This window comes from Rhizobium sp. Root482 (genome assembly GCF_001426565.1).
Lineage (GTDB): Bacteria > Pseudomonadota > Alphaproteobacteria > Rhizobiales > Rhizobiaceae > Pararhizobium.
The window spans coordinates 506339-561812 of the sequence record NZ_LMFA01000012.1; the positions used below are offsets into that span (position 1 = coordinate 506339).

At 63.0% G+C, this 55474-nt stretch carries 55 protein-coding genes and 1 pseudogene (2 of these 56 cut by a window edge); 32 read left to right on the forward strand and 24 right to left on the reverse strand.

The window, feature by feature from the left end; all coding sequences use genetic code 11:
- The 7 genes from ASD31_RS10450 to dxs all read left to right on the forward strand — a co-directional run.
- Positions 1-466, forward strand: partial view of a pirin family protein gene (locus tag ASD31_RS10450; RefSeq protein ID WP_056332540.1) — the 3' portion only. It extends 458 nt beyond the left edge of the window; only the last 466 of its 924 coding nucleotides appear in the window; its start codon lies off the left edge, out of view; it ends in the stop codon at positions 464-466.
- A gap of 137 nt (positions 467-603) precedes the next feature.
- On the forward strand, positions 604-927 hold the full coding sequence (locus ASD31_RS10455) for an ArsR/SmtB family transcription factor (protein WP_056332543.1): 324 nt from the start codon (positions 604-606) through the stop codon (positions 925-927).
- Positions 924-1346: an SRPBCC family protein gene (locus tag ASD31_RS10460; RefSeq protein ID WP_056332549.1), complete on the forward strand. Its 423-nt coding sequence runs from the start codon at positions 924-926 to the stop codon at positions 1344-1346. Before ASD31_RS10455 ends, ASD31_RS10460 begins: the two co-directional genes overlap by 4 nt.
- A gap of 11 nt (positions 1347-1357) precedes the next feature.
- The gene (locus tag ASD31_RS10465) at positions 1358-1582 is read left to right on the forward strand and encodes a hypothetical protein (RefSeq protein WP_056332551.1); all 225 of its coding nucleotides are present in this window, start codon (positions 1358-1360) and stop codon (positions 1580-1582) included.
- Positions 1575-1997 carry a DUF1801 domain-containing protein gene (locus tag ASD31_RS10470; protein ID WP_056332554.1) on the forward strand — a complete coding sequence of 141 codons (423 nt, stop codon included), beginning with the start codon at positions 1575-1577 and terminating at the stop codon, positions 1995-1997. The genes ASD31_RS10465 and ASD31_RS10470 overlap by 8 nt, the downstream gene beginning before the upstream one ends.
- 13 nt (positions 1998-2010) lie before the next feature.
- A complete protein-coding gene (locus ASD31_RS10475; protein ID WP_056332557.1) occupies positions 2011-2421 on the forward strand; it encodes a DUF1801 domain-containing protein in 411 nt (136 codons plus the stop codon).
- Positions 2422-2690: 269 nt separating this feature from the next.
- Positions 2691-4610 (forward strand): 1-deoxy-D-xylulose-5-phosphate synthase, encoded by a 1920-nt coding sequence (gene dxs / locus ASD31_RS10480; RefSeq protein ID WP_056333216.1) that lies wholly within the window; start codon positions 2691-2693, stop codon positions 4608-4610.
- Positions 4611-4660: 50 nt separating this feature from the next.
- On the opposite strand, the gene ASD31_RS10485 is transcribed toward dxs, so the two are convergent.
- Positions 4661-5401 (reverse strand): SDR family oxidoreductase, encoded by a 741-nt coding sequence (locus tag ASD31_RS10485; protein WP_056332563.1) that lies wholly within the window; start codon positions 5399-5401, stop codon positions 4661-4663.
- A 100-nt stretch (positions 5402-5501) separates the two neighbouring features.
- On the opposite strand from ASD31_RS10485, the gene ASD31_RS10490 reads away from it, so the two are divergent.
- The 4 genes from ASD31_RS10490 to ASD31_RS10505 all read left to right on the forward strand — a co-directional run bounded on the left by ASD31_RS10490 (position 5502) and on the right by ASD31_RS10505 (position 8902).
- Positions 5502-6110, forward strand: coding sequence for a TetR/AcrR family transcriptional regulator (locus ASD31_RS10490; RefSeq protein ID WP_056332568.1), 609 nt, complete (start codon positions 5502-5504; stop codon positions 6108-6110).
- Between the two features lie 98 nt (positions 6111-6208).
- Complete coding sequence (locus tag ASD31_RS10495; RefSeq protein WP_056332571.1) at positions 6209-6994, forward strand: TlyA family RNA methyltransferase; 786 nt, start codon at positions 6209-6211, stop codon at positions 6992-6994.
- Positions 6991-8241 carry a class I SAM-dependent RNA methyltransferase gene (locus ASD31_RS10500; RefSeq protein ID WP_056332574.1) on the forward strand — a complete coding sequence of 417 codons (1251 nt, stop codon included), beginning with the start codon at positions 6991-6993 and terminating at the stop codon, positions 8239-8241. Before ASD31_RS10495 ends, ASD31_RS10500 begins: the two co-directional genes overlap by 4 nt.
- Before the next feature lie 154 nt (positions 8242-8395).
- Positions 8396-8902, forward strand: coding sequence for a GrpB family protein (locus tag ASD31_RS10505; RefSeq protein WP_056333218.1), 507 nt, complete (start codon positions 8396-8398; stop codon positions 8900-8902).
- A 95-nt stretch (positions 8903-8997) separates the two neighbouring features.
- Here ASD31_RS10505 and mcpU read toward each other — a convergent pair whose 3' ends face one another.
- A complete protein-coding gene (gene mcpU, locus ASD31_RS10510; RefSeq protein WP_244483809.1) occupies positions 8998-11079 on the reverse strand; it encodes a methyl-accepting chemotaxis protein McpU in 2082 nt (693 codons plus the stop codon).
- On the opposite strand from mcpU, the gene ASD31_RS26915 reads away from it, so the two are divergent.
- The gene (locus ASD31_RS26915; protein WP_274534259.1) at positions 11078-11206 is read left to right on the forward strand and encodes a hypothetical protein; all 129 of its coding nucleotides are present in this window, start codon (positions 11078-11080) and stop codon (positions 11204-11206) included. The two genes, mcpU and ASD31_RS26915, sit on opposite strands and share 2 nt — an antisense overlap.
- A 159-nt stretch (positions 11207-11365) precedes the next feature.
- Here the strand turns inward: ASD31_RS26915 and ASD31_RS10515 are convergent, their stop codons facing one another.
- The 3 genes from ASD31_RS10515 to ASD31_RS10525 all read right to left on the reverse strand — a co-directional run bounded on the left by ASD31_RS10515 (position 11366) and on the right by ASD31_RS10525 (position 15172).
- Positions 11366-12448 (reverse strand): alpha/beta hydrolase family esterase, encoded by a 1083-nt coding sequence (locus ASD31_RS10515; protein ID WP_056332580.1) that lies wholly within the window; start codon positions 12446-12448, stop codon positions 11366-11368.
- Positions 12449-12602: 154 nt separating this feature from the next.
- Positions 12603-13355: a crotonase/enoyl-CoA hydratase family protein gene (locus ASD31_RS10520; protein WP_056332583.1), complete on the reverse strand. Its 753-nt coding sequence runs from the start codon at positions 13353-13355 to the stop codon at positions 12603-12605.
- A gap of 23 nt (positions 13356-13378) precedes the next feature.
- A complete protein-coding gene (locus ASD31_RS10525; protein WP_056332586.1) occupies positions 13379-15172 on the reverse strand; it encodes an acyl-CoA dehydrogenase in 1794 nt (597 codons plus the stop codon).
- Positions 15173-15362: 190 nt separating this feature from the next.
- Here ASD31_RS10525 and ASD31_RS10530 point away from each other — a divergent pair, with 190 nt between their 5' ends.
- Entirely contained in the window at positions 15363-16337 is a 975-nt protein-coding gene (locus ASD31_RS10530) for a transporter (protein ID WP_056332589.1), read from the forward strand.
- Between the two features lie 97 nt (positions 16338-16434).
- Here ASD31_RS10530 and ASD31_RS10535 read toward each other — a convergent pair whose 3' ends face one another.
- On the reverse strand, positions 16435-16872 hold the full coding sequence (locus ASD31_RS10535) for a BA14K family protein (protein ID WP_056332592.1): 438 nt from the start codon (positions 16870-16872) through the stop codon (positions 16435-16437).
- Between the two features lie 138 nt (positions 16873-17010).
- On the opposite strand from ASD31_RS10535, the gene ASD31_RS10540 reads away from it, so the two are divergent.
- The 4 genes from ASD31_RS10540 (at position 17011) to ASD31_RS10555 (ending at position 21313) form a co-directional block, all read left to right on the forward strand.
- Positions 17011-17994: a glycoside hydrolase family 25 protein gene (locus ASD31_RS10540; RefSeq protein WP_056332595.1), complete on the forward strand. Its 984-nt coding sequence runs from the start codon at positions 17011-17013 to the stop codon at positions 17992-17994.
- Between the two features lie 113 nt (positions 17995-18107).
- Positions 18108-18710 carry a DUF6656 family protein gene (locus ASD31_RS10545; protein WP_056332599.1) on the forward strand — a complete coding sequence of 201 codons (603 nt, stop codon included), beginning with the start codon at positions 18108-18110 and terminating at the stop codon, positions 18708-18710.
- 85 nt (positions 18711-18795) lie between these two features.
- Positions 18796-19770 carry an L-threonylcarbamoyladenylate synthase gene (locus tag ASD31_RS10550; RefSeq protein WP_056332602.1) on the forward strand — a complete coding sequence of 325 codons (975 nt, stop codon included), beginning with the start codon at positions 18796-18798 and terminating at the stop codon, positions 19768-19770.
- 112 nt (positions 19771-19882) lie between these two features.
- A complete protein-coding gene (locus ASD31_RS10555; protein ID WP_056332604.1) occupies positions 19883-21313 on the forward strand; it encodes an FAD-binding oxidoreductase in 1431 nt (476 codons plus the stop codon).
- 6 nt (positions 21314-21319) lie between these two features.
- On the opposite strand, the gene ASD31_RS10560 is transcribed toward ASD31_RS10555, so the two are convergent.
- On the reverse strand, positions 21320-23626 hold the full coding sequence (locus tag ASD31_RS10560) for a DUF1217 domain-containing protein (RefSeq protein WP_056332608.1): 2307 nt from the start codon (positions 23624-23626) through the stop codon (positions 21320-21322).
- Positions 23627-23972: 346 nt separating this feature from the next.
- Between ASD31_RS10560 and ASD31_RS10565 the strand changes: the two genes are divergently transcribed.
- Positions 23973-24539, forward strand: coding sequence for a DUF6101 family protein (locus ASD31_RS10565; RefSeq protein WP_056332611.1), 567 nt, complete (start codon positions 23973-23975; stop codon positions 24537-24539).
- Between the two features lie 89 nt (positions 24540-24628).
- Here the strand turns inward: ASD31_RS10565 and ubiA are convergent, their stop codons facing one another.
- From ubiA to ASD31_RS10580, 3 genes are all read right to left on the reverse strand, one after another.
- Entirely contained in the window at positions 24629-25588 is a 960-nt protein-coding gene (ubiA, locus tag ASD31_RS10570) for a 4-hydroxybenzoate octaprenyltransferase (RefSeq protein WP_056332613.1), read from the reverse strand.
- 63 nt (positions 25589-25651) lie between these two features.
- Positions 25652-26461 carry a MipA/OmpV family protein gene (locus ASD31_RS10575; protein ID WP_056332617.1) on the reverse strand — a complete coding sequence of 270 codons (810 nt, stop codon included), beginning with the start codon at positions 26459-26461 and terminating at the stop codon, positions 25652-25654.
- A 240-nt stretch (positions 26462-26701) separates the two neighbouring features.
- Entirely contained in the window at positions 26702-27517 is an 816-nt protein-coding gene (locus ASD31_RS10580) for an AraC family transcriptional regulator (protein WP_056332620.1), read from the reverse strand.
- Between the two features lie 125 nt (positions 27518-27642).
- On the opposite strand from ASD31_RS10580, the gene ASD31_RS10585 reads away from it, so the two are divergent.
- The 5 genes and pseudogenes from ASD31_RS10585 to ASD31_RS10605 all read left to right on the forward strand — a co-directional run bounded on the left by ASD31_RS10585 (position 27643) and on the right by ASD31_RS10605 (position 34422).
- Positions 27643-28842, forward strand: a complete 1200-nt coding sequence (locus ASD31_RS10585) for an MFS transporter (protein ID WP_056332623.1) — start codon at positions 27643-27645, stop codon at positions 28840-28842.
- A 140-nt stretch (positions 28843-28982) separates the two neighbouring features.
- A pseudogene (locus tag ASD31_RS25405) lies at positions 28983-30025 on the forward strand (spermidine/putrescine ABC transporter substrate-binding protein).
- Complete coding sequence (locus ASD31_RS10595) at positions 30022-32403, forward strand: putative bifunctional diguanylate cyclase/phosphodiesterase (protein WP_056332627.1); 2382 nt, start codon at positions 30022-30024, stop codon at positions 32401-32403. The pseudogene ASD31_RS25405 and the gene ASD31_RS10595 overlap by 4 nt, the downstream one beginning before the upstream one ends.
- A gap of 84 nt (positions 32404-32487) precedes the next feature.
- Positions 32488-33759: a phosphoribosylamine--glycine ligase gene (gene purD / locus ASD31_RS10600; protein ID WP_056332629.1), complete on the forward strand. Its 1272-nt coding sequence runs from the start codon at positions 32488-32490 to the stop codon at positions 33757-33759.
- Between the two features lie 117 nt (positions 33760-33876).
- The gene (locus ASD31_RS10605) at positions 33877-34422 is read left to right on the forward strand and encodes a plant virulence effector HPE1-like domain-containing protein (protein ID WP_056332632.1); all 546 of its coding nucleotides are present in this window, start codon (positions 33877-33879) and stop codon (positions 34420-34422) included.
- 154 nt (positions 34423-34576) lie between these two features.
- On the opposite strand, the gene glyS is transcribed toward ASD31_RS10605, so the two are convergent.
- From glyS to ASD31_RS10625, 4 genes are all read right to left on the reverse strand, one after another.
- Complete coding sequence (gene glyS, locus ASD31_RS10610) at positions 34577-36844, reverse strand: glycine--tRNA ligase subunit beta (RefSeq protein WP_056332636.1); 2268 nt, start codon at positions 36842-36844, stop codon at positions 34577-34579.
- A gap of 129 nt (positions 36845-36973) precedes the next feature.
- Positions 36974-38905: a DUF2207 domain-containing protein gene (locus ASD31_RS10615; RefSeq protein WP_056332638.1), complete on the reverse strand. Its 1932-nt coding sequence runs from the start codon at positions 38903-38905 to the stop codon at positions 36974-36976.
- A 35-nt stretch (positions 38906-38940) separates the two neighbouring features.
- Positions 38941-40209, reverse strand: a complete 1269-nt coding sequence (locus ASD31_RS10620) for a 3-phosphoshikimate 1-carboxyvinyltransferase (RefSeq protein ID WP_056333220.1) — start codon at positions 40207-40209, stop codon at positions 38941-38943.
- An 83-nt stretch (positions 40210-40292) separates the two neighbouring features.
- Positions 40293-40841: a LemA family protein gene (locus ASD31_RS10625; protein WP_156392583.1), complete on the reverse strand. Its 549-nt coding sequence runs from the start codon at positions 40839-40841 to the stop codon at positions 40293-40295.
- A 199-nt stretch (positions 40842-41040) separates the two neighbouring features.
- Between ASD31_RS10625 and ASD31_RS10630 the strand changes: the two genes are divergently transcribed.
- Entirely contained in the window at positions 41041-41238 is a 198-nt protein-coding gene (locus ASD31_RS10630; protein WP_056332641.1) for a hypothetical protein, read from the forward strand.
- A gap of 44 nt (positions 41239-41282) precedes the next feature.
- On the opposite strand, the gene ASD31_RS10635 is transcribed toward ASD31_RS10630, so the two are convergent.
- Complete coding sequence (locus ASD31_RS10635) at positions 41283-42263, reverse strand: GGDEF domain-containing protein (RefSeq protein ID WP_244483810.1); 981 nt, start codon at positions 42261-42263, stop codon at positions 41283-41285.
- A 276-nt stretch (positions 42264-42539) separates the two neighbouring features.
- On the opposite strand from ASD31_RS10635, the gene ASD31_RS25920 reads away from it, so the two are divergent.
- Positions 42540-42680: a hypothetical protein gene (locus ASD31_RS25920; protein WP_156392584.1), complete on the forward strand. Its 141-nt coding sequence runs from the start codon at positions 42540-42542 to the stop codon at positions 42678-42680.
- A 117-nt stretch (positions 42681-42797) separates the two neighbouring features.
- On the opposite strand, the gene ASD31_RS10640 is transcribed toward ASD31_RS25920, so the two are convergent.
- The 7 genes from ASD31_RS10640 to ASD31_RS10670 form a co-directional block, all read right to left on the reverse strand.
- Entirely contained in the window at positions 42798-43760 is a 963-nt protein-coding gene (locus ASD31_RS10640; RefSeq protein ID WP_056332643.1) for a glycine--tRNA ligase subunit alpha, read from the reverse strand.
- A gap of 102 nt (positions 43761-43862) precedes the next feature.
- The gene (locus ASD31_RS10645; RefSeq protein WP_056332646.1) at positions 43863-44273 is read right to left on the reverse strand and encodes a PIN domain-containing protein; all 411 of its coding nucleotides are present in this window, start codon (positions 44271-44273) and stop codon (positions 43863-43865) included.
- Positions 44270-44500 carry an AbrB/MazE/SpoVT family DNA-binding domain-containing protein gene (locus ASD31_RS10650; protein WP_056332649.1) on the reverse strand — a complete coding sequence of 77 codons (231 nt, stop codon included), beginning with the start codon at positions 44498-44500 and terminating at the stop codon, positions 44270-44272. Before ASD31_RS10650 ends, ASD31_RS10645 begins: the two co-directional genes overlap by 4 nt.
- 67 nt (positions 44501-44567) lie before the next feature.
- Complete coding sequence (locus ASD31_RS10655; RefSeq protein WP_056332652.1) at positions 44568-44756, reverse strand: hypothetical protein; 189 nt, start codon at positions 44754-44756, stop codon at positions 44568-44570.
- Between the two features lie 25 nt (positions 44757-44781).
- Positions 44782-45648, reverse strand: coding sequence for a S49 family peptidase (locus tag ASD31_RS10660; RefSeq protein WP_056332655.1), 867 nt, complete (start codon positions 45646-45648; stop codon positions 44782-44784).
- Positions 45649-45729: 81 nt separating this feature from the next.
- Positions 45730-46497 carry a tRNA1(Val) (adenine(37)-N6)-methyltransferase gene (locus ASD31_RS10665; protein WP_056332658.1) on the reverse strand — a complete coding sequence of 256 codons (768 nt, stop codon included), beginning with the start codon at positions 46495-46497 and terminating at the stop codon, positions 45730-45732.
- Positions 46498-46585: 88 nt separating this feature from the next.
- A complete protein-coding gene (locus ASD31_RS10670) occupies positions 46586-46810 on the reverse strand; it encodes a DUF2007 domain-containing protein (protein WP_056332660.1) in 225 nt (74 codons plus the stop codon).
- A 108-nt stretch (positions 46811-46918) separates the two neighbouring features.
- On the opposite strand from ASD31_RS10670, the gene ASD31_RS10675 reads away from it, so the two are divergent.
- From ASD31_RS10675 to moaB, 4 genes are all read left to right on the forward strand, one after another.
- Entirely contained in the window at positions 46919-47935 is a 1017-nt protein-coding gene (locus ASD31_RS10675) for a polyprenyl synthetase family protein (RefSeq protein ID WP_056332663.1), read from the forward strand.
- Between the two features lie 274 nt (positions 47936-48209).
- Positions 48210-50045 carry a tetratricopeptide repeat protein gene (locus ASD31_RS10680; RefSeq protein WP_056332666.1) on the forward strand — a complete coding sequence of 612 codons (1836 nt, stop codon included), beginning with the start codon at positions 48210-48212 and terminating at the stop codon, positions 50043-50045.
- A 12-nt stretch (positions 50046-50057) separates the two neighbouring features.
- Positions 50058-50990, forward strand: coding sequence for a 4-(cytidine 5'-diphospho)-2-C-methyl-D-erythritol kinase (locus tag ASD31_RS10685; RefSeq protein ID WP_056332669.1), 933 nt, complete (start codon positions 50058-50060; stop codon positions 50988-50990).
- Positions 50977-51513, forward strand: a complete 537-nt coding sequence (gene moaB / locus ASD31_RS10690) for a molybdenum cofactor biosynthesis protein B (protein ID WP_056332672.1) — start codon at positions 50977-50979, stop codon at positions 51511-51513. The genes ASD31_RS10685 and moaB overlap by 14 nt, the downstream gene beginning before the upstream one ends.
- A 101-nt stretch (positions 51514-51614) precedes the next feature.
- On the opposite strand, the gene ASD31_RS10695 is transcribed toward moaB, so the two are convergent.
- On the reverse strand, positions 51615-52142 hold the full coding sequence (locus tag ASD31_RS10695; RefSeq protein WP_056332676.1) for a hypothetical protein: 528 nt from the start codon (positions 52140-52142) through the stop codon (positions 51615-51617).
- Positions 52143-52351: 209 nt separating this feature from the next.
- Between ASD31_RS10695 and ASD31_RS10700 the strand changes: the two genes are divergently transcribed.
- The 3 genes from ASD31_RS10700 (at position 52352) to ASD31_RS10710 (ending at position 54873) form a co-directional block, all read left to right on the forward strand.
- Positions 52352-53509 carry a PA0069 family radical SAM protein gene (locus tag ASD31_RS10700; RefSeq protein WP_056332679.1) on the forward strand — a complete coding sequence of 386 codons (1158 nt, stop codon included), beginning with the start codon at positions 52352-52354 and terminating at the stop codon, positions 53507-53509.
- A gap of 146 nt (positions 53510-53655) precedes the next feature.
- Positions 53656-54336: a ribonuclease HII gene (locus ASD31_RS10705; RefSeq protein ID WP_056332682.1), complete on the forward strand. Its 681-nt coding sequence runs from the start codon at positions 53656-53658 to the stop codon at positions 54334-54336.
- A 192-nt stretch (positions 54337-54528) separates the two neighbouring features.
- On the forward strand, positions 54529-54873 hold the full coding sequence (locus ASD31_RS10710; protein WP_056332685.1) for a hypothetical protein: 345 nt from the start codon (positions 54529-54531) through the stop codon (positions 54871-54873).
- Positions 54874-55005: 132 nt separating this feature from the next.
- Here ASD31_RS10710 and ASD31_RS10715 read toward each other — a convergent pair whose 3' ends face one another.
- A protein-coding gene (locus ASD31_RS10715; RefSeq protein ID WP_056332688.1) for a F0F1 ATP synthase subunit B crosses the window boundary here: on the reverse strand, positions 55006-55474 show its 3' portion. The gene runs 23 nt beyond the window's last position; 469 of the gene's 492 nt are visible here — the last part of the coding sequence; its start codon lies beyond the right edge, outside the window; it ends in the stop codon at positions 55006-55008.

Sequence of the window (55474 nt, forward strand, 5' to 3'; positions counted from 1 at the left end):
CCATACGGAAAAGCGCGACCTGCCTTTCTTCCGCCAGGATGGTCTCGAAGGCCGCGTCGTCATCGGCGCCTTCGAAGGCATGGCATCGCCAGTCCCGGTCTTTTCCGACACGGTTTACGTCGACCTGAAGATCGAGCCGGGCAGAAGCGCGCCGTTTGCCGCGCAATGGGAGGAGCGCGCGCTCTATATCCTCGAAGGCGAGGCGATCATCGCGGGTGACCATTTCGCCGCCGACCAGTTGCTGGTGTTCAGGGCCGGCGATGCGATCACCGTCAGTGCCGGTCCGCTTGGCTGCCATATCATGCTGTTCGGCGGGGCGGCACTCGGCTCGGCGCGCTATATCTGGTGGAATTTCGTCTCCTCCTCCAAGGAAAGGATCGAGCAGGCCAAGCAGGAATGGCGCAGCGGCCGCTTCGACATCGTGCCCGGCGACGAGGAGGAATTCATCCCCCTGCCTGCCGGATGATACATAGCCAGAATGGCATGCGATGCGCATGGCTACGAGGATTACAAACAGCCTTCATAGGATAGTCATCCATACTCTGTTGACAAATCCATAGCTCATTGGCTATATAAGATCCATAGCTATCGAGGTATGGATTAATGGCCGAAGCGCATGACATGCTTTTCCGCACGCTGGCGGACCCGACCCGGCGGGCTCTTTTCGAGCGGCTCTGCCGCGAGGGAGAAAAGACGGTGGGCGCGCTGACGGCGCAGGCCGGCGTTTCGCAGCCCGTCGTCTCGAAACATCTCAGCCTGCTCAAGCAGGCCGGCCTCGTGCGCGACCGCCACGAGGGACGTCAGACGCATTACAGCGCACAGCTCGGCGCGCTCGCCCCGCTGGTGGACTGGACCGGCCGGATGACCCGGTTCTGGGAAACACGGTTCGACGAACTCGAAAATTTGCTCAGGAGAATGGACCAATGAACACGCAGATCCGCACGGTTGTCGTCGAGCGCGACATCGCCCACCCGCCGGAAAAGCTCTGGCGCGCGCTGACACAGCCACACCTGATTTCGGAATGGCTGATGCGCAACGATGACTTTCAGCCCGTCGCCGGCCATACCTTCCGGCTTAGCGGCGACTGGGGCGGCGTCGATTGCGAGGTCCTGGCGGTCGAGCCCGGCAAAACGCTGACCTATCGCTGGGATCACCCGCATGAAGACCCGGCCTTCGACCTCCGGAGCGTGGTCAGCTTCACGCTGACGCCGACGGCGACCGGCACGCTGCTGCGCATGGAGCAGACAGGCTTCCGGCCGGAACAGAAGCAGGCCTTCGGCGGCGCGCGGCATGGCTGGGAACAGAACTTCACGAACCTTGAACAGGTTCTGGCAGAACTGGAATAGGAGGAAACGCAATGAGCAGCACCCTGCGCATCCGCCAGATACACCGCTGGCTGTCGATCCTCTTCACGATCGCCGTTCTCATCAATATCGCGGCGATGACGCAAGGGGAGCCGGCCCTGTGGATCGGTCTTCTGGCCCTCTTTCCGCTCCTCCTGCTTCTCCTCACTGGGCTTGTTCTCTTCGCCCTGCCCTATCTGGCAGGGGCCCAGAGAAGCCGGGCAGCGGATCATGGCTGACAGGACACCGGAAAAACCCGTGCTTCTCTCGGGCGGCAATCCGCAGATCGCCAAAGGTTATGGCGACGGCCCGGTAAAGGCCTATATCGCGGCGATGCCGGGCTGGAAGAGCGATATCGGCCGAAGGCTGGACGCGCTCGTCGAAAAGACCGTGCCGAACGTCCACAAGGCGGTGAAATGGAATTCGCCCTTCTACGGCATCGAGGGTGAAGGCTGGTTCTTCAGCCTTCACTGCTTTGCGAAATACATCAAGCTGACCTTCTTTCGTGGGACTTCGCTCGATCCGGTGCCGCCGGTCGCCTCCAGGACGGCGGAAACGCGCTATTTTCACATCAACGAGGATGACGAACTGGACGAAGCCCAGATTGCCCGCTGGATCCGCCAGGCAAGCCGGCTTCCCGGCGAACGCATGTAAAAGGATTGAGACGATGGACCAGACCGCAAACGAAACGGAATCCCCGTCAGAGTTGATCGACAGGAGGATTGCGGAACTGGCCGACTGGCGCGGCGAGACGCTCGACCGGCTGCGTGCCCTCATCAGGGAGGCGGACCCCGAGATCGTCGAGGAATGGAAATGGCGCGGCGTGCCGGTCTGGGAACATGACGGCATCATCTGCACCGGCGAAACCTACAAGGCGGCCGTGAAGATGACCTTTGCCAAGGGCGCGTCGCTTGACGATCCGACGGGCCTGTTCAATTCAAGCCTCGAGGGCAATACGCGCCGTGCCATCGATCTCCACGAGGGCGAAGCGATCGACGGGGAGGCACTGAAAGCGCTGATCCGCGCCGCCGTGGTGCTCAACCAATCCGCGCGCGCAGGCCGATCGCGGAAAAAGTAGGCGCGCCGCCCGTTCGGAATCACGGCTCGGCCCTCGGCAAGAACAGTCGCGAATACGCACGCCAAAGGCCTGATCGAACCACACGTCTGCGTGAATGCGGCGGATTGCGCAGTATCAATCCGGCGAAATCCACTCTAAACTGGTCGAAACGGTTGAAATCGCGCGTCGCATTCTGCATGTGACAGGCTAGCGCGGTCCATGGATCGCATGCCCGGCCGTGTTTCCGCAATGGAGCCACCGGCCGGCGAGCGTGACAACGAGGCATGAGAGTGACAGACACCCCGACCACCCCCCTGCTCGACACGGTCCGGATTCCGGCGGATCTGAAGCCTATAAACGATCGCGACCTGCCGCAGCTCGCCAGCGAACTGCGCGCCGAGATGATCGATGCCGTGTCGCGCACCGGCGGGCATCTGGGCGCGGGGCTTGGGGTGGTGGAACTGACGATCGCCATCCACAAGGTCTTCGACACGCCGCATGACCGGCTGATCTTCGACGTCGGCCACCAGTGCTACCCGCACAAGATCCTCACCGGCCGGCGCGACCGCATCCGCACTCTGCGCCAGGAAAACGGGCTGTCGGGCTTCACCCGCCGGGCCGAAAGCGAATATGATCCCTTCGGCGCCGCCCATTCCTCGACCTCGATCTCGGCCGGCCTCGGCATGGCGGTCGCGGCCGACCTGTCCGGCGAGCCGCGCAATGTGATCGCCGTCATCGGCGACGGCGCCCTTTCGGCCGGCATGGCCTATGAGGCCTTGAACAATGCCGGCGCGCTCGATGCGCGGCTGATCGTCATTCTCAACGACAACGACATGTCGATAGCGCGGCCGACAGGCGCCATGAGCGCCTATCTGGCGCGCCTCGCGTCCGGGCGCACCTATATGGGCTTCCGCGATCTCGGCAAGAAGCTGACGGCCTATCTCGGCAAGACGGTGGACCGGGCCATCACCCGCGCGGTCGAGCATGCGCGCGGCTATGTCACCGGCGGTACGCTGTTCGAGGAAATGGGCTTTTACCATATCGGCCCGATCGACGGCCATTCCTTCGACCATCTCCTGCCGGTGCTGCGCAATGTGCGCGACAATTCCAAGGGCCCGGTGCTGATCCATGTGGTGACGCAGAAGGGCAAGGGCTATCCGCCGGCCGAGGCTGCCGCCGACAAATATCACGGCGTCAACACATTCGACGTGATCACCGGCGCGCAGGCGAAAGCCAAGCCGAATGCGCCCGCCTATACGGCCGTCTTTGCCGAAGCACTGACGCAGGAAGCCGGCTTCGACGACAAGATCGTCGCCGTCACCGCCGCCATGCCGTCCGGCACCGGGCTCGACAAATTCGCGCTGGCCCATCCCTCCCGCTGCTTCGATGTCGGCATTGCCGAGCAACATGCCGTCACCTTCGCGGCCGGGCTTGCTTCGGAAGGCTACAAGCCGTTCGCGGCACTGTATTCGACCTTCCTGCAGCGCGCCTATGACCAGGTGGTGCATGACGTGGCGATCCAGGGTCTGCCGGTGCGCTTTCCGATCGACCGGGCCGGTCTCGTCGGCGCCGATGGGCCGACCCATGCGGGTTCCTTCGACACGACCTATCTCGCCACCTTGCCCGGCTTCGTGGTGATGGCCGCCGCCGACGAGGCGGAACTGAAGCATATGGTGCGCACAGCCGCCGCCTATGACCAGGGCCCGATTTCCTTCCGCTATCCGCGCGGAGAAGGCGTCGGCATCGACATGCCGGAGCGTGGGCAAATCCTGGAAATCGGCAAGGGCCGGGTGATGAAACAGGGCTCGAAAGTGGCGCTGCTGTCGTTCGGCACGCGGCTTGCCGACTGTCTGCTCGCAGCCGAGGACCTGGACGCATCGGGGCTTTCAACCACCGTCGCCGATGCGCGTTTCGCCAAGCCGCTCGATGAGGACCTGATCCGCCAGCTTGCCCGCCATCACGAGGTGCTGATCACCATCGAGGAAGGCGCCGTCGGCGGCTTCGGCAGCCATGTCATGCAGTTCCTGGCGCTTGAGGGCCTGCTCGACCACGGACTGAAATTCCGTCCGCTGGTGCTGCCCGACATCTGGATGGAACAGGCCAAGCCCGAAGCCATGTATGTCAGGGCCGGTCTCGACCGCACCGGCATCGTCGCCACGGTCTTCCGGGCGCTCGGCCAGAAACAGGTCGGCTCGACAGCGGCCGGCTGAGCCTTCGCCGGCGCGGCAGCGTAAATCGCTGCCGCATCCGATGGCATTGATCAGCTATTGGCGCCGCCGTCGATCGTCAGGCTTGATCCGGTGACAAATCGGCCCTCTTCACCCGCAAGAAACGTCACCAGACCGGCAATGTCGGATGCGTTGCCGAAGCGGGGAATGGCCATCAATGCGCGCTGCGCATCCGCATGTTCGCCGTCGGCGGGGTTCATGTCGGTATCGGTCGAGCCCGGCTGGACGATATTAACGGTGATGTCGCGCGGACCGAGATCGCGTGCCAGAGCCTTGGTAAGACCGACCAGAGCGAATTTGCTGGTGGAATAGATGCTGAGGCCGGGAAAAGGCACTTTCTCGCCGAGATTGCTGCCGATGAAGATGATGCGCCCGCCGTTCCCCATCAAGGCGGCGGCCGCCTTCGACGCGACGAAACTGGCGCGCACATGGATGGACATGACCCGGTCATATTCTTCGAGCGTGGCGGTGTCGATCGTATCCACGGAAAAGACGCCGGCACTGTTGACGAGAATATCCAGCCCACCAAGGTCTACATGGGCTTGCCCCACGGCCGCCTCGACCGCCGCTGCATCGAGATTGTCGGCCTGGATGGCGAGCGCCCGGCGGCCGAGGCCCTTTATGGCAGCGACGACATCCCGCGCCTTCTCCGGAGCGCTGGCATAGGTGATCGCGACATCCGCGCCGTTTCCGGCAAGTGAAAGCGCGATAGCCGCGCCTATACCGCGGCTGCCGCCGGTAACGAGAGCGACTTTATTGTTAAGGTCCGGCATGGTTCATCCTTTTTCTGTAACGATCGATACATATAAGCTGTCAGGCTTGCCGGGCGGCGTCAACCGGTTTATGTATCGATCGATATAGAAAGGAATTTTCATGACGCCAAAAGGCCGGCCCCGCGCATTCGACTGTGATGACGTCTTGCGACGGGCCATGCGGATCTTCTGGGAAAAGGGCTATGAAGGCACCTCAATGACCGATCTCACCACGGCCATGGGGATCGGCGCCCCAAGCCTCTACGCCGCCTTCGGCAACAAGGCCGAGCTTTTCGCCGCCGCTCTCAAGGTCTACGAGACCCAGATCGGCACGGCCATATGGGAAAGCCTGGAGAAAGCGGCAACGGCGCGTCAGGCTTTTGCCGATTTCCTGAAGGAGACCGCGCTCTCCTATGCGCAGCCCGATCAGCCGCGCGGCTGCATGATCGCGCTCGAAGGGCTGTTCGGCGATGCCGACGCGATACCGGCCAGGGAGGCGCTGCGCGAGCGCCGGCTGGACAATGTGCGCCTGTTGCGCGAGCGGCTGGAACGCGGCGTGGCCGATGGCGATGTTGCGCGTGGTATCGACTGCCGGAAGGTTGCCGATTTCTACGCGACCGTGCAGCACGGCATGTCGATTACCGCACGGGACGGAGCAAGTCCCGACGCATTGCTGAACACGGCCGACGCCGCAATGGCCGCCTGGGAAACCCTTACCTCGCCTCGATAGGCCGATCCCGTCCGTCCTCCTGCCCGGAAATGCCGCTTTTTTGGCACAGCCGGGCGCAGAAGCCTTGCCTTGGCGGCGCCAACGCGCCATGAGACGCCATGTCAAACGAACCTAAAACATCCGTCCGCCTCGACCAGCTGCTGCTTAATCTCGGCCTGGTCGCCAGCCGTTCGCGGGCGCGCGACGCGATCCAGCGCGGCACCGTCACCGTCAACGGCCGCGTCGTCGTCAAGCCCAGCGCCACCTTTCCCGAGGATGCGACGATCGGCATCGACGATCCGGTGCAGGCCTATGTCTCGCGCGCGGCGCTGAAGCTGAAGGCGGGACTGGAACATTTCAAACTGTCGCCGCAGGGGCTCGCCTGTCTCGACATCGGCGCATCGACAGGCGGTTTCACCGAAATTCTGCTGCATGCGGGGGCTGATCATGTCATCTCCATCGATGTCGGCCATGGCCAGTTCCATCCGCGCCTCGAGGCCGATCCGCGCGTCACCAATATCGAAGGGCTGAATGCCCGGGTGCTGGACGAGGATCATCTCGAAGGCCATGCCATCGGCTTCGTGGTTTCCGACGTCTCGTTCATTTCGCTGAAGCTCGCTTTGCCGCCGGCGCTCGATCTGGCCGAGCCCGGCGCCCATTGCATCCTTCTCGTCAAGCCGCAGTTCGAGGCAGGCCGCGAGGCGATCAGCAAGGCCGGGCTGCTCAAGGAGCCGGAAACCGCACCGGCCGTGGCAGCCGAACTGGAACGCTGGCTGGTGGAGGAAATGGGCTGGGAAAGCCTCGGCCTGATCCCCTCGCCCATTTCGGGTGGCGACGGCAACGAGGAATATCTGCTCGCCGGACATAAGCCGCTGGGTGATGGCCTGACGGACGACGAAGCATGAGCAGCGAGACCCTGACCATCGAGAAGATCGGCCAATCGGGCGACGGCATTGCCCGCGGGCCCTTCGGCCCGGTCTATGTGCCGTTCACGCTGCCGGGCGAAACCGCCGTACTGGCGGTCAACCGGGACAAGGGTACCGTCATGTCGATGTCCGAGATATCGCCCGAGCGCGTGGCGCCGAAATGCCGGCACTTCGGCCCTGAAGGCGAGAACGGCACCTGCGGCGGCTGCACCCTGCAGCATGCCAGCGACAACCTCTACCAGGGCTTCAAGCGGCAGCTGGTAATCGATGCGCTGAAATCCAAGGCCCTGGTTGCCGAGGTGGCGCCGCTTGTGCTTGCCGATCCGGGCGAACGGCGGCGCACCGTCTTTACCGCCCGGCGGACGGAGAAGGAGCTGCTGCTCGGTTATAACCAGGCGGAAAGCCACCACATCGTCTCGATCGTCGAATGTCCCATCGCCAGCCCCGGCATCGTCTCGCGGCTGGCAACCATCCGGACGGTCGCGCTGGCCATGGCCGTCAATGCCGAGCCGTTCCGCATCACCGTCCTCGAAACCCTGTCCGGCCTCGATCTTTCCTTCGAGGGCATCAAGGCCATGGACAATGCGCAGCGCCGCCAGGTGATCGAGACGGTGCTGGGCGCCAGAAGCATCGCCCGAGTTTCGCTGAACGGCGAAATCCTCGTCGAGCCACAGAAGCCGCTGGTCGAATTCGACGGCGTTTCGGTCTCGCCGCCGCCCGGCAGCTTCGTCCAGGCGACGAAGCCCGCCGAGGAAACCATGGCCGCGCTGGTCATCGCCCATCTCGGCAAGTCCAAGCGCGTCATCGATCTCTTTGCCGGGTCCGGCACGTTTTCGCTGCGCATCGCCCGCAAGGCGCGCGTCCATGCCGTCGAGGGCGAGGACAAGGCCCTGAAGGCACTGGACCAAGCGGCGCGCAATACGCAAGGGCTCAAACCGGTGACGGTGGAGAAGCGCGACCTCTTCCGCCGGCCGATGATGGCTTCGGAGCTGAAGGTCTATGACGCCATCGTCTTCGACCCGCCGCGGGCCGGCGCCGAAATCCAGGTGAAGGAAATCGCCAGGTCCGGCGCCAAAAAGATCGTTGCCGTCTCCTGCAATCCGGTGACGCTGGTGCGTGACCTGCGGCTCCTGGTCGATGCCGGCTACCGCATCACCGGCGTCACCCCGATCGACCAGTTCCTCTGGTCCTCACATGTGGAAGTGGTGGCAACACTGGAGAAGTGAGGCGAGTTCTATATTTCTGCACCCGCAGCCACGTTCCCGGGCGATGCGGGTGATGACATCCGGCGGCCATTGGCAGACCCTTTCGCGGCAGACCCTTTTGCGGACTGGCCGAATCGCGCAAACTTCAACCGGAACCTCTTCTTGAGATGGCATGATGAGCGCAATAATCATTGCCGAATACGATCCCGCCTGGCCCGGCCTGTTCGAACTGGAACGGAGCCGGATACAACAGGTCGCCGGCGATGTCGTGAAAGAGATTCACCATGTGGGCAGCACATCCATTGCAGGGTTATGCGCAAAACCAAAAATCGACATCGATGCCGTGGCTGTCAGCGAGGCGCTGCTCTCGGAGGCAATCGAACGCATTCGGTTGCTCCCGGATTTTACATTCCACGGCGATCCATATGGCGATGGAATGTGGACATTTACCTCAGGGCATGGCTCCTACGGAACCCGTCTTTACCTCTGCGGACCGGAGAATGCCACGCATCTCAAACGCATCCTGTTTCGAGATTGGCTGCGTGAACATTCTGACGCGGCCGCTCAATATGCCGCCTTGAAACGGCGGCTGGCAGCAAAAGCCGCCGGCGATTGGGGATTCTACACCGGCGGCAAGGCCGACTTCGTCGCGGCGATCGTGCAACAGGCATCCGCCAGATAATATAGGGCGCCAACAGGCAATAACTGGGTCGCAAGCCTGAAATGACGTGAAAGGGCCTGTTGCCGGGCCCTTTCATTCCTTACAGCCGTTGCCGATCAGGCGGCGCGGCGGTTTTGGCCTGACTGCCTTGCGGCCGGAGCCGCCTGGCTTTCACCGAGCCTGAACTGAGCAAGCAGTTCGTTCAGCGCGGCGGCTTCCGACGCCAGTCCATGGCTTGCGGCCGTCTGCTCCTCGACCATGGCGGCATTCTGCTGGGTGCCCTGGTCCATGGTGTTGACCGCCGTATTGATCTCCTGCAGGCCGATCGACTGTTCGCGGGTGGCGGTGACGATCGCGCCGATATGGCCGTTGATCTCCTGGACCTCGGAAACGATGACCTGCAGCGACTTTCCGGTTTCGCCGACCAGCGCCACGCCGGCACGGACCTGATCGCCGGACGCGGTGATCAGCGCCTTGATCTCCTTGGCGGCATTGGCGGAGCGCTGGGCAAGCTCGCGGACTTCCTGCGCGACGACGGCAAAGCCCTTGCCGGCATCGCCCGCCCGTGCCGCCTCGACGCCCGCGTTCAGCGCCAGAAGGTTGGTCTGGAAGGCGATATCGTCGATGACCCCGATGATATTGCCGATCTCGCCCGAGGATTTCTCGATGCCCTGCATGGCGTTGACCGCATCACGGACCACTTCGCCGGACTTTTCGGCACCGGTCCGGGTGCGGGCGACCAGTTGGCCGACTTCCTCGGCGCGGCGGGCGCTGTCCTTGACCGTGGTGGTGATTTCCTCCAGCGCCGCGGCGGTTTCCTCGACGGACGCGGCCTGCTGTTCGGTGCGGCGGGCGAGGTCGTCGGCCGCATGGCGGATTTCCGTGGCGCCGGCGTCGATCGCCCGGGCATTGGTGCCGACCGCTTGGAGCGCGTGGTGCAGCTTGGCGACGGAATTGTTAAAGTCGGCGCGCAGGCGGTCGAGATGGGAGACGAAGGGGATCGAAATCCGGTAGCCGAGGTCGCCATCGGCAAGACGGCCAAGACCGGTGGCCAAAGCCTCGACGGCTTCCTGGATATCGGCCGTTTCCCTGGCCTTCAGCGCTTCGCGCTCGAGACGTTCGCGCTCCGACAGCGAGCGGCCGGCATCAGCTTCCTCTTCCAGGCGGACACGTTCGATCGCATTGGTGCGGAAGACAGCGACGGCGGCGGCCATGGAGCCGATCTGGTCGCGGCGTTCCTGGCCGGGAATTTCGGCCTTCAGGTCGCCGGCGGCAAGCTTCTCCATCGCGCCGGTCATATCGGTGACCGGGCGGATGACCAGACGGCTGAGCAGCGTCGCCAAGAAGGCGATCATGACGCCGACGGCAAGCAGCGTGGCGACCGTGGCGGCAATTCGGAACTGGTCGATGGCCGCATAGGCCGCATCGGCATCAATGGCGAAGCCGACATACCACTCGACCGAGGGCAAGCCCGCGACCGGCACGAAGCTCACCAGCATGCCCTTGCCGTCCAGTTCGGTTTCCGTGATCGAGGTACCGATCGAGGGCGTTGCTGCCGGGAAGGCATCGGCAAGCGTCTTGGTGACCAGCTTGGCATTCGGATGGACGAGGATCTGGCCATCCTTGTTGACGAGGAACGCGAAACCTTCACCGCCGACATCGATCGCCTTGACCATCGACACAAGCGTGGCCAGCGAGAAGTCGCTTCCGGCAACGCCGAGGAGCTTGCCTTCCTGCTTGACGGGCACCGCCGCGCTGATGATGAGATCGCCGCTTGCGGCATCGACATAGGGGTCGGTCAGCACTGCGGCATCGGCCTTGACAGAATCCTGATACCAGGGGCGCTTGCGCGGGTCGTAGTCGGCAGGCATTTCCGAATCCGGCCACATGGTGAACGTGCCACTCTCGTCGCCGACATAGGTGCTTATGAATTCCTTGGTCAGCACATCGTTCTTCAAGACCGCCTCGAGACCGGCCTGATCGGCGGAATTGCCGGCGGCGTTCGCGGCCATCGCGGTCAGGGCAACGCGGCCGTTCAGCCAGTTGGCAACGCTCTGGGCCGCCTGCTTGCCGGAGGACGAGATGTTTTCCTCGACGGAACGGGTGGTCGCGCCGCGCTGGAGGCTGTCGATATACACGGAGAAGCCGGCAAAGGCGGCGACGACGACGAGAGACGCGGCGACAAGGATGCGCGTCATGAGATTCGATCTTTTGGACAAGGCTAGCGTTCCCTATTGCCCCGGCTCTTCGGGCCGGGCGGTGGTGGTCTGTTTCGCAAGCGGGATCATTCGCCAGCACAAGGTGCGCAGCGCTGTTCCAACCTGAGAAAGGGTGACATGCCCGAAGGCGAGGACGGCACGCCTCATGCGGCCCTGCAGATCACGGCAAGAGCCGGTCTGTGATAGCCGAACAATAGCGAGGCGTACTTAAGGCATCATTAAAATTTGATCGCTGGTAAGTCGGGTTTCTCCGGCGTGCCCGCGCCTATCGCGCCGTCGGCTTGAGGGCGGATGCGATCGGTTTTTTCAGGCCCCAGGCCGTTGCAAGATGCATGGACGAGGAGATGCCGGCATCGAGCATGTAGGGGCCGGGCGTATCGGCCCGTACCCGTGAGGCCGATCGCGGTTTCAGGGGCGTTCCATGGCCCATATTCGCGATGAGGTAGAGCTCGACCGCCGGCTGTCCCGATCCGTCTTTCCAGACACGGCGGACATGGCCGTCCACCTCGCTCTGCGTAAAGGCGTCGCTGTCCAGCCCATGGACATCGAGCCATTGCGCCACCAGCGCCTCGGCATTGGAGACATCGACGGTTTGGTCCCGCGTGCCGTGCCAGATCGAGACGGCGGGAAAGTTGCGCTTGACGGGAGACGCGGCGCGGACGAGATCGCCCCATTCCCGGGCCGGACGTTCCGGCGCGCTGCTCATCGCGGCCAGTGCCCGGTGGACATCGCGTGCCGCGCCGAAGGGCAGGCCGGCAATGATGCCGCCGGCGCGGAACAGGTCCGGATAGGCGGCCAGCATCGCCGTCGTCATGGCGCCGCCCGCCGACAGGCCGGTGATGAAGACGCGGTCGCGGTCGATGCCGTGCGCTTTCGCCATCTTGGCCACCATCTGGCGGATCGACATTGCCTCGCCGCGATCACGCGCGACATTGCTCGGGCGAAACCAGTTGAAGCAGAGATTTGAATTGTTGGAACGGGTCTGTTCGGCATAGACGACGGCAAAGCCGCGTTCGCGCGCCAGCGTCGACCAGCCGCTGCCATGATCATAGGCCTCCGCCGTCTGATGGCAGCCATGCAAAACGACGACCAGCGGCGATTTCCGCGGCAGGTTTTCCGGCACATAGCGCCACATCCGCAGCCGTCCGGGATTGCTCCCGAAAGCCATGACCTGCTGGAGCCGGCCGGTGGTTTCCGATTTCGCGACGCGTGATTTCCTGGGGGACGAAACAGGCGTTGCGGCTGCCACGACCTTGCCGGCGCGTTTCACCGCCTTGGTCACGGCTTTTTCCCACTGCCGGTGCCGCTTGAGCATGCCGGAAAGTGAAAACCCGAAATGAGACCGCATGGAAACCCCTTTGCTTTCCGGCTTCTCCTCAAAAACCGGCCGTCCTCCACGCCTGCACACCATATGGGTTTTACCCGCGAACCGGCAAGGGAGACGGTCGATGATAAGGTGTCCGCCGGTCGCAATTCGCCGGGGCATTCCCCTCGGCTCGGACTTACCGGCGCATGAACGCCTCGAAGGCGGCCCGCGCCTCGGCGCTTTTCAGCTGTGCCGAAAAATGCCGCGCCTCCTCGTCGATCCGCGCCAGGACATCGGCGCGATCGCCTCGGATCAGCTGGCGGGCGATGCGCAGCGCTTCCGGCGACTTGGCGGCGAGACCGGCGGCAAGCGTAAGTGCCTGCGTCTCGATGGCCTCGGCATCGACAATCTTCCAGATCAGCCCGGCCTCCAGCGCCTGCGCGGCTGTGAACGGCTCGCCGGCGGCCAAGAGCGCGAAGGCTCGCTGATGACCGGCGATGCGCGGCACCAGCAGGCTGGACGCGGCTTCCGGCACCAGCGCCAAATCGACGAACGGCGTCCGGAACATCGAACGCGACGAGGCGATCGTCAGGTCGCAGTGGAGGTGAAGGGTGGTGCCGACGCCGATCGCCAGGCCATCGACGCCGGAGACCAGCGGCTTTTGAGCCCCCGCCAGCGCCCGCAGAAAATCGAGCACCTCGCCGCCCATGGTTCCGCCCATGGCAAAGGCCATGAAATCTGCCATATCGTTGCCGGCGGAAAAACAGCCTTCGGTTCCCAGAAACGCTGTGGCACGGACCGCATCGTCGCTTGCCGCCGCATTGAGCGCTTGCGCCATCTTGGCATACATGGCCCGGGTGATGGCGTTCTTCTTTGCCGGCCGGTTGAGGCGGATGACCTCGACGCCGGGATAGGCGTCGGGCCGCTCGATCAGGACGTCGTCGGTCATGGCAGTCTCCTTGAGAAGGCTTGTCAGGCAAGCGCGATGCGGGCGGCGGAAAGGCTTTCGGCGCCGCTGACGATGCGATCCTTCAACGACGCCGTTTCCGACAGCAGGTTTTCGGCGGCAAAGCGGCACAGCGCGATGCGGGCTTCGCGGCCGTGGTCGCCGGCTTCGGCGAGCCCGCCTTTGGCAAGATAGACGCCGCTCAGCGTCAGCCCGAACAGGCGCTGATAGGCGGTTGCGCCGGCCAGCGCCTCGGCAGTCCCGCCCTCGGCAAGGCGCGCCAGCAACCAGTCGGTCGCCTCAGCGAGATCATCGATCGCATTGTCCAGCCGGTGCGCCGTCTCGCCGAAACCGTCGAGATTGGACGCGGCGACTTCGGCTGCCACCGCCTTCAATTCCCCGAGGAAACCGCGCATATGCGCGCCATCGGACAACGGCAGCTTGCGCGTCACCAGGTCGATCGCCTGGATGCCGTTGGTGCCTTCATAGATCGGGGCGATGCGGGCATCGCGCAAATAGCGCGCGGCCCCGGTTTCCTCGATGAACCCCATGCCGCCGTGGATCTGGATGCCCATCGAGGCCGCATCGACGCCGATATCGGTGCCGAAGGATTTGGCGATCGGGGTCAGGAGGCTGGAGCGCTCCTGCCAGTGGCGCGCGGCCTGACTGTCGCCCGCTCCCGCACTGGCATGGGCGCGATCGACGGCGTGGGCGCAGACAAAGGCAATGGCACGCGCGCCTTGGGTCATGGCCTTCATTGTCAGGAGCATGCGGGCAATATCGGGATGCTCGATGATCGGGCTCATGCCCTTGCCCTGCCATCCCGGCGCCTTGCCCTGGGTGCGTTCGCGGGCATAGGAAAGGGCGTGCTGGGTCGCAGCCTCCGCAAGGGCGACGCCCTGGATACCGACGGCAAGACGGGCATTGTTCATCATCGTGAACATGCAGGCGAGGCCTCTGTTCTCCTCGCCGATGAGATAACCGACAGCACCAGCCTCGTCACCGAAGCGGCCGTCGCCATAGACCATGGTGCAGGTGGGCGAACCGTGAATGCCGAGCTTATGCTCGATCGAATGGCAGAACAGGTCGTTGCGGGCGCCGAGCGCGCCGTCATCGCCGACGAGGAATTTCGGCACGAGGAACAACGAGATGCCGCGCGTTCCCTCCGGTGCGTCGGACAGACGGGCGAGAACCAGATGGACGATATTGTCGGTCAGGTCGTGCTCGCCCCAGGTGATGAAGATCTTCTGGCCGAAAATGCGATAGGTGCCGTCGTCGCGGCGTTCGGCGCGGGTTTTCAGGACGCCGAGATCGGAGCCCGCATGCGGCTCCGTCAGGTTCATCGTGCCGGCCCATTCGCCGGAAATCATTTTTGCAAGAAAGACGGACTTCAAGCCGTCCGATCCATGCTTTTCCAGCGCCTCGACGGCGCCCATGGTCAGCATAGGGGCGAGCGCGAAGGCCATCGAACTGGCGTTCCAGAGTTCCATCGCCGCGATATGCAGCATATGCGGCAGATTCTGGCCGCCAGATTCCTCCGGTGCCGTCAGGCTGTTCCAGCCGCCCGCAGCCCAGTTGCGGTAGAGGTCGCGCCAGCCATCGGGCGATGTCACTTTTCCGTCCACGAGCCTGGCGCCCTGACGGTCGCCGATCTCGGCGAGCGGCGCGATCTCCTCATTGGCGAAGCGACCGGCTTCGGTGACGATGGCATCGACAAGGTTTTCATCCAGATCGCCGAAAACGCCTTCGGCGAGATCTTCGCTCAGTCCGGCGACATGTTTGAGCGTGAACAGGATTTCGTCCACCGGCGCCTTGTACATCTGCTTCTCCCGTCACATGATCGTTCGACCGCCAGACAATCGCCGGCTCATAGTGTCGGCCCGAAATTATTGATTTTTACGTAAACGTCAATATTCGATTGTCGGATGCGGTGCGGCTTGCAAGCCGGCAGCGACAAAACTGTCATGAAAGGCGAATAAGCCAAACCTGCTTCAGCAGGAACGACGCGGCATGAACCTGATTTCCACCGAAATACCGGGCCTGGTCTGGGCCTACCGCTTTATGCCGGGCGACAGCCGCTGCCTGCGGATCGCCGCCGATGCCTCGATCCAGTCCCTGATGCAAGGCGAAGGCTGGCTGTGGCTGCATCTGGCGCTGAGCGATGCGCGCACGCCAAGCCTGATCGAACGCATCGCCAGCGTTCCGCAAGCGGCGCTTGCGACCTTGACCAGCCATGATACGCAGGCCGCTGTCACCGTCTCCGACGATATGATCCACGGCACGCTGGTCGATTTCGAACGGACCTTCGACGCCGAGACGAAGACCATCGGCTGGCTTCATTTTGCCGTCACCGAAAAGATCATCATCACCACGCGCCTGCATCCGCTGCGCAGCATCGACCGGGTCAAGGCGGCAATCGAGAAGAACGCCCGCTGCGGCCGACCGATCGATCTGTTCGAAATGATGGTGGTGGAATTCCAGCGCACGCTGATCAGCCTGGTACTGGAACTGACCGAGGATCTGAACATCATCGAGGACGAGGTCTATGGGGAGGCCGGGCAAGCCGCCGGCCGCAACAGCCAGCCGAGGCTGGCGCCACTGCGGCGAACGGTGGTGCGGCTGCATCGGCATCTGCGCACGCTCCTGGCCTTGCTGCGGCGAGCCGGAACCTCCGAAGAGGATGAGGTACCGGCCGGCTTCCTCGACGTGGCGGAACGGCTAACGGACCGGCTGGAGGCGGTCGATCGCGACGTATTCGCGCTTCAGGAGCGAGCCCGGCTCCTGCATGAGGAGATCGACAGCAAGCTTTCCTCCGAGACCAACCGGCATCTCTATATCCTGTCGCTGATGACCGCTTTCCTGCTGCCGCCGACGCTGGTCACCGGCTTCTTCGGCATGAATACCAGCAGCCTGCCCTTTGCAGGGGGACTCCATGGAACGGCGATGGCCGGGCTTTTCATCCTCTTATCGACGGGGCTTGCCTAGACGATCCTCAAGCGCATCGGGCTATTGTAAGGCAAACGCAAAAATGCCGGAGGCGGCCGCCCCCGGCAAGTTGGTGCCGATCAATCGGTGATTTCGGTCAGTAGGGCGAATTGCACTGCTGGCGCGGCCCGTTATAGGGCTGGAACGTATTGTCGGAGGCGCGATAGCTGCGATAGCGGTTGGCGCACCACTGAACATGGCTGCCACCATAGCGCACCGGCCTGTCGGCTGTCGCGCCGCCGATGATGGCGCCGGCGGCGAAGGCGGCCAGCGGGAACCAGACGCCGTTATACTGGCGGTAGCCCGGGCGGTGATGCCTGTAGCCGCGATGGCCATTGTAATAGGATCGGTTACCATAGCGATAATAGCCATGGCGGCGATCGCCACGGCGATGCTGCACAAGCTGGATATCGCTGGAACGCTCGGCCTTGACCGGCACGGGGATACTGCTGAAAGCCTGCACCGGCGTGTACGACGTCGCCATCAACACGGCCGACAGCACCAGCGACGCTGCTTTAAATTTGAAAACACCCATGGTTTCCTCCATCATTCCGGACAGGATTGTCTTGGCCTAACAACGAGCATGGGCCGTTTTTGTTCCCTTCACTGCGCTCCCCAGACCTGCGATCGCAGTGTTAACCTTTGGTTAACCCTGTTTGCGCACCCTCTCTGGATGGAAAAGCGCCGCAACACAGTGCTCGCCAGTTTTTTGAGCCTCGCCTTGATGTTTGGCGCCGGGCTGCTTTCCCATGGCGCCGAGGCCCGCGACGTCATGCCGTGGAAATCGGCGGATCATGCGCTTGTCATCGATGCCTATGAGATGAACATCATCGACTGGGACGCGATGCTGAAGGATCGCAGGATCGCCGGTTTCATTTCCAAGGCTTCGGATGGTTTGCCGGAAAGTTTTTCCTGCACCGGCGATCACGACGGTGACACTTTTGACCACTGCAAGACGATGTGGCGCAAATATGCCGTCAGCCGCGAACTTTACCAGACCCGCCGGCTGATCGCCCGCGAGCGCGGCCTGCTCTGGGGCGCCTATCATCTCGCCCGCCCCGGCAACCCGATCGACCAGGCCAACCATTTTCTCGATTATGCCGAACCGCGCGATGACGAGGTGATGGTACTCGATATCGAGGGCATCGATGCGGAAAAATACATGTCGCTGGAGGATGCCGGCATTTTCGCCGGCCATATCAAGACCCGCACCGGGCGCTATCCGATGCTCTACACGAACCATTCAACCGCCAAGCATATCGCCGCCCACCGCGATCGCTTTCCCATCCTGTCGCGCCTGCCGCTCTGGTATGCGCGCTACAAGCCCGGCATCCGCAATGTCTTTCCGCTGGGCAACTGGGAGGGCTACGCGCTCTGGCAGTTCTCCTCGGCGATCAACTGCAACAAGCGCCGCTGCCCCTATCGGGTGGCGGGAACGCTGAACGATATCGACGTCAATGTGGCGCCGGTCAATGCCAAGGCACTCAAGGCCATCTGGGCCAAGGGCGACCTCGTGCCGGAAAAGCCGTTGGACGAGCCGGTTCTCATCGCCAGCGGCAAGGGGCACATTTCCTTCGGAGCGGGCGCCGACATGGGCTTGGACATGACGGTCACCGGCTCGGTGCGCAGGCTCTCCAACGCGCTGGCCCTCAGATAGCCGAAGCCGTCTGACGACGCGCCGCTCCACGGAAAGACGGCGTTAACCCTATCGATGTAGCGTCTGCCGATAGGCGCCGCAGCATCTCTGCTTTCGGTATCTCGGGTAGGCCAATGTCACAATTGCGATATTTCGACGCCGCCGTCAGGAAGCCGGCACCCTTGCCGAAGGCGGCGATCTATACCGAATTCCTGCGCACCGGACGCATCAACCGGCACCCGCCCGAATGGAGCGCAGAAAAGAAACGCTACCTGACCCATCAGGAAGTGGCCGCCCGCACCGGCCGCAGGCTGGAGACAGCGGGAACGCTGACGCATGAGCGGATCAACGGTTTCCATCGATCGATCCGCTTTCCGAAGCTTCTGTTTCACCGCACGCTGCCGGAAAGCCCGCATCTGGGCTATTGCCATGTCACGGCGGCGCGCACGAAATTCGCACGGTTCGACGATGTCCGCTGGTCCTTCTACATCGCCAATTTCTTTTCCGATATCGGCGAGGACGAGCATTTCTTCGAGAAGATCAAGCTCGGTTATTCGCGCATGTATTTTGCCGTCGCCACCCAGGCCGATCCGGAAGATGGCAGGCTGACGCTCGATCGCAGCGTCCACGCGAATGGCTTGCTGTTTCGCACTCGCGATCCGAAGGAAGCGCTGAAGAACGTCCTCCTGCTCGGCGCCCGCGAAGCGGAATTGCGCGCGATCGTCAACAGCCTTTGAGCTTGGCAAGGCAGCGCCCCACCCTGTAAGGAATGGCGGAGCGCCAACCTTCTCCTTGCATCCGGCGCCGACCGTTGGAACGCGCATGGCCCTCATCATCGATACCCGCACCGAACCGGACCGCGCCCTCGCGCTGGCCTGCGAAACGCTTGGGCAAGGGCTGCCGGTCGCCATTCCGACGGAAACGGTCTATGGGCTGGCGGCGGATGCCACCAATCCCGATGCACTCAGCCGCATATACGAGACCAAGGGCCGGCCGCGCTTCAATCCGCTGATCTGCCATGTTGCGGATCTGGCGATGGCCGAGACGCATGTCGAATTCGATCCCTTGTCGCGGCGGCTGACCGAGGCCTTCTGGCCGGGGCCGCTGACGCTGGTCCTGCCGCAAAAGCCTGACAGCACGATCCATCCGCTTGCCTCCGCCGGCCTCGATACGCTCGCCATCCGCATGCCCGACGGGTTTTCGCGCGCGGTCATTCGCCGCTACGGCAAGCCGCTCGCAGCCCCCAGCGCCAATACATCCGGCAAGATCAGCCCGACCAGCGCCGAGCATGTGGAGGCTGATCTGGGCGACAAGCTGGCGCTGATCCTTGATGCCGGGCCGGCGGGGGTGGGGCTGGAATCCACCATCGTCAAGGTCGAGGGCGACCGGATCCGGCTGTTGCGCCCAGGCGGGCTCGACGTTGCCGAAATCGAGGCTTTGACCGGCATTCCGGTTCTCCGGCGTGACAAGGCGGGAGCGGCAATCGAGGCGCCCGGCATGATGGCGACGCATTATGCGCCCGCCGCCGCTGTACGGCTGGATGCCAGCGAGGTGAGGCCCGGCGAAGCGCTGATCCGTTTCGGCGGCGCCCCCTTGCCGGGGGAAGATGAGGCCGTTCTGGTGCTCGACCTCAGCCCCTCCTCCAACCTGCGCGAGGCCGCGTCCAACCTGTTTGCCTATATGAAACGGGCCGATGCCTCGGGCGCGGCCACCATCGCCTTCGGGCCGATCCCGAACGAGGGACTGGGCGAAGCGATCATCGACCGGATCGAGCGGGCAGCCGCACCAAGAGAATAGCGAGGACGCGCATGGCGGACCTCTCCGCGCCACTATGGGACATCTCCTATCAGGGTATGCCTGACGGCGCCGGAGCCACTAAATCCGAACCGACGATAGGCCACTGCGCATCATGACCAATATCCGCCCCTCGCCCGAACTGATCGACCGCTTCGCCGCTATCGTCGGGGCGCTCAATGCGCTGACGGAGCCCTCCGACATCGCCCCCTATCTCGTCGAATCGCGCGGCCTCTACAAAGGCGAGACGCCACTGGTGCTCAAGCCGGGCAGCGTCGAGGAGGTCTCGCAGATCCTCAAGCTCGCCAGCGAGACCGGCGTGGCGATCGTGCCGCAGGGCGGCAATACCGGGCATGTGGCCGGCCAGATCCCGCGCACAGGCGCCAGCGACCTCGTCCTGTCGCTGGAGCGGCTGAACCGGATTCGCGACATCGACCCGGTCGGCAATGTGATCGCCGTCGATGCCGGCTGCATCCTTGCCGATATCCACCAGGCGGCCGAGGCGCATGACCGGCTGTTTCCGCTGTCACTGGGATCGCAGGGCTCCTGCCGGATCGGCGGCAATCTTTCCACCAATGCCGGCGGCACGGCGGTGCTTGCCTATGGCAATATGCGACACCTGTGCCTGGGGCTCGAAGTGGTGCTGCCGACCGGCGAGATCTGGGACGGAATGCGACGGCTGGCCAAGGACAATACCGGCTACGACCTGCGCGACCTGTTCATCGGCGCCGAAGGCACGCTCGGCGTCATCACCGGCGCGGTGCTGAAACTTTTCCCGCGGCCGCTCGGCCATCAGGTGGCCTTTGCCGGGGTCAAAAGCGTCGCCGATGCGCTGGCACTGTTCGACAGGGCATCGAGCCTCTGCGGCCCGGCGCTGACCGGCTTCGAACTGATGCCGCGGCTCGGTGTCGAGTTCACCGCCCGGCATATAGACGGCGTGCGCGATCCGCTGGATACGGTCCATGCTTGGTATGTGCTGATCGACATCTCGACGTCGGATTCGGCCGAAAGCGCCGAGCGGATGGTGGCACGGCTGCTGGAGACCGAATTTTCAGATGGACTGGTCGAGAATGCCGTGATCGCCGCCAGCGAGGCGCAACGGAGAAGCCTCTGGCACATGCGCGAAAGCATGTCGCCGGCGCAGAAGCCGGAAGGCGGATCGATCAAGCATGATGTCTCGGTGCCGGTGTCGAGCATCCCCGCTTTCATGGAGGAGGCGGATGCGGCGGTGATGAAGGCCATTCCCGGCGCCCGCATCTGCTCCTTCGGCCATATGGGCGACGGCAATATCCACTACAACATTTCGCAGCCGGTCGGCGCCGACAAGGACGCCTTCATCGCCCGCTGGCGCGAGATCAACGCGATCGTGCATGCCATCGTGCTCCGCTACAACGGCTCGATTTCGGCCGAGCACGGTATCGGCCAATTGAAGCGCGACGAATTGGCCGAAGTGCGCGCACCGATCGAGATCGATCTGATGCGCCGCATCAAGCACGCATTCGACCCCGCCGGAATCATGAATCCGGACAAGGTGCTGAAGAGCTGAGAGCGATCAGAACCCGCCGGCGCGCAGCTGGGTCAGGCTGAGAAGCGTATCGGCGCTGATGCCATTGCGGCCGCTGCCCGACAGGATGAGTTCGGCGCCGGTGATATCGACATTGTTCTCGACGTCGTAGAGCGCCGTGAACCGGGCCATGAGCTTTTCCAGCTTTTCCGGATCGTGCAGGTCCTCGATGTCGAGAACACGATTGATATAGGCATATTGCAGATCGACGTCGGCGCTCGACATTTCCTTGGGAATGCTGAACGTCGTCTGGATGACCTGCAGCAGCGCGTTGTCGGCCAGAAGATCGTAGGCACTGCCGATGCCCGACGCCATGCGCCGGAAGTAGAGCGCCAGGCGGACGCCGGCATTGTCCTCGCCCTTTTCCTCTTCCAGCGTCTGGTTGAGATAGAGATCCTCGGTCTCCAGCAGCCCGCGTCTGGTCTGTATCCCCTGGGTGGGACGGGCGAGATCGCCTTCGCTGTCGAAATTATAGGAGGCGACGATTTCCTTGTAGAGCGTCGTGTTCGGCTGCGTATTGATGAAGCTGTTGGGATCGTTGAAATCCGATTCGAACATCTGGCGGACGTGGTCGGTCGAGATTTCCTCCGGATCGAGACCGGCGGCGACAAGGATGAAATCGACCAGACGCCGGTTGGAGAGCAGCCCATCCAGTGTTTCGATCTTGCCGATCTCGGCGCTGTAATATTTCGATTCCGCCGTCGCCTTGGTCTTGTCCTCCTCGGTGCCGAAGCGGCTTTTCTCCACGACATAGGACTTGGCGGTATTGAGGATTTCGGATTCGGACTGCGCCAGCATCGGCGTGCCGGGCGTGCCGTCAGCCTTGAAATTGAACACCTTTGCCAGTTCGACATAGCGTTCATCCTTCAGCGTATAGACATAGCTGTTCGGATCGGTCAGGTCGCTGGTCAGCACCTTTTTCAGTTTACGCGCCGTGTCGCCCTCCTCCAGCCCGACCGCGGTCAGCGCCAGCGACATGATCTTGCTGTCGGACAGCAGATCGTCGACATCGGCAACGACGCCGATCAGGGTCTTGTAGGATTTGATCAGCGCCTCGTCGAAGGCTTCGTCGGCATCGTCGTAACGGTCGATCCAGTAGGCGGATGTCTCGGCCATCTGCGAGGCGGTCTGGGCCTTGTCGCCGGCGGCCAGCGTTCCATCGGTCTGGAAATTGAAGGCAGCGGCAAGCTGCTTGTAGATCGGGCCGAATTCGGTACCGCCCTGGGTATTGGCATAGCTCGTCGGATCATCGAGATCGCTGGAGAGGACATTCCCCATCGTCGAGATCAAAAGGCTCGTCGGCAGGCCATAGGAGATGCGGATATAGTCGAACAGCCGGGAATTGCCGAGGATATCGTCGATCTTGGTGACGTTCTGGATTGCCGCTTCATAGAAGATCTTGTTGAGCTGGGCCGCAGAGGACGAAAGCCGCGGCTGCTGGAAGACATAGGCCTCGTTCGTCGAGGCCTTCTGCATATCCGACATCGGCAGGTCGCCGGCCAAAAGGGTTCCGTCATCCTGGAAATTGAAGGCGGCGGCGAGAGGCCGGTAATCGGGCGCATTGTCGATTGCGCCCTGGTACTGGGCGATCAGCCTGCTGGGCATGCTGCTGGGATCTGCCAGTTCTTCCGGCGTCGCGCCTGCCTGCACCTGGGCGATCTTGTCCTCGAAACCCTGTTTGTAGTTCGCCGCAGTGACATTCACATAGCTCGCCGGATCGCTGACGTCGCTGGTGACGATGCCCTTGAAATGCTCATAGGACATGTAGTTGGAATCGAAGCCGAAGGCCGTCAGCGCGTAATCCTTAAGCCTGTCGTTCTGCCAGAGCTGGTCAGCCGTCGTGATGTGGTCGATCGCTGCGTTAAAATAGGCCGAGTCCGTCCTGACCGCCTCGCTGCGGTTGGCGATCGACTCATTGTAGAGGCCGATCAGCGCATCTTCCTGTGCCTCGCTTTGAACCACCTCTGTCGATTGCGAAAAGCTGAAGGCCATGGCGAAATTGCGGTAGCGCTCGTCCGTCAGCATATTGGCATAGCTGTTGTCGTCGCTGAGGTCGCTTTCCATGACCTTGCGCATGAAGGCCTTGGCATAGGTCATGTCCTCCAGCCCGTGCGCTTTCATCGCATAGGCGTAGAGCCGGTAGTCGCCGAGGAAATCGTCGATCGAGGTGACATTGCCGATATTGGCCTTGTAATATTCGGTCTCGCGGGCAACGAGCAGCTTTTCGGAGGTGCGCTGCAGGCTCGTCTTCATGTCGCGCGTGATGAGATTGTAGTCGATGAATGTCGAAACCATTGCCGCTCTGCCGATCGCCTGAACCCATGGGCGGGGCACCATCCGGACGGACGCGCCTCCACAATCCCGCGGTCTGAAACCGCCACTATCGGCATTCTTGCTTGCGCGTGGCTTTACGGCGCCCATGTCGACGGCCCCGGAAGATCGGCAAAAAGCCGCCGATCATTTTCACGATTGGGAAACCCTGCCGCGTTGGCTTTTGCTAACCATCAGGAAATGCAAAGTTTTTTAACTGCGATTTTTAAGCGGTCTCAAACGGCCGCGCCCTATCCTTGGATCACAGAGGACGAAAAGTCCCGAAGAGAAGACCGGAAACCGGCTCTCAAGGAAAACAAGGGCGATAGACATGCTGAACGTACTTTCTCAACCGGCCTGGGTTGAAACCCAGCTGCGGCTGGACCCGAAACGCTTCCCCCAGCAGGCGAGCTACAATCTGCACGGACAGGCGAGCAATGTCACCATCAGCCTCGACGAGCGCGGCGCGGTGATGCGCAAGGTGCTGCCGTCAAGCGGCCTGCCGCTGTCGATCGCCCTGCCCGCCCGCGCCTTCAAGGGCGTTGCGGCCCGCGCCATCGACCATGGAGACGGCGAAGTAACCGTCACGCTCGAGCTTCATCACGAGGATCCGGATCTCTGCGTCCCGCTGCTGGTCGCCCATGATCTTTCCGACATCGCCGCCGACTGGCGCGGCTGGTCGGAGGCCTATCGCATCCCCATGCTGATGGTGGAGTCCGATGGCGTCGCCCGGCCGCTCGAGGAGCATCTCGGCGAAGTCCGCACCCGCGATATCAAGCCGCGCCGCCGCCATTCGCTTTTCAACGAGCGCCGCCCGCGCTTCCTGATGCGCCGCTCCACCGGCAGCCTCGGCGTCAACATGAAGATCGACGGCCAGGAAATCATCGCCCGCCGCTGATCGACACGAATTCCAGCTTCCTCCAGCGCAAAAAACCGGTCGTCCCTGCGACCGGTTTTTTGTTGGCTGTTTCAGCCGGAGCGATCCGTTCAGAGAAGCCGCAGGGCGAGCGAGGCGCAGAGGCTGGCAAAGACGATCAGCCCGACGGTGCTGTTGAACTTGAACAGGGCAAGGCACTGGCCGGCATCGTGAATGTCGAGCACGAGGATCTGGTAGAACAGCATCACCGCCGCAACCACCAGGCCGAGATAGGCGACGAGGCCGGCGCCCGAAAGAATGAAAGACAGAAGCAACAGCAGGACCGCGAGGCCGTAGAGACCGAAAAGCCAGGGACGCGGCCGCTCGCCGAACCGCCTTGCGGTCGAGCGCACGCCGATCAGGGCGTCGTCCTCCCTGTCCTGATAGGCATAGATCGTGTCGTAGCCGATCGTCCAGGCGATAGCGGCGAGATAGAGCACGACGGACGCGGCCGCGATGCCGCCGAATTCCGCTGCCCAGCCCATGATAGCACCCCAGGAAAAGGCAAGACCCAGGAAGAATTGCGGCCAGTCGGTAAACCGCTTGGCAAAGGGATAGATGGCGACGAAGACCAGGGAGAAGACGCCGAGGAAGATCGAGACGCTGTTGAACTGCAAGAGCACGGCCAGGCCGGCCAGCGCCTGCAGCGCCATGAAGATTTTGGCCTGCAGCCGCGAAACGCGGCCCGATGGCAGCGGTCGCGACCTTGTGCGGGCCACTTCCATATCGATGTCGTGGTCGATCAGGTCGTTATAGGTGCAGCCGGCGCCGCGCATGGCGACCGCGCCGATGAAGAACAGAATAAGGTGGAGAACGAAGCGGCTGAGGGAAAAGTTGCCGAGCCCGGCTGCCGCATCGGCCGCCAGCGCCGCCGACCAGAAGCACGGCCACATCAGAAGCTGCCAGCCGATCGGCCGATCCCAGCGGGCAAGCTGGGCATAGGGCCAGAGCGGTCTTGGCAGGGCGCGGTAAACCCAATTGTTGGATGGCGCATCGCGAACGCGCCCGGAATCGGCTGGATTGGTGCTCATACCGCCTGTTTGCAGCGCTTGGCGGGCGCGGTCAAGCGGTCAAGCCGGCCTGCGACGAAGGGCTCAGTTCAGCGTGAAATCGAAGCGGTACGCTGCCGACAGACCGAAGAGGAACTGGTTGCGGCTGCCGCCCTCCCGGACGATGCTGGAATCCGCAGCCGGCCCCATCAGCCGCTTGTATTCTGCAAACGCGCTGGTTTCGAGCTTTTCGGTCGCCTGCCAGGTGACGGCGACGCCGGCGCCAACGGAATTCAGGCCGCCGGACGGATTATATTGCGCATAGCCGGACTTTGCCGATTCCGATGCGTTCACGCCGTAATAGGCGTCGAAATACTCGCTGCTGGCGGCGGAAAGGCGCGGGCCGCCGGAGATCCGCACCGTATCGGTGACATCGACGAAACCATCGGCGGCGACATCGGCGATGATCCCCTTGTGGCTGCGGATGCCTTGGCGCAGTTCGGCGCGGATGCGCAACCAGTCGGTCGGATAGACCTCGGCAAACCCGCCGAGTTCGCCGCCGAAGCGGACGGGATCGAGGCCTTCGAGGTCGGACGACGTGTCCTCGTCGCGCTCGAAGATCAGCTTTCCCGCAAGGCCCGCCCGGAAGGCGCCCTTGTCGACGAAGGCGAAGGCCGGGTTGTCGTTGCGCGAGGAAAACCGCACCGTGCTGCCGGCGCGCCCAAGCGAAATCAAGGGCGCGGCCTGGAACAGGCGATCGGAGGCACCATCATATTTCGGCCCGATAAAGCCGGTGGCGCCGACCTTCAGATACCAGTCTCCCGACCAGAAATGGCCGCCTTCCTGCGCATGAGCGGAAGAGGTTGCCGCAAAAGCGAGGCCAAGGGACAGAAGAAGGGCGGATCGGCGGGACATGACGGCACTCCGGATACAAATTCGGCGGCCAGCACCAGCGTAACGGGCCGGCGGAGGCGGACGAGACAAGCGAAACTGTCGTTTCAGCGGGGTTATAGGCGGCGGCTCACTACCATTGCGTTAACCAGCCGTCTTCAGCCTTTCTTTTCCATGAGGCCTCGTCGGACGAAATCGCTCCTGCGACTTCCTCGCCCGTGTGACCGGGGAACCTGCGACCCGACGCCCGTCGTCCGCCCGCCTTCAGGTGGCGCGCGATTTCAGGTAGGTGCTGGGCGAACTGCCGAGCATGCGGCGAAACATGGTGGTGAAGGCAGCGATGTTCTCATAGCCGGCATCGAGCGCTACATTCGTGACCGGCTCGCCATCCACCAGGCGCGGCAGGGAGGCGAAGATGCAAGCCTGCTGGCGCCAGGTGACGAAGCTGACGCCGGTCTCGGCGCGAAACAGGCGGGTGAAGGAGCGGCGGCTCATGGCGAGTTCGCGCGCCCAGTCGTCGATGCCGGCATTGGCCGCCGGCGATTTCAGGAAATGCCGGCAAAGACGGGCAAGCCTTGCATCGCCGGGAAAAGGCAGGCCGAGCGGCCGTTCGGGCAGGTGGCCGATTTCATCGAGCAGCAATTCCATGATCAGACGCTTGCGCCGCGCCGAGAGCGGTTTATCGTCCGACAGGACCAGTTCCATGATCAGGCTGTCGGCCAGCGCCGTGACCTCGAGCACGCGCGGCCCGCTTGCCCCGGCGACAGCGGTATCGACATAGATGGAATGCATATGCACGTCGCTGATCATCTCGGTGGAATGTTCGAGACCGCCCGGAATCAACAGCGCATGGCCCGGCGGGATCATCCAGCGCCCGCCGGCGGTGCTGACCAGGACGACGCCCCGGCGCGCGCCCCATAATTGTGTTTTCGTATGGCTGTGGGCCGGCACCCGATATCCGGCGGGATAGACTCGCCCGAGTGCCACGACCGAATCCCCCGTCGTCTCAATCCAGGAAAGACTTTCGAGGTGGGCGTTATTGCCATCCTGATTGCTGCCGGTCAGATCGATTGTCCGCATTTGGCCCACTCGCGAAAGAATGCGACCACAGCACGAAAGCAGGCCAACTTCAAGCCCTGTAGACACTGTCCTGCAAGGCTGGCACCGGATGCCGGCCTTTATCTACTGCCGTTGGAGACAGGATCATGGCGAGCATCACATCGAGCCCCGAAATGAATGCCGAGAAGACGGCCGTCTCCGTCATTCTCGCGGTCAGCTTCTGCCACATGATGAACGACATCATGCAATCGCTGCTGACGTCGCTCTATCCGCTCCTGAAAGCCAATTACGCGCTCGATTTCGTCCAGATCGGCCTTCTCACCTTCGCCTTCCAGGTCACGGCATCGCTGCTGCAGCCGGCCGTCGGCGTCGTTACCGACCGCTGGCCGATGCCGTTTTCGCTGCCGGCCGCCATGCTGTCGACCTGCGCCGGGCTGATCACGCTTGCCAATGCCCATCATTTCTACGTCCTGGTGATCGGCGCCTGCCTGATCGGCATCGGCTCGGCGATCTTCCATCCGGAAGCCTCGCGCGTGGCGCGGCTTGCCTCGGGCGGACGCCACGGGCTTGCCCAGTCGCTGTTCCAGGTGGGCGGCAATACCGGCACGGCCATCGGGCCGTTGCTGGCAGCCTTCATCGTCATTCCACGCGGCCAGGGCAGCCTCAGCTGGTTCTCGATCGTCGCGCTCACCGGCTTCATGGTTCTGTCCGGGGTCAGCGTCTGGTATGCGCGCCACCGCCGCAGCTCGGCCGGCCGCAAGCCCGTCAGCCGTGCGCTGCCGCTGCCGCGCAACCAGGTCCTGTGGACGCTGGTCGTTCTCGTCATTCTGACGGCGACGAAGAATGCCTATCTCTCCAGCCTTTCCAGCTATTTCACCTTCTTCACCATCGAGAAGTTCGGCGTCGGCGTGCAGGATGCGCAATTGCTGCTCTTCCTGTTTCTCGGCGCCTCGGCCGTCGGCGTGATCTTCGGCGGGCCGATCGGCGATCGCTTCGGCGCGCGATTCGTCATCTGGTTCTCGATCCTCGGCGTCATTCCCTTCGCGCTGGTGCTGCCCTATGCCAACCTGTTCTGGACCGCGGCACTGGTCATCCTGATCGGCTTCATCTTCTCCTCGGCCTTTTCGGCCATCGTCGTCTTCGCGCAGGAACTCGTGCCGGGTCGCGTCGGGCTGATCGCCGGCATGTTCTTCGGCTTTGCCTTCGGATTCGGCGGCATCGGCGCCGCCGTTCTCGGCATCTTCGCCGATCGCAACGGCATCGAATTCGTCTACAAACTGTGCTCCTACATGCCGCTTCTTGGCCTGCTCACCGTCTTCCTGCCGAGACTGCCCGGCCACCGGTAGGACCACCACGACAAAGGGCGGTCGCGCACGGCGATAGACCAAGGCGCGTGGCTGTTCTTCGGTGAATCCGGCATCTTCTTGTAAGCAATCATCAAGCATTGCCCATTATGGTTGCGGTCGAGACCCTCGGGGTGATGTCGATGCGCAGGATGATGATTGCAGTTTCAGCCCTGACAGGCGCACTGGTTGCAGCGGCGCCCGGCCATGCCGAGACGCTGAACCTGTTGATCTGGGAATCCTATATCGACCAGGAAATCCTTGATCGCTGGACTGCCGAGACCGGCGTTTCCGTAAAACAGATCTATTATGACAGCGGCGATGCCCGCGATGAAATCCTGTCCGACCCCAAGAGCAATATCGACCTTGCCGTCATCGGCGAGAACGGTGCCGCCCTGTTCGGCAAGCGCGGCATCCTGGAGCCGTTGACGGAGGGGAAGGTCCCATCGCTGAAGGACTACAAGGCGCAATGGACCTCGCGTTGCGGCGGCCATGCCATGCCCTATCTGTGGGGTACGATGGGCATCGTCTACCGTTCCGACATGGTGGCATCCAAGCCGACATCCTGGAGCGACCTGATGTCGCCGGTGCCGAGCCTCAAGAAGCACATCGCCATGTATGACGATCACAACGAGGCCTTCATCGCGCCGCTTGCCCTGCTCGGCAAGTCGATCAATGCGAACGACCATGCGACGTTGAAGGCGGCTTTCCAGCTGATGCGGGCGCAGGCCCCCTACGTGCTGACCTATGATTATGTAATCACCTCGATCCAGAACCCCGAGATCGGCAACAATATCTATATCGCGCTTGCCTATAGCGGCGACCAGCATGTGCTCAACGACAAGGCGGGAACGCCCGGCGTCTGGCGCTATGCAGTGCCGAGGGAAGGCACCCTGTCGTGGCTGGACTGCATCGCCGTCACCGCCGCCTCACCGCGCAAGGACCTGGCGCTGCAGTTCCTTGATCACATCGGATCGCCGCAGAGCGCCGCCGCCAATGCCGAGGCACTGACCATGCCGACGGCCAGCGAAGCGGCGTTGAAGCTCGTTCCGGCCGAAATGCGCTCCAACCAGGAAATCTATCCGCCGGCGGAAATCCTCGCCCGCAGCCAGTACCAGGAGGAATTGTCCCCGAGTCGATCCAGACACGCCGCCGCATCATCAGCTCGATGGCGAATTTCCAGTGACGCTCGGCAAACGCGCCTTTTTCCTGATCTTTCCGGTCGTGCTGGCAGGCTATCTGCTTGCCGCACTCTCGGTCTATTTCGCGCAGAGCCAGTCGGTTCTCGCGCTGGAGCGAGCCCGGCTGTCCCAGCAGCTCGATCATATCGCCGCGCTGTTCCGCAACGAAGTCGGCCAGAGCCGCAGCTTTCTCTATTCGCTGCTGGAGGGCGATGCGGTCCGGCTGTTCGTTTCCGAAACCGACGAAGCCTATCGCGACAATGCGCTGGCGCTCAGGCTGCAGCAGAATATCCGCTCGCTCTCCGACGACCCGAAGAAATTCATCTCCTTTGCCATTTTCAATCCGAACCTGACGCCCGGCTATTATTTCGAAAACAGCGACGATCCCTTCGCCCAGATCGGCGAGCCGCAATTTTCGCTGGCGCGGCAACTCGCCGCCGGCGGCCAGTTGCGTGACTGGACTTTTCTCCACGATCGGCAGTCGCGGCCGCTGATCGTCTACTCGGAATTCATCGATCCGGTGACCTTCAGCCGGCCGCTGCCGAGCGCCAAGGCAAGTGCGCTGCTGATCCAGGTCGCCATCGAACCCACCCAGTTCCTGACGATGCAGAAGACATTGCAGGCGGAATATCGCACCGAGATCGATTTCGCGGCCGCGCCGCCGCGCGGGGCAGGCGACGACGCCGTGTCCGCCTCGGTACGCATGGGTCCGTCGCTGTTTGCAACGCTCAGCCTGCCGGCCTCGCATCCCTCCGGCCATATGGGGCCGTTGAAGCTGTTGCTCGGCCTCGGTGCCCTCGTTATGAGCCTGGTATCCGTCGGCCTGATGATCATTCTCATCCGGCGCTTCATCACCAATCCCATGAGCGCGCTCGACCTGCAGGTGACGGCGGTGATGAGCGGCGAGACGGACAGCATCCGCGAAACCGGCGCCGCCGGCGAGATCGGCCGCCTGACGGGCAATATCCGGCAATTGCACGACCAGTCGCAGCGGGCACTCCGGTTGGTCCAGCACGCTTCCTGGACCGACACGCTGACCGGCATCAGCAATCGCGGCCATTTCAACACGCTGGCCGCCGAAATTGTCCGCGACACCATCGCCACCGGCGGTCAATGCAGCCTGCTCTTCATCGACATCGACAATTTCAAATTCGTCAACGACAAATACGGCCACGAGATCGGCGACGAGCTCCTGAAGATGCTGGCGGCGCGGATCGACGCCGCCGTCGGCGCCATCATTGACCGCCGGTCGCTGCCACCCGCCATCCTGGCGCGGCTTTCCGGCGATGAATTTGCCGTTCTCGTGCAATCCGGCGCGGGCGATGGAACCATCCGGGAAATCTGCGGCGCCATTCTTGCGCTGTTTTCCGACGGCTTCGAGATGCGCGGCAAGCACTATCCGGTGACCGCTTCCATCGGCGTCGCTATCTGCCCGACCGATGCGACCAATCTCACTGAGCTGATCTCGAATGCCGATGCGGCCATGTACCAGGCAAAGACCGAGGGCAAGAACCGCCCCTCACGCTTTTCGAGGGAGTTGCAGGACAAGCGCGACCGTATCCGGCTGATCCAGGAGGAGCTACGGCTTGTCGATCCGGACGAGCAGTTCCACCTCGTCTATATGCCGATCGTCGATGCCCGGGGCCGGGTGACGGGCTGCGAGGCGCTCTTGCGCTGGGTCTCGCCGACGCTCGGGAATATCACGCCGGACGAATTCGTGCCGATCGCCGAAAGCTCCGGCCAGTTCACCAAGATCGACTGCTGGGTGATCGACCGCGCCATGTCGGAACACCACCGGCTGAAGCAATTGTTCGGCACGGAGACGGTGCTGGCCATCAATATTTCTTCCGCAGAACTCTACTCCCAATCGATCAGCAATTATTTCTGCGTCTGCCTGGAACGGCATGGACTGGATCCGAGGACGATCGAGATCGAACTGACGGAGACCTATGCCGTCAAGCTGGGCGATCAGTTGCATCGCAATATCCAGTCCCTGCGCGAGCGCGGCTTCCGCATCTCGATCGATGATTTCGGCGCCGGTTATACTTCCGTCCAGCAGATCATCGAATATACCGCCGACACGATCAAGCTCGACCGGGCGTTGGTGGAAAATCTAGCGACTGCACAATCGCTGCCGACGCTCCGGGCCGTCATCGCCCTTTGCCATGCGCAAAAAATGTCAGTGGTCGGCGAAGGCGTCGACACCGATGAAAAACGCGCCATGCTGACGGCGGCCGGTTGCGACAATTTCCAGGGCTATCTGATCAGCAAGCCGCTAGCGCTTGCCGATCTGTCCATCTGGGCGCTGAAACAGGCCGCGGAGACCGCCACGGACGACAATTGGCACATGCCCATTCGCCGCCATCCGGCCCGCCTGCCCTAGGCGGCGGCGCGTTTTTCTCCGAATATCCTTGACCTTCGGTCCCCCTCGCCTTAACCGCAGCGCAAGAATGCGGACGAGGTGGCGATGAGAGTTCTATTGATCGGATCGGGCGGGCGCGAGCATGCCCTGGCATGGAAACTGGCGCAATCGCCGCGCCTCGGCGCGCTCTACGCCGCCCCCGGAAATCCCGGCATCGCCGAGCATGCGCAACTGGTCGTCCTCGACACCGCCGACAATGAGGCTGTGCTTGCCTTCTGCAAGGCGGAAACAATCGATTTTGTCGTCATAGGACCTGAAGCGCCGCTGGTGGCGGGGCTTGCCGACCGGCTTCGCCAGGGCGGCATCGCGGTTTTCGGACCATCGGCCGCTGCGGCACAGCTTGAAGGCTCGAAGGGTTTTACCAAGGATATCTGCGCCCGTTACGATATCCCCACCGGCGCCTATCAGCGGTTCACCTCGGCCGAACCGGCAAAGGCCTATATCCGCCGCGAAGGCGCACCGATCGTCATCAAGGCCGACGGGCTTGCGGCCGGCAAGGGCGTGACGGTGGCGATGACGCTCGACGAGGCGCTCGACGCCGTCGACAGCTGTTTTGCCGGCGCCTTCGGTGATGCCGGCGCTGAGGTCGTCGTCGAGGCCTATCTCGACGGCGAGGAGGCAAGCTTCTTTTGCCTGTGCGACGGCACCTCGGCGCTGGCGCTTGCCTCGGCCCAGGACCACAAACGCGTCGGCGACGGCGATACGGGGCCGAATACCGGCGGCATGGGCGCCTATTCGCCGGCGCCGGTGATGACGCCTGATATGGTCGAGCGAACGATGCGCGAGATCATCGAGCCGACCATCCGGGGCATGGCCGAGAGTGGCCATCCTTTCACCGGCGTGCTGTTTGCCGGGCTGATGATCACCGCCAAGGGACCGGAACTGATCGAATACAATGTCCGCTTCGGCGATCCCGAATGCCAGGTGCTGATGATGCGGCTGAAGAGCGACCTTTTGACCTTGCTGCACGCCGCCGCGACCGGAACGCTTTCTTCCGTCGACGCCGAGTGGCGCGACGAGGTGGCGCTGACCGTGGTGATGGCATCCAAGGGTTACCCCGGCGCCTATGAGAAGGACACGCCGATCGACAGCCTTCCGCCGGAAGATGCAAACACCAAAATCTTCCATGCCGGAACCGCGCAGAAAGACGGGAAACTGGTGGCGACCGGCGGCCGCGTGCTCAACGTCACCGCCATGGGGTCGAGCGTCAGCGCCGCCCAGCAACAGGCCTATGCGGTGCTTGACCGGGTGGTCTGGGACAATGGCTTCAGCCGCCGCGACATCGGCTGGCAAGCGGTGGCGCGCGAAAGGAACTGAGTGTCCGGCAACGGGCCGACGGCGGCCGAAAAGTCACTCAATCTTTACCAATTCTCCTGACGGGAACGTAACGGAGACAGGCTATTTTCTGCTTGAAGATTTTCAAGGAGAATGCCGATGCGCGCCCTCTTGTTCACATCCGCCAGTCTTTTTGCCGCCAGTCTTTTTACGGCCGGCGCCGTCGGCGCGACGTCGATCGAAAACCTGGCCAGCGGAGAGAGCGGAAACGGCAGCGTCTCGCAGCTGAGCTGCGCCCATTGCCCGCCGCCCGTCGTCAAGAAGAAGAGCAGCTATGTGGTGCCCGAAGTCGCACCCGGCACGGACCGGGTGGAACTGAAGGAGATCAATGGCGAGATGATGGTGGTGCGCACCGAAGCCTGGCTCGGCGGTTCGCCGGTCGTCTTCGTCAGCACGTCGCAAGCCGCCATAAAGGCAGCCGAGGCAAGGATTGCGCCCCAGGGCGAAACACCGGCAACACGGCTTGCCGTGGTGGACCCGACGCCGACAGAGGCCAAGGCGATCGCCGCCGTGACCGTCATCGACAGAGCCGCCACGACCGGCGCGCTGGATATGGCAGCGACCGCCGATATGGCCGCCATCACGCCGCAAGACGGTCGTTCACAAGAAGTTGATCTTCAAAAATTTGAACTTCGGCTAAAATAACCCCGAACTTCCAGTCCCTGCCCCCGCCAGCCGCGCTCAAAAGGCTGAAACGGGCTTTCGCCCTCCAGGCGAGAAATTGCGCCCCTGAGAGAAGCAGGGGCGCAATTTTTTGCGGCGTTCACACAGTCGCTCTCGATTCACAGGTGAGCCAAGGTTACCCCGAAATCTTCGAGAAATCCGCGACGGTGCCGGTGGCTGCGCGGATCAGGCCAAGCAGGGCGAGGCGGTTGGCGCGGACGGCTTGGTTCTCGTCATTGACCAGGACATCGGCAAAGAACCGGTCGATCGGGCCGCGCAGCTTCGACAGGGCTTCCATGGCGGCACGGAAATCTTCGCTCGCAATCGCGTCGCTCGCCTCCGTGGAGGCCTGCGTGACGGCGGCATGGAGCGCTTTTTCGGCATCGAGCGTGAGAAGCGACGGATCGACGCTTGCGGCGACCTCGGTGCCCTTCTTCTCCTCGGCCGCCAGCAATTGCGTGGCGCGCTTGGTCCCGGCAAGAAGGTTCTGGCCTTCCTCCGAGGTGATGAAAGCGGTAAGCGCTTCGACGCGGCGGGCGACCATCAGGAGATCGTCATTGGCGGAGAGCCCGCCCCCCTCACCCGGCGCATGTGCGCCACCCTCTCCCCGCCGGGGAGAGGAGGTCCCTGCCGCAGCCCCTTGCTCCCTCTTCTCCCCAGCGAGGAGAAGGTGGCCCGAAGGGCCGGATGAGGGGGATGCGGCCAAGACAGCATCGATTAGGTCGTGGCGGGCGCCGAGATCGCGCAGATAGACTTTCAGGCGGTCATGGAAGAAGGAGAGGAGGTCCAGATCCTCGACAACGGAAGATAGCGGCAACCGCACCCCGCGCTCCAACAAGATCCGCACCACGCCGAGCGCGGCACGTCTCAGCGCATAGGGATCCTTCGAACCTGTCGGCTTTTCATCGATCGCCCAGAAGCCCACCAGCGTATCGAGTTTGTCGGCGAGTGCTACGGTGACTGCCACCGGATCGGTGGGGACCTGGTCGGAGGGGCCTTGCGGCTTGCGGTGATCGCCAATCGCGGTGGCGACGGAGGGATGTTCGCCCTGGAGCAGGGCATATTTCATACCCATGATGCCCTGAAGCTCGGGAAATTCGCCGACGGCTTCGGTGCGCAGATCGGCCTTGCTAAGGACCACGGCACGATCGACGAGCGTCGGATCGGCGTTGGTCACCTTGGCCAGTTCGGCGGCAAGCGCACGGATGCGCTGAACACGCTCGCCCTCCGTGCCGAGCTTGGCGTGGAAGGTGACGTTCAAGGCATCGAGCTTGGCCATGCGCTGGTCGAGCGGCTTCTTCAGGTTGAGATCGAATTTTTCCGCCGAGGCTTGCAGCGTTTCTAGGTCCGGCAGGTCGCCCTGGTCGCGGGTCCAGAAATGCCGGGCATCCGAGAGGCGGGCCCGCACCACCTTGCCATTGCCATGGACGATTTCGCGGCCGCCGTCCTTCGCCTCGATATTGGCGACGAGGATGAATTTGTTGGAGAGGGCGAGATCGTCGGAGGGGTTCTCTCCACCCGCCGGCCGCGTCACGAAACATTTCTGGTTGGTCTTGATCGTCAGCCGGATGATTTCCGGGGGGATGGCGAGGTAATCCTCCTCGAAGGCGCCCATCAGCACCTGCGGCCATTCGACGAGGCCGGAGACTTCGTCGAGCAGGGCCTCGTCCTCGACCAGTTCCAAGCCATTGGCAAAGGCGATATTGGCGGCATCCGTGGCGATGATCTCGCGGCGACGGTCGGCATCGAGCACGACCTTGGCCTTTTCCAGTTTCTCGATGTAATCGGCAAAGCGGCGCACGGTGATCGCCTCCGGCGCGTGGAACCGGTGGCCATAGGTGACGTTGGAGGCGGCGATGCCATCGACATCGAAGGCAACGACCTGTGTTTCCTCGTTTTCAGGGCCGAACAGGCAGATGATCGACTGCAGCGGCCGCACCCAGCGCAGGGCGCCCGGTCTTGCCGAGGCAGCACCCGAGCGCATGGATTTCGGCCAAGGGAAATTGCGGATGATGCCAGGCATGACCTCGGCGATGATCTCCTCGGCGGCCCGGCCCGGCTTGACGAGATGGGCGACGTAGAAATCACCCTTCTTCGGGTCGCTATGGACATGGGCCTGGTCGATCGATGTGAGGCCGGCACCGCGCAGAAAGCCTTCGATGGCCTTCTCATTGGCATCGGTGCGCGGGCCCTTGCGTTCCTCGCGCAGATCGGCCGAGCGGGTGTTGAGGCCGCGAATGTCGAGCGTCAGCCGGCGCGGCGTCCAATATTCGCGCGCGCCCTCATAGGTAAGACCCGCCTCCACCAGCGCATCGGTCAAAAGCTTCTTCAGCTCGCCGGCAGCCTTGCGCTGCATGCGAGCCGGGATTTCCTCGGAGCGGAGTTCAAGCAGAAGATCGGGCATGGATTGGATGCTTTTCCAGAAGACAGGGAGACTGCCCGGGACTTAGCAAGCCCGACGGCAAAAGTCATCCATTCAATGGCGGAAAGTTCGAGGCTCTGGCGGCGTCGCCTTCGACAATGGCAAGAGAGTCTACCACCCTCCCCCGCCTCCGCCACCACCGCCGCCGCCGGAGAATCCGCCGCCGCTGGAGAAGCCGGAGGACGAGCTTTTGGGTGGCGGCGGGAGGGAAGCGGTCATGGTATCGGCGAGCGAGCCGGCAAAGCCGCCCATGCGGTCGCCGAAGGAGCCGGCGGTGAAGTTGTCGCCGTGATACCAGGCGGGCTGATAGGCGGCAGCACCGGCGGCGGCCGCGAGAAGCCAGCGATCAAAGGTCTCCGACCAGGGTTTTTCGACCCCAAGCGCAACCGCATAGGGCAGCAGCGTCTCGAAATGGCGCGGCGACATCTGCGGCGCGCCGGCCATGTTCATCCGGTCCTTTTCGGCCAGCGTCAGATATTGGCGAAGCCCGTCTATGCCGTCCATCATCCGCGCGCCGAGCGGCGTCGGAGCGCCCATGAGGAAGAAGAACAGGAGATTGACCAGCAGGATCCCGCCGACGCCGATCAGCAGCGGCAGTTGCCGGGCCGACACCGCCTCGAAGATCATGAAGGCAAAGACGCCGGAAAAGGCGGAGACGGCGATGAAGCCGAAAAAGGCAATCACGACGATCGAAAAGATGCGCGCGGCAAGGCTTGCCTTCCGGCGGACGGTTTTTCCGAAACCGACGGCAAAGACCGAGATGAAGACGGAGGCAACGACGGGCACGACGACGAGGCCGATGCCCTGTTCATCAAGGCCGCCGAACAGGAAGATGGCAAGCAGGAAGAGGACCGACAGGACAAGGCCGCCGACGATATAACCGGTATTGGCACGGTAATATTTGCCGCGATGCTCGCGCTCCATGGCGGCGCGGAAATCGGCGCCGGTCTTCTGCACGGCCGGGCCATTCGCCTTGTCGATGACGAGCCTGCCCTCCCGCGCCACGACGGCCTTCAGGAGCGCTGCCTCGCCGGCCGGCAATTTTTCCGAGAATGCGGTCTTCGTGGTCGTGATGACCAGCGCATCCTTCAGGTCCTCGAGCACCACATGGCCGCGCACCGCCAGATTGAGCGCCGCGGCCGAGAGCGCCGTCCAGCCCTGGCCGGAAAAACCCCTGTTGTCGATATAATTGACCAGCGCCGGCGAGATGCCCTCCGGCGCATCCCAGCGCGGCACCATGACGCCACGGGCCGGATCGCGGCCAACCTTCATCCACAGTCGCGTATAATAAAGCGCGACGACAACGAGACCGAGAATGGCGAGGATCGGCGCCAGGCGATCCTGCAGCCACCAGAGATTCTGCTGGCGCGTCGTGGGCGGCGCAATGGCGCCCTTGGCCATCTTGACGGCGATGGTCAGTCCCTCGCCGGGCTGCAGGACGCGCGTCGTCGTAAAGGCGATCTCGTCGCCCCGTTCGACAGCGCGTGCTTCCTTGCCGGTTTCGCCATGGCGGCCGGTGAAGATGTCGAGCGCCTCCACCTTCACGCCCGGCGGCAGGCTGACGGTCGCGGAGGCCTGTTCGATCGGGAAGGCCCATTGCGTGCCGGTGACGTTCCAGTATAGCTCGTCGTGATCCGGAAAGAAGCGGATCTGGCGGTCGGTTTCATAGGTGAAGCGGAAGACATGCTCGCCGTGCGGCAGGAGCACATCGGCATCACCGGTAAAGATGCGGATGCCGCCGTCTATGCTTTCGGTCCGATGGGGTTCCTCCGCACCATCACGCTCCACCGACAGGAGCTTGAAATCGACCCGGGCGCTATGTCCGCCGGGCTCGATGAAGGTCAACGGAATATCGCGGTAGATGCCACGCCGGATGCGATCGCCCTCGACATTGGCGGTGATCGTTTCCGTCACGGTCAGCTTGCCATCGGCCGCAAGGTCGATGGCCGAATGATAGTCGGTAAAGATCTCCTGCGCCCGCATCGGCCCGGCCGCGGCAAGCATGAAACAGAGAAGGCCGAACGCGGCGAAGACATGTCTCATGCGGATCGGTCCTTTCCATTTCACGCGGTGGCAGCTTAAGGCGCTACACCCTCGAACGTCACGCCGAGGGAGGCAAGCGCCCGCCAATAGCGCGGATAGGTCTTGGCGACGCAGCCGGGATCGAGAATGGTGATGCCGTGGATTTTCAACCCGGCCAATGCGAAGCTCATGGCGATGCGATGATCGGCGAAGGTGTCGATCTCGGCCGGCAGGGTCTGGCCGGCAAGCGCCGGATCGGACGCGACCAGCAGGTCGTCGCCTTCCTCGATGCCGAGGCCGGGCCGGATGTTCGACAGGCCGATCGACAGCGCCCGGATGCGATCGCATTCCTTGACGCGCAGGTTTTCGATGCCGGTGAAACGCACCGGCGTTTCGTTGAAGGCGGCAAGCACCGCCAGCGTCGGCACCGCGTCCTGCATCTGCGATCCGTCGATGAGGGCGGGCATATGCGGGAAGGCGGCGATGATCCGCTGGGCTCTGGCATCGGGCTGCGAAAAGGCATCGGCCGCCACGCCAAGGTCGATCCGGCCGCCGGTCAGCACTTCCGCCGCCCAAAGATAGGTTGCGGCGGAGGCATCCGGCTCGACAAGGAAATCGGCGGCACGGTAGCCAGTCGGCTGGACCCGCCAGAGCGATGGGCCGGGCTCCGTCACCTCGGCACCGAAGGTGCGCATGGCGGCCAGCGTCAGGTCGATATAGCCGCGCGCGCCGATCTCCTCGCCGGCAAGGCCGATCTCCACCGGCCGGTCGCCGCCCGCCGCCGCCATCAGGAGGGCCGAGACATATTGGCTGGAAAGGCCGGCATCGATGGTCACCCGCTCGCCCGGAAAGCCGCCCCGACCCGCAATGGTCACCGGCGGACATCCGGTTTCAGCCTCCACCGTCACGCCGAGCGCGCTGAGGGCCTCGACCAGCGGCGCGATCGGCCGCTTGCGCATATGGCTGTCGCCATCGACCACCACCGTGCCGTCGACAAGAGCAGCAGCAGCGGTAAGAAAGCGCGTAGCGGTGCCGGCATTGCCGAGAAAGAGAGGCCTTTCCGGCGCCGAAAGCCTGCCGGTCCCGGTGACGATGAAGCTCGTATCATCCGGCTCGTCGATCCTGACGCCCATGGCGCGAAGGGCATCCGCCATGTAGCGCGTATCGTCGCTCTTGAGCGCACCGGTAAGCCGGCTCGTGCCCTTGGCAAGGCCTGCCAGAAGCAGGGCGCGGTTGGTGATCGACTTCGATCCGGGCGGGCTGACGCGGCCTTCGAGCGGGTGGCCCGGCGGCACCATGGTCAGCTTTTCGGCTTCAGTGTTCATGCTCATGTCTCTTCATGCATAGCCAGCGGCGCGTCTCGTCGTTTTCGACAGCCGTCTACGACGGAACCGGATCCGGGGATAGATCAAAACTTGACGGCTGGCACGGCGCGGTCGGCCTCGTTGTCGATCTCGAAATAATCCGCCTTGGAAAAACCGAAGGGGCCGGCGATGAAATTCGACGGAAAGCTCTCGACCTTGACGTTCAGATCCCGGGCGGCGCCATTGTAGTAGCGGCGGGCCATCTGCACCTCGTCCTCGATCTCTCCCAGCGACTGCTGCAACTCGGAGAAATTCTGGTTGGCCTTCAGGTCCGGATAGGCTTCGGAGAGGGCAAAAAGCTTGCCCAGCGCCTGGCCGAGCATGCCTTCGGCCGCGGCGCGACCGGCGACATCGCCCGACGGAACGGCCTGGGCGCGGTTCCTGAGTTCGACGACCTCCTCCAGCGTGCCCCTTTCGTGGGCGGCATAACCCTTGACCGTCTCGATCAGGTTGGGGATCAGGTCGGCACGGCGCTTCAACTGGACGTCGATGCCGGACCAGGCCTCCTCCTTCACCTGTCGCGCCTTTACCAGGCTGTTGTAGAGAATGATCAGGTAGAGGATCGCAACCGCGCCGATGGCCAGACCAATCATCAGGATTCCTTTCAAGATGTTCGCGCGGTCAGCTTAAGCATCGGCGGCGGCGGTTGGAAGACAAATTTCAGCGGCGACATCGCGTCTTCCCGGTTTCCCACACCGACTGTCTTGTCCCTGTTCCGCCGGGAACCGCGCCACCGCGCGAATTGATCGATGATCACACCATCAGATCAACACCGACCGCCGGACAGAACCGATGAAACCGCTCGCAGCCCTGATCAACATCATCGCCTTCACGGCCCTGTTCATCGCCTATGCGGGCAGCATTTCCCTGGAAAAACCGGCCGGCGTGCGCCGCGCATTGCAGACCTATGCCGGGCAGACGATGGCCGACGCCTTTCCATCGGTGAAATCTGTCCGGGAGATCGGCGTCGATACCGGGAGCCTGGCCTGATCCGGGACTCACGTCCGGCGCCTTTCGCCCCCTCGCGGCCGGGACTAGTCCGTCCCGTTTCGCTGCGCCTTGGGCGCGGGCTCGCAGGCGGCAGCCAGAATCTGGCCGAAACAGACGACGGCGACGCGCCGTTCCGTGGTCTTGGCCAGATACATATATTCGTCGGCCCGCTTCAGGAAGGAGATTGCCGTATCGCGCGCTTGCAGGAAAGTAACGCCGACGGCAGCGCCCGTATAGGTCACGCGCCCGTCGATGGCGATGGGCTTGAAGATCCGCTCCATATCGGCCTGGAGATGTTGCTGCAGGTCGCCGGCCAGTTTCGGGTCGATCTCGAAAAGGACGACGAACTCGTCGCCGCCGATCCTGGCGATGAAATCGGTGACGCGAAAGCTTTCGCGGAGCCGGCTGGCGATGGTCCTCAAGACCTCGTCGCCGGCGGCATGTCCCATCGTGTCGTTGACGGACTTGAAATCGTTGAGATCGATGAAGGCGAGCGCAAGGGTCCGGTCGCTCAGTCCCTGGCCAGCGACATAGTCGGCCACCACCTCGTCGAAACAGGCGCGGTTCGGAAGACCGGAGAGCGCATCGGTGCGGGCCGAGGCTTTCAGGGCGTTTTCGATTTCGCGCTGCTGGCGGACACGTGCGGAAACATCGACGATCACCTCGATATCGAAGGAAACACCATCGACCACCGTTCTCTGCGCGGAGATCAATGTCGGGATGAGCGTGCCGTCGGCATGGACGATCTCGACCTCTTCCAACTCGTAGGAGCCCTCTTCCGCCAGCATGCGATGGCGTCGGTCTCGGGCGGGACTGGCAATGGCGGCGCCCTCCGAGGTCAGTTTTTTACCGCGGATATTCTCCCATTTGAAGCCGGTCAGCCGCAGATAGGCATCATTGACCTTGGCATAGCTCGACGTCCTGGTGTCGCTCGTCGTGATGGCCATGGCGATCGGAGCGAACTCGAACATGCGCATCAGCATCGAGGCCAGAACCTCCGGCGGCAGGATGTCCTTGTCTTCCATATCGCGTCCCTGATTGATCGCGCGAACAATCTGGCACGTAATTGTTTACAGCTTACTGACGTTGACGTGTCGCGTTGTCACGAAAACCGGCTTGCCAACTCGCTAGAACTGGCGATTGCGGCCAATCGGGCAAATGCTATTGTTCACCCCTGTCTTCCGCGTAAGCACGGGCAGTTGGCGCCGTGCCGGGCCATGAAGGCCACTCCGAAACCTTACGGCGCGACGCAGGGCAAATGCGACGCCGCCAAACCATCGGCGAAGTGCGAAACTTGAAACATGACCATCATTTCCATGATCACGCTCTCGGCACTGGTGCTCGTGTGCCTCAGCCACCTGGCGGCCATTCGCGCCCAAAGGCAGGAACGGAAGCAGAAAAGCCTCGTACCCGTGCCTATCCGTATCACGGACCGGCACTGACAGCCCCGAGCCTTGCCCTCGACCACAGCGACGAGGGCAACAGGCGGCCTGTTTCCGCCGATTTTCCGCGTCGCATCGGACGCTCATGGTGCTGAAGCTTGAATGTCCGGTTGCCGATCAGGCGGCCGCCTTGTCGAAACCCGCCCCACCCGCATCGGTCAGCAGGAAGGCTTCGCCACAAGCCTTGGCAAGGGTGCGGACGCGCAGGATATAGCTCTGCCGCTCGGTGACCGAGATCACGCCGCGGGCATCGAGCAGATTGAAAACGTGGCTTGCCTTGATGCACTGGTCATAGGCCGGAAAAACGCATTTGTGCAGGGCGGCGTTGGCCGTTCTATCCGGCGCACCGGCTGCAAGAAGCGCAAGGCACTCCTTTTCCGCATCGACGAAATGCTGCTGCAACATCGCTGTGTTGGCATATTCGAAATTATGGCGTGAATATTCCTGCTCGGCCTGCAGGAAGACATCGCCATAGCTGATCTTCTCGTCGCCTTCGCGGCCGTTGAAATTGAGGTCGTAGACATTGTCGACGCCCTGCACATACATGGCCAGCCGCTCCAGGCCGTAGGTCAATTCGCCCGAGACCGGCGAGCATTCGATGCCGCAGACCTGCTGGAAATAAGTGAACTGCGACACTTCCATGCCGTCGCACCAGCATTCCCAGCCGAGACCCCAGGCGCCCAGCGTCGGGCTTTCCCAGTCGTCCTCGACGAAGCGGATATCGTGCAGCAGGGGATCAAGCCCGATGGCTGCCAGCGAGCCGAGATAGAGTTCCTGAAGGTTCGACGGATTGGGCTTCAAGATCACCTGGTACTGGTAATAATGCTGCAGACGGTTGGGGTTTTCGCCGTAGCGCCCATCGGTCGGACGGCGCGATGGCTGGACATAGGCTGCCCGCCAGGGTTTTGGGCCGAGCGCCCGCAAGGTGGTCGCCGGATGAAAGGTGCCGGCGCCGACCTCCATGTCATAGGGCTGCAGCACGGCGCAGCCCTTGTCCGCCCAATAGGCATGCAGCGTCAGGATCAGCGCCTGAAAGGAGCGTTTCGGGTTCATGTGATCCGGCAGATCGGGGCTGGTCATGGCGTCAGTCCAGGTTGAATTTCAAGATTGTCTGGTGCCATGGTGGGCGATAGGGGTCAAGGCCTTGAGGGAAGCACCTGGTCGGCGAAGTGTCGTGAAGGCTTATTCCAACACGTCCAAGAACGGGTTCAAAATGGTAAGCCGGCCGTCCACCTGCAGGCCGTGCTGCATGTCTTCCGACAGGCATTGCCCGGAACCGGCCTGCAGTGCGGCGGCAATCATCAGGGCATCGAAGACAGAAAAATTGTAGCGTGCGGCCAGATCGAGCGCGCGGGCATTGCATTCCCGATCAAGGGGCACGATCGCCGTTGCTAGCGTGCAGATATCATCGGTCGCGGCCTGGATTTCCGCCCAGTTCATGCCGAGCTTGCGCCGGGCAACATTGGCGAATTCGTTCAATGCCTGAACACTGATGATGAAAGGCTTCGACAGAAGCAGATGGGCTTGCGCGGCGCGCCGATCATCCGTCAAGGCATAGATCAGGATATTCGTGTCCAGCAGCGGCGGGATCACCGCGCATTCGCCTCGCCGCGGTCGAAGGTCCAGCCTGCTGGCAGGCGCCTGGCGGACGCCATGACGCGCCCAAGCGCCTCTTCTCGCGTCCGGTCACGCTCGATCTCGAAAGCGCGCTCATCCGCGATCCGCACCGCGATTTCATCGCCTTCCTTCAACTGCAATGCCTCGACCACTGCGGAAGGAATGCGGATGGCAAGACTGTTTCCCCATTTCGAAACCTGCATTCGAGCACTCCATGATATATCTTAAAAATGTATATCATGAAGATCGGCACGCCTCAACCGAGCGAGTTCACTCCGGCTCCTTCAGTCGGTATTCCCCCGTAACCGGATCCTTGATCAGCGTGCCCTGCGTGCCGGTTTCCTGGCGGCGGCGGGCTTCTTCCTGGCGGCGGGTGAGCTTTTCCGCATCGGTCACGAATTTCCGGTAGCCTATCCAGGCAATGGCTGCGAACAGCAGCAGTAGAATGATTTGCGGCATTCGCCTCCCTTCCCCTCTTAAGTCCTCACAGGCCGTAACGGCCCCATAATGCCTTTTCCTCCGCCACTTCCGCAAGTCCGCCGAGGGCCTGTTGCGCGAAATGTCCGGCCAGATCTCCGGTCAGCGAGGCGCCCGGCTGGCGCAGGCCAAAGAGGCCGCGCGACGCGGAGACGAGCTTGAGTTCGATCTTTTCGCCAAACCGCTTCTGCAACTCACCGCGCATGTCGCCCAGGCTATCGACCAGCCCGAGTTCCTGGCCACGCCGCCCGGTCCAGAAAAGGCCCGAGAAAATATCCGGCGTCCCGGCCAGAAGATGACCGCGCCGCGCCTTGACCATGGAAATGAAGATTTCGTGGATTTCCAACTGCAGGCTCTTGAGGAATTCGACATCCCTTTCCTTTTCCGGCTGGAAAGGATCGAGCATGACCTTGTTGGAACCTGCGGTATAGACCCGGCGCTCGACGCCGATCTTCTGCAGAAGCTCGACAAAGCCGAAACCACCGGAGACGACACCGATCGATCCGACGATCGAGGTCGGATCGGCGATGATCTCGTCGCCGGCGAGCGCGATCATGTAGCCGCCGGAGGCCGCTACATCCTCGACGAAAACAAGCACGCGCTTCTTCTTTTCTTCCGCCAGGTCGCGGATGCGCTGGTAGATCAGCCGCGACTGCACCGGCGAACCGCCGGGCGAATTGATGGAGATGGCAACGGCTGGCGCGCCTTTCGTGGAAAAGGCCTTTTCCAGAAGCGGGGCGACACTGGCCAGATTGAGGGCCGGACGGAAGCGGCTGCCGCCGGCCATGATCGTGCCATGCAGACGCACCACCGGGATGGTCAAGCCTTGCTTGCGAAAGCGCTTCGGCAACAATTTCCTCAACAATCCAGCCATCTTGTCTCCGTATTCCAGTCATGTCCTTACGTGATGGCATGTATGCACTGGCGCGCCAAACGCAATGGCGGGCACGGAAAATCATCGCCGCCGATAGGCCACGCGCCCATTGTTGAGATCGTCCACGAAGGGCTGGAATTTATGGCCGTCCTCGCCGTGCATGACGAGCGGCGCCCGCAGCACCAGCCGGGCGCGGCTCTGCTTGATGGCGGTGACGAGGATGCGCACGGCATTTTCACCGGTGCGCGGATGCAAGGCCGTTATTTCGATGCCGCCGAACCGGCGCCCGCAGGCGGAAATGATCTCGGCAATCGATTCTGGCCTCGCAATCAGCGACAATTGCCCGCCCGGCTTGAGGATGGCGCCTGCCGTGCGCAGCCATGTTTCGAACAGGCCTTCGGTCATCGCATGGGCTTCGGCCCTCAGCGCATCCGGCGTGCGGCGGTCGGAAGCGTCGTTGAAGGGTGGGTTCATCACGACATGGTCGAAATGATCATCGGCAAGGCCCGCCGCCACGCGGGCACGCCCGGCAAGGGAGACATCCGCCTCGAGCACGGACATGCGGGCGCTGAACCGGGCGTTTCCGGGGAGTGCCACGCTTCTGCGGGCAAAATCCGCCATCAGCGCCGAGCGCTCGACCAGGAGAACCTCAGCCTTCTCCAGCCGTGAGGCGACCGCCATGCCGGCCGCCCCCGCACCCGCGCCGAGATCGGCGACACGGCAGGGGCCAGCGCAATCGACCAGCGAGGCAAGCAGCATCGCATCCATGCCCGAGCGATGCCCCTGTCCCAGCGGCTGGATCAGGTGAAATCGACCCCGGTGGAAGCTGTCGAGGGTTTCGGTGGTCATAGGCCGAGGTTTCCGCACTGCCGGTGGCTGGGATTGGCATACCCCCCTCTGTCCCGGAGGGACAGAGGGGGGTGGCTGGGCGAGAGGGTCATTGATCCCGCAATTCCGCTTCCAGCCCGGCGTCGATCAATATCTGGCGGGCCTCGGCGGCATCGTCCTCGGCCACCAGAAAACGGCGCGGCAGAAGGCCGAGAGAACCTTCCAATATGCTCATGCCGGTATCGGCGACGAAGCAGCCGATACCGGCATCCTTCATCAGGCTTTGCGCAAAGGAAAGCACGACGGCATCGTTGGTGCGGATCAATTCCTTCATTATCGGTCGTTTTCCTGCCTTATTTAAGGAGGCGGGACAATTCGCCTCTTGCCGCCACAAGGGCCCCTTCCTATTGTTCCAGCGGAAATTCGAACAGGAGTGCCTTGCGTGGGCGTAGTGATACCGCTGGAAGACAGCAAAAACAAACAGGCATCCGTCAAGCCGCTCGTCGATCTGACGAAGGCCGACATGGAACGCGTCAACCAGCTCATCCTGTCGAAGGCCGGCTCCGACGTCCAGATGATCCCCGAGGTGGCCAATCACCTGATCTCGTCCGGGGGCAAGCGGCTGCGCCCGATGCTGACGCTCGCCTCCGCCTCCATGTTCGGCTTTACCGGCGATGCCCATGTGAAGCTGGCAACCTCGGTCGAATTCATGCACACGGCAACGCTGCTGCATGACGACGTCGTCGATGAAAGCGATCTTCGGCGCGGAAAATCGACGGCGCGAATGATCTGGGGCAACCAGGCGAGCGTTCTCGTCGGCGATTTCCTGCTCGGCCAGGCCTTCCGCATGATGGTCGATGTCGGATCGCTGGACGCGCTCGATGTCTTATCGACGGCGGCCTCGGTGATCGCCGAGGGCGAGGTGCTGCAGCTTTCCGTGGCCAAGAACATGGAGACGACAGAGGACGACTATCTTTCCGTCATCCGCGCCAAAACGGCGGCGCTGTTTGCGGCGGCCGCCGAAGTCGGCCCCATCGTCGCCAAAACCGACAAGGCAAGCCGCAACGCGCTCAAATCCTACGGCATGAATCTCGGCCTCGCCTTCCAGCTGGTCGACGACGTGCTGGATTACGGCGGTAAGGCCGCCGATCTCGGCAAGAATGTCGGCGACGATTTCCGCGAAGGCAAGATCACCCTGCCGGTGATCCTGTCCTACCGGCGCGGCACCGCCGAGGAGCGCAGCTTCTGGCGCGAGGCGATCGAAGGCGGCGAGAGCAGCGACCAGAATCTGGAAAGGGCGCTCGGGCTGATCAGCCGCTATGGCGGGCTGACCGACACGATCGCCCGCGCCCAGCATTACGGCACGATCGCCCGCGATGCGCTGGCACCGCTGCCCGAATCGCCCTGGAAGGCCGCTCTTCTGGAAATCATCGATTTCTGTATCGACCGGGTAAGCTGAAGATTGGCAACTGAAGGACCAGCCTTGATCCATAGTTGCAGGAATAGGTGTCGGTTGCGCCAAAAAAGCCATTCTGTTCGGTCACCATGACCACCTTGCCCCGGTTTGCAACACCGAACGGATGCGCTGGCCTTGCGGCAATGGACGAATTTGCGTTTTGCCCCGTGCTCAAACCGATTCCGGTTGGCGGGGATATGCGTTAATGATTTGGGACTGATTCCGCGCGAATCCGGCGACGGCGCCAAGGGGTGCTGCCCGTAACGAAAGGCTTGTCATGCGGCATAAACACCTTCTTCGCCTGCTCAGCGGCGTAGCATTCCTGGCCCTCGCATCCCTTTCCGGTGCTTCCCAGGGATTTGCCGAGGAAAAGGCCGCGGTGGAGGAAAGCAAGCCCTTCGACGTCAATTCGGTCAACAGTTTTTCGGGTTCCTTCCTTGCTGCCCGCACCGCCGATGTCGATCACGACCTCGACATGGCCACGAAACTCTACCGGACGGCGCTGGAATTCCAGCCGGACAATGTCGATGTGAAGCAGCGGCTGATGATCACGCTGTTGATGAACGGAGATTTCGACGAAGGCGTAAAGATCGCCCGCGATCTCAAGTCGGATTCCTCGGTCGAGCGCATCACAACCATCGCCCGCGCCGCCGAGGCGATCCGCAAGCGCGAATATCGCAACGCCCAGAAGATCCTCAACTATGACGGCCCGAACGACCTCGACCGGCTGATGAACGGCCTTCTGCTGGGATGGGCGAAGGCCGGCGAAGGCAAGCCGAAGGAAGCGGTGGCGGAAATCCAGGCGATGGAAGGCCCCGCCTGGTTCGGTATCTTCAAGGCCTACCACCAGGGCGCCATCGCCCTTGCCGCAGGCGACAAGTCCACAGCACGCTCGAAGCTGAACGATGCGGTTCTCGACCGCGAGGGCGGCGCCGCGGCACCCGACACCTTCATGCGCGCCGTCGTGGCGCTCGCCAAGCTGGAAGCGCGTGACGGCAACCGGCAGAAGGCGCTCGACGCCGTCTCCGTCGGTGAAAACTTCATTTCCAACTACGCGCCGCTGAAGGCGCTGCGCAAGAGCATCGAGGACGGCAAGCCGCAGGAACAGCAGGTGCGCAGCGCAGCCCAGGGGGCTTCCGCCGTGCTGTTCTCGATCGGTGCCGCGCTCAACCGCGATGGTGCCGAGGATATCGTTTCCCTCTATCTGCAGATCGCCCGGGCGCTCGATCCGGAAAGCGCCGACATTCTTGTCATGCTCGGCGGCATTGCGGAAAACCTGAAAAAGCCGGAGCGGGCAATCGCGCTCTACAGGAGCGTGCCGGAAAATTCGCCGATGCGGCGGCTGTCGGAAATGCAGCTCGGGCTCACTCTTGCCTCGATCGGCAAGGTGGATGAAGCCAAGACCCACCTGAAGGCGCTGATCGAACTCGACCCCCAGGATGTGCGCAGCTATCTCGCCTATGGCAGCGTGTTGTCGGATGCCAAGGACTACAAGGAGATGGGGCTGGTCTACGACCGTGCCGTCAAGGCGATCGGCCCGGTTCCGCAGCGCGGCGACTGGACGGTCTTCTTCCAGCGCGGCATCGCCTATGAGCGCCAGAAAATCTGGGAAAGGGCCGAGCCGAGCTTCAAGAAGGCGCTCGAACTCAACCCCGACCAGCCGCAGGTGCTGAACTATCTCGGCTATTCCTGGGTCGATATGAACATCAACCTGGAAGAAGGCCTCGACATGATCCGCAAGGCGGTCGAGCTGAAGCCGGACGACGGCTATATCGTCGATTCGCTCGGCTGGGCCTATTTCCGCATGAACCGTTTCGACGACGCGGTGACGGAGCTGGAACGGGCTGCCGAACTGATGGCAGGCGATCCGACGATCAACGACCATCTGGGCGATGCCTATTGGCGGGTCGGCCGCAAGCTGGAAGCCGTATTCCAATGGAACCAGACGCTGGCGCTGAAGCCCGAGGAAGCCGAAATCCCGAAGATCAAGGCCAAGATCGAGAACGGCCTGCCGCCGATCGAAGCCAAGGTTCCGGCAGCGGCCGACGCGGCCAGGGAAACCTTGCCGAAAGAGGTGGCACCGGGCACTGCCACGCCGGGCAAGAAATCCTGATTTCGCCGGCCGATGCACCCCGGTCGTGGCATTGACGGCTTTGCGCTGACGCGCCTTGCACCCGCCAAGATCAATCTGGCGCTGCATGTCGTTGGCCAGCGAGCGGATGGTTACCATCTGCTCGAAAGCCTGGTGACATTCGCCGATGCGGGCGATCGCATCGGCCTTTCCCTGTCCGACGAGGACCGTTTCACCGTCTCCGGGCAGTTTTCCGGGGATCTGCCGCTCTCCGGCGATGGCGCATCTGGCAATCTGGTTTTGATGGCGCGCGACCTTTTGCGAGCGGAACTGAGCGGGCGCGGCATCGAAGCCCCGCCGGTCCATCTCCATCTCGAAAAGAACCTGCCGGTCGCCTCCGGCATCGGAGGCGGCTCCGCCGATGCGGCGGCCGCTCTCATGGGACTGATGGAGCTTTGGAAGGGTTCGCCGGGCGACGAGCGCTTGCGAGCGCTTGCGCTGCATCTGGGCGCCGACGTGCCGATGTGCCTCGAAGGCCGACCGCTGGTGGCGCGCGGCATCGGCGATGCGATCGAGCCTCTTTCCGGCTTTCCGGCCTTTCCGATGCTGCTCGTCAATCCGCGCGTCGCAGTCGCGACGCCGGCGATCTTTGGCGCCCTTTCCGAGAAATGCAATGCACCGTTGAACCTTCCGCAGGGTTGGCAGGCTGATGATGGCTGGATCGACGCCCTCAGGACCATGCGCAACGACCTGGAGCCGCCGGCCCGGGCGATTGCGCCGGTTATCGGCGCGGTATCCGATGCTCTCCATGAAGCCGGGGCGCAACTGGTGCGCATGTCCGGCTCGGGCGCCACCTGTTTCGGGCTGTTTTCCAGTATGCCCGCGAGGGACGCAGCGGCCAGAATCCTTTCAAGCCGTCATCCGGACTGGTATGTGCTGGCCTGCACCAGCACGAGCGGACAGGAGAATTATCATGAGCCTTTCTGAGCGCCCCTTCGTCCCCGTCGGCATCGCGGTGCTGACCGTTTCCGATAGCCGCACGCTGGCCGACGATCGCTCCGGCGATACGCTCGCCGCGCGCATCACCGATGCCGGCCATAGGCTCGAAGCCCGCGCCATCGTTGCCGACGACAAGGCGCTGATCGCAGCGCAGGTGAGGGAATGGACGCTGACCGAGACGATCGACGTGGTGATCACCACCGGCGGCACCGGCTTTACCGGCCGCGACGTGACGCCCGAGGCGCTGGAGCCGCTGTTTGAAAAGCGCATGGACGGGTTTTCAGAGGTCTTCCACCGGATCTCCTATGACAAGATCGGCACCTCGACCATCCAGTCGCGGGCAACCGGCGGTCTTGCCAATTCCACCTTCATCTTCGTGCTGCCCGGCTCCCCCGGCGCCTGCCGCGATGCCTGGGACGGCATCCTGAAACAGCAGCTCGACTATCGGCACATGCCCTGCAATTTCGTCGAGATTATGCCGCGGCTGGACGAGCACCTGAAGCGCGGATAACGCGTTCTCGCTTCCTGTTCCAATCGAAACAGCGCCGGCCGGTTCATTGCAGGTAGACCTCATTCTATAGATTCGCTGGGCGAGCCTATATTGTCGGGATATCAAGCACCCGCGCCGCGTCGGGTCGCGGCCCAGGCGGGGACGAGTTCGCTGGATAGGCGGCCGATCCCTCTGCCCCCGACGAAATCGGCAAGCGGCATTTCTGACCTTGCGGTCGCTGCCGCCTGCCCGCGCGGCAGGAGAAAACCGAGCTCCAGCGGCGGGCGACGCCTCAGGAGGCGCTGCAGCAGCGGCCGGCGGTGATGGCGCGAGGGGCTGAAGCGGGCCGGAGAGCCGGCATGCGCGACATGGTCGGCGATCTCGTCGATCCAGCGTCCGGTCGGCCGAGCGCCGGCTTCCAGAAGCAGGAACCAGTTCCCCCTGGCGGTGCGGATGATCTCCGCCATATCCCAGTCCGTGCAATATCGCGCGCCCGCCGCATCGGCAACGAGGCCGGCGGCATTGCGGGAGGCATGGTCGAGCACGATGACGTCACTCACCAGCCCCTCCACCGCGCCGGCGACCAACACCGACAGGGTTTGCGTCAGTTCGATCTCGTTGTCGCGGGTTTCGATGATCACGCTCAGCATCGCCGTCCATAACCTATTGCGGCCGGGATTTCCATCGGCCGACGGGCTGCATACGGCTTCCCGCCAAACAAGGTAAATTCCCTGCCTGCGCTTTATCAGCCCCCTCCACCGTCCGGGCCTGTTACTTTTGTTCTTGCATTGTTCTCATTTTCAGGATAGGAAAATAATCAGAAAAGCCGGAATGAAAGCCACATTCCCCGGAGAAACCCATGAACGAACTGTCTCATATCAGGCAGGGTGCCCTGGCACCCGCCCATACGGCGGATATGGCCGAGGCGATGATCGCCGGTTCGGGGCTGCGCATCGAGATCGATCGCCGGCGCGGCCGTGGGGCGGCGATCAATTCATCCGGGCGCTTTGAACCTGTGTCGCGACAGACCGAGGATGACGGCTGGAATTCGATCGAGGAACTCCCTGCCTTCAAGACCGAGGTGCAGGTCGAAAAACCCCGTTCGATCATCAGCCGCAATGAATCGCCGGATATTCCCTTCGACCGCTCGGTCAATCCCTATAGGGGATGCGAGCATGGCTGCATCTATTGTTTCGCCCGCCCGACCCATGCCTATATGGGCCTTTCGCCGGGGCTCGATTTCGAGGCAAGGCTGTTTGCCAAGCCGGATGCGCCCAAACTGCTGGAGCGTGAACTGGCAAAGCCCGGTTACAAGGTGCGGCCGATCGCGATCGGCACCAATACCGATCCCTATCAACCGATCGAGAAGGAATGGCGGATCATGCGCCAGATCCTCGAAGTGCTGAAGGCGGCCGATCATCCGGTGATGATCGTCACCAAATCGGCGATGGTGACGCGCGACATCGACCTCTTGGCTCCGATGGCCGAGAAGGGCCTGGCGAAGGTCGGCCTGTCGGTGACGACGCTCGACCGCAAGCTCGCCCGCCTGATGGAGCCCCGCGCCTCGACGCCGTCCAGGCGGCTGGAGGCGATCAAGGCCCTGAGCGAGGCCGGCATTCCGGCAACAGTGATGGTAGCGCCGGTCATTCCGGCACTCAACGACCACGAGATCGAACGCATACTGGATTCCGGCAAGGCCGCCGGGGCTACGCAGGCAAGCTATGTGCTCCTGCGCCTGCCGCTGGAGGTGAGCCCGCTGTTTCGCGATTGGCTGCTACGCAATTATCCGGATCGCTACCGCCATGTCATGTCGCTGGTGCGGTCCATGCGCGGCGGCAAGGATTACGACGCCGATTTCGGCAAGCGCATGAAAGGTGCCGGCCCCTATGCCTGGCAGATCGGCCGACGCTTCGAAATGGCCGCCAAGCGGCTTGAGCTGAATGTGGCAAAGCGTCCGTTGAATTGCGATCTCTTCGTGCCGCCGCTCGGTACCGGCGTGCAATTGTCGCTGCTCTGAGACACGTCGCAATATGAATGTCCGGGTTTTCCGGATTACTGAATACCGGTCCGGTTTCCGCCCCGAGACCCGATCGGTCCAGCCCCCGGCAGCCGCCTCACTGCCGGGACTTGCAGGGAATCGGGCGAGTGTGCGAGTTTCGCCGCATGATACGACGCACGCTGCCCGATTCCCCCTTTCTTTTCGAAACCGCCGAAGGTCCCGATTTCAGCTTCGAAGCCAACGCCCGGCAGGCCGGGCTCTGGCCGGTGGCGGGCACCGACGAAGCCGGGCGCGGCCCTCTGGCCGGCCCCGTCGTGGCGGCCGCGGTCATCCTCGATCCGGACAATATTCCGCCGGGTCTGAACGACAGCAAGCAATTGTCGATCAGCAAGCGCGAAGAATTGTTCGACCTCATCCTGTCCACCGCCGTCGTCTCCATCGCCTCGTCAGCCGCCGGGCGAATCGACGGCACGGATATCCGCAAGGCAAGTCTCGACGCGATGCGCCGCGCCGTGCTCGGCCTGCCGCTGCCGCCGGCGCTGGTGCTGGCCGACGGTCGCGACGTGCCGCCGGGCCTTCATTGCGAAGGAAGGGCCGTCGTCAAGGGCGATGCGCGCTCGCTGTCGATCGCCGCCGCCTCGATCATCGCCAAGGTGACACGCGACCGGATGATGGCGCGCGCCGACAGCGTCTTTCCCGACTACGGCTTTGCCGTGCATGTCGGCTATGCGACCCGGCGACACCGGACTGCCATCGACAGCCACGGCCCCTGCCGCTTGCACCGCATGAGCTTCCGGCCGCTCAGGAAGGACGGCGAGGCATCGGAAGAAGGCCTCGAAATGTGAGGCCGCCCGGTGCTGCTGACGAACGAGACGGAACAAGGTGGGGATTGCGGCATTAGGATTCATGAGGAGACCGTATGCAGCCTCGGACGAGATTTTTTTGTTGTCGGCGTTTCCGGAGTAACAAAGCGCAAAGCGGACGGGTTATAGCATGCTCGTGACAATCGCCGGCGATTCTGCCGAAAGGATCGAAAAATGATCTACAGCCTTATCGTGATGTCCCTGATGGCGACAGGCAGCGCCTCCACCGGCAACGTCGCGGCATCGGAGAGCGCGCCCGCGGGCATGCCGACGGCGGATGCGTTGCAGAGCGACCTGCAGACCGCCTATGCCTGCAAGGACATCGATGGCCGCAAGGTCTGGAAGGGCGGCCTCGCCTTCTACATCGAGTCCTTCGTCTATGACGGCGAGACCCCCGACAGTACGGCCGACGGCGTTGCGACCGATGCGGTTCTGGCAGCCGACAACGATCCCGAAACGATGAAGGAATTCGAGGAGGCCTGCCTGACGCTGGCCCCGACGGCAAGCCGCGATCATTGATCGGAAACTGGCAACGCGCTCCTTAGCACTCCGACACCCTTCCTCGCCTTTCGCATCGCCCCACCAGCGAGACGACATGAAAAAAGGCCGGCGCAAGCCGACCTTTTTGATTTTATGCGCTATCGGCGAAGTTCAGTTCAGACGTGTCTTCACTTCACTGACCGACTTTGAAAACAGGCTCGCCTGCGTCAGCGGATCGGCTTTCTGAGCGATAACCTTCTCGGCGGCCGCGATGGCGATATCGACGGCGGTGGCGCGGACCGAATTGATCGCATCGGTTTCCGCCTGCTTTATCTTCTGCTCGGAAAGCGCGGTGCGGCGGGCGACGAATTCGTCGGTCTTTTGCCGGGCTTCGGCTGTCAGCATCTCGGCTTCGCGTTCGGCGGCGGCGACGATATGGGCGGCCTCCGCTTCGGCTTCCTTGCGCTTCTGCTGGTATTCGACCAGCAGAGCCTGGGCTTCGGCGCGCAGGCGCTTGGCCTCATCCAGTTCGTTGGTGATCCGGCCGGCCCGCTCGTCGAGCGACTTGGCCAGCATGGCCGGAACCTTCAGATAGACGACCAGTGCCAGGAAAAGCACCAGGCCGACGGTGGCCCAGAAT

What these genes read in the sequence shown, in the direction of transcription:
- ASD31_RS10455 (WP_056332543.1), top strand. Translation starts at nt 604, where the DNA reads ATGGCCGAAGCGCATGACATGCTTTTCCGCACGCTGGCGGACCCGACC.
- ASD31_RS10460 (WP_056332549.1), top strand. Translation starts at nt 924, where the DNA reads ATGAACACGCAGATCCGCACGGTTGTCGTCGAGCGCGACATCGCCCAC.
- ASD31_RS10465 (WP_056332551.1), top strand. Translation starts at nt 1,358, where the DNA reads ATGAGCAGCACCCTGCGCATCCGCCAGATACACCGCTGGCTGTCGATC.
- ASD31_RS10470 (WP_056332554.1), top strand. Translation starts at nt 1,575, where the DNA reads ATGGCTGACAGGACACCGGAAAAACCCGTGCTTCTCTCGGGCGGCAAT.
- ASD31_RS10475 (WP_056332557.1), top strand. Translation starts at nt 2,011, where the DNA reads ATGGACCAGACCGCAAACGAAACGGAATCCCCGTCAGAGTTGATCGAC.
- ASD31_RS10485 (WP_056332563.1), bottom strand. Translation starts at nt 5,401, where the DNA reads ATGCCGGACCTTAACAATAAAGTCGCTCTCGTTACCGGCGGCAGCCGC.
- ASD31_RS10490 (WP_056332568.1), top strand. Translation starts at nt 5,502, where the DNA reads ATGACGCCAAAAGGCCGGCCCCGCGCATTCGACTGTGATGACGTCTTG.
- ASD31_RS10495 (WP_056332571.1), top strand. Translation starts at nt 6,209, where the DNA reads ATGTCAAACGAACCTAAAACATCCGTCCGCCTCGACCAGCTGCTGCTT.
- ASD31_RS10500 (WP_056332574.1), top strand. Translation starts at nt 6,991, where the DNA reads ATGAGCAGCGAGACCCTGACCATCGAGAAGATCGGCCAATCGGGCGAC.
- ASD31_RS10505 (WP_056333218.1), top strand. Translation starts at nt 8,396, where the DNA reads ATGAGCGCAATAATCATTGCCGAATACGATCCCGCCTGGCCCGGCCTG.
- ASD31_RS26915 (WP_274534259.1), top strand. Translation starts at nt 11,078, where the DNA reads ATGAGATTCGATCTTTTGGACAAGGCTAGCGTTCCCTATTGCCCCGGC.
- mcpU (WP_244483809.1), bottom strand. Translation starts at nt 11,079, where the DNA reads ATGACGCGCATCCTTGTCGCCGCGTCTCTCGTCGTCGTCGCCGCCTTT.
- ASD31_RS10515 (WP_056332580.1), bottom strand. Translation starts at nt 12,448, where the DNA reads ATGCGGTCTCATTTCGGGTTTTCACTTTCCGGCATGCTCAAGCGGCAC.
- ASD31_RS10520 (WP_056332583.1), bottom strand. Translation starts at nt 13,355, where the DNA reads ATGACCGACGACGTCCTGATCGAGCGGCCCGACGCCTATCCCGGCGTC.
- ASD31_RS10525 (WP_056332586.1), bottom strand. Translation starts at nt 15,172, where the DNA reads ATGTACAAGGCGCCGGTGGACGAAATCCTGTTCACGCTCAAACATGTC.
- ASD31_RS10530 (WP_056332589.1), top strand. Translation starts at nt 15,363, where the DNA reads ATGAACCTGATTTCCACCGAAATACCGGGCCTGGTCTGGGCCTACCGC.
- ASD31_RS10535 (WP_056332592.1), bottom strand. Translation starts at nt 16,872, where the DNA reads ATGGGTGTTTTCAAATTTAAAGCAGCGTCGCTGGTGCTGTCGGCCGTG.
- ASD31_RS10540 (WP_056332595.1), top strand. Translation starts at nt 17,011, where the DNA reads ATGGAAAAGCGCCGCAACACAGTGCTCGCCAGTTTTTTGAGCCTCGCC.
- ASD31_RS10545 (WP_056332599.1), top strand. Translation starts at nt 18,108, where the DNA reads ATGTCACAATTGCGATATTTCGACGCCGCCGTCAGGAAGCCGGCACCC.
- ASD31_RS10550 (WP_056332602.1), top strand. Translation starts at nt 18,796, where the DNA reads ATGGCCCTCATCATCGATACCCGCACCGAACCGGACCGCGCCCTCGCG.
- ASD31_RS10555 (WP_056332604.1), top strand. Translation starts at nt 19,883, where the DNA reads ATGACCAATATCCGCCCCTCGCCCGAACTGATCGACCGCTTCGCCGCT.
- ASD31_RS10560 (WP_056332608.1), bottom strand. Translation starts at nt 23,626, where the DNA reads ATGGTTTCGACATTCATCGACTACAATCTCATCACGCGCGACATGAAG.
- ASD31_RS10565 (WP_056332611.1), top strand. Translation starts at nt 23,973, where the DNA reads ATGCTGAACGTACTTTCTCAACCGGCCTGGGTTGAAACCCAGCTGCGG.
- ubiA (WP_056332613.1), bottom strand. Translation starts at nt 25,588, where the DNA reads ATGAGCACCAATCCAGCCGATTCCGGGCGCGTTCGCGATGCGCCATCC.
- ASD31_RS10575 (WP_056332617.1), bottom strand. Translation starts at nt 26,461, where the DNA reads ATGTCCCGCCGATCCGCCCTTCTTCTGTCCCTTGGCCTCGCTTTTGCG.
- ASD31_RS10580 (WP_056332620.1), bottom strand. Translation starts at nt 27,517, where the DNA reads ATGCGGACAATCGATCTGACCGGCAGCAATCAGGATGGCAATAACGCC.
- ASD31_RS10585 (WP_056332623.1), top strand. Translation starts at nt 27,643, where the DNA reads ATGGCGAGCATCACATCGAGCCCCGAAATGAATGCCGAGAAGACGGCC.
- purD (WP_056332629.1), top strand. Translation starts at nt 32,488, where the DNA reads ATGAGAGTTCTATTGATCGGATCGGGCGGGCGCGAGCATGCCCTGGCA.
- ASD31_RS10605 (WP_056332632.1), top strand. Translation starts at nt 33,877, where the DNA reads ATGCGCGCCCTCTTGTTCACATCCGCCAGTCTTTTTGCCGCCAGTCTT.
- glyS (WP_056332636.1), bottom strand. Translation starts at nt 36,844, where the DNA reads ATGCCCGATCTTCTGCTTGAACTCCGCTCCGAGGAAATCCCGGCTCGC.
- ASD31_RS10615 (WP_056332638.1), bottom strand. Translation starts at nt 38,905, where the DNA reads ATGAGACATGTCTTCGCCGCGTTCGGCCTTCTCTGTTTCATGCTTGCC.
- ASD31_RS10620 (WP_056333220.1), bottom strand. Translation starts at nt 40,209, where the DNA reads ATGAACACTGAAGCCGAAAAGCTGACCATGGTGCCGCCGGGCCACCCG.
- ASD31_RS10625 (WP_156392583.1), bottom strand. Translation starts at nt 40,841, where the DNA reads ATGATTGGTCTGGCCATCGGCGCGGTTGCGATCCTCTACCTGATCATT.
- ASD31_RS10630 (WP_056332641.1), top strand. Translation starts at nt 41,041, where the DNA reads ATGAAACCGCTCGCAGCCCTGATCAACATCATCGCCTTCACGGCCCTG.
- ASD31_RS10635 (WP_244483810.1), bottom strand. Translation starts at nt 42,263, where the DNA reads ATGGAAGACAAGGACATCCTGCCGCCGGAGGTTCTGGCCTCGATGCTG.
- ASD31_RS25920 (WP_156392584.1), top strand. Translation starts at nt 42,540, where the DNA reads ATGACCATCATTTCCATGATCACGCTCTCGGCACTGGTGCTCGTGTGC.
- ASD31_RS10640 (WP_056332643.1), bottom strand. Translation starts at nt 43,760, where the DNA reads ATGACCAGCCCCGATCTGCCGGATCACATGAACCCGAAACGCTCCTTT.
- ASD31_RS10650 (WP_056332649.1), bottom strand. Translation starts at nt 44,500, where the DNA reads ATGCAGGTTTCGAAATGGGGAAACAGTCTTGCCATCCGCATTCCTTCC.
- ASD31_RS10655 (WP_056332652.1), bottom strand. Translation starts at nt 44,756, where the DNA reads ATGCCGCAAATCATTCTACTGCTGCTGTTCGCAGCCATTGCCTGGATA.
- ASD31_RS10660 (WP_056332655.1), bottom strand. Translation starts at nt 45,648, where the DNA reads ATGGCTGGATTGTTGAGGAAATTGTTGCCGAAGCGCTTTCGCAAGCAA.
- ASD31_RS10665 (WP_056332658.1), bottom strand. Translation starts at nt 46,497, where the DNA reads ATGACCACCGAAACCCTCGACAGCTTCCACCGGGGTCGATTTCACCTG.
- ASD31_RS10670 (WP_056332660.1), bottom strand. Translation starts at nt 46,810, where the DNA reads ATGAAGGAATTGATCCGCACCAACGATGCCGTCGTGCTTTCCTTTGCG.
- ASD31_RS10680 (WP_056332666.1), top strand. Translation starts at nt 48,210, where the DNA reads ATGCGGCATAAACACCTTCTTCGCCTGCTCAGCGGCGTAGCATTCCTG.
- ASD31_RS10685 (WP_056332669.1), top strand. Translation starts at nt 50,058, where the DNA reads ATGCACCCCGGTCGTGGCATTGACGGCTTTGCGCTGACGCGCCTTGCA.
- moaB (WP_056332672.1), top strand. Translation starts at nt 50,977, where the DNA reads ATGAGCCTTTCTGAGCGCCCCTTCGTCCCCGTCGGCATCGCGGTGCTG.
- ASD31_RS10695 (WP_056332676.1), bottom strand. Translation starts at nt 52,142, where the DNA reads ATGCTGAGCGTGATCATCGAAACCCGCGACAACGAGATCGAACTGACG.
- ASD31_RS10700 (WP_056332679.1), top strand. Translation starts at nt 52,352, where the DNA reads ATGAACGAACTGTCTCATATCAGGCAGGGTGCCCTGGCACCCGCCCAT.
- ASD31_RS10705 (WP_056332682.1), top strand. Translation starts at nt 53,656, where the DNA reads ATGATACGACGCACGCTGCCCGATTCCCCCTTTCTTTTCGAAACCGCC.
- ASD31_RS10710 (WP_056332685.1), top strand. Translation starts at nt 54,529, where the DNA reads ATGATCTACAGCCTTATCGTGATGTCCCTGATGGCGACAGGCAGCGCC.